The organism is Pseudomonas extremorientalis, from assembly GCF_024584605.1.
In the GTDB taxonomy this organism is placed as follows: domain Bacteria; phylum Pseudomonadota; class Gammaproteobacteria; order Pseudomonadales; family Pseudomonadaceae; genus Aquipseudomonas; species Aquipseudomonas extremorientalis.
In genome coordinates this window covers 2,242,672-2,298,554 of sequence record NZ_CP089519.1, presented here as the reverse complement: position 1 = coordinate 2,298,554, position 55,883 = coordinate 2,242,672, and the positions used below count along the sequence as shown (strand labels likewise).

Annotated in this window: 53 protein-coding genes and 1 pseudogene (2 of these 54 only partly in view); 28 read left to right on the top strand and 26 right to left on the bottom strand. The window is 62.0% G+C overall.

Annotation, left to right across the window (positions count from 1 at the left end; genetic code table 11):
* Positions 1-1,332, top strand: partial view of a DUF3857 domain-containing transglutaminase family protein gene (locus tag LUU92_RS10460; RefSeq protein ID WP_257103563.1) — the 3' portion only. It extends 528 nt beyond the left edge of the window; 1,332 of the gene's 1,860 nt are visible here — the last part of the coding sequence; the start codon falls outside the window, past its left edge; the stop codon is at positions 1,330-1,332.
* A gap of 23 nt (positions 1,333-1,355) precedes the next feature.
* Here LUU92_RS10460 and LUU92_RS10455 read toward each other — a convergent pair whose 3' ends face one another.
* Positions 1,356-2,246 (bottom strand): LysR family transcriptional regulator, encoded by an 891-nt coding sequence (locus LUU92_RS10455; RefSeq protein WP_222541409.1) that lies wholly within the window; start codon positions 2,244-2,246, stop codon positions 1,356-1,358.
* A gap of 130 nt (positions 2,247-2,376) precedes the next feature.
* Between LUU92_RS10455 and LUU92_RS10450 the strand changes: the two genes are divergently transcribed.
* The 6 genes from LUU92_RS10450 (at position 2,377) to LUU92_RS10425 (ending at position 10,216) form a co-directional block, all read left to right on the top strand.
* Complete coding sequence (locus LUU92_RS10450; RefSeq protein WP_257103562.1) at positions 2,377-4,023, top strand: GMC family oxidoreductase; 1,647 nt, start codon at positions 2,377-2,379, stop codon at positions 4,021-4,023.
* A gap of 65 nt (positions 4,024-4,088) precedes the next feature.
* On the top strand, positions 4,089-5,711 hold the full coding sequence (locus LUU92_RS10445; protein WP_071489659.1) for an MFS transporter: 1,623 nt from the start codon (positions 4,089-4,091) through the stop codon (positions 5,709-5,711).
* 165 nt (positions 5,712-5,876) lie between these two features.
* On the top strand, positions 5,877-7,826 hold the full coding sequence (locus LUU92_RS10440) for a DNA topoisomerase III (RefSeq protein WP_257103842.1): 1,950 nt from the start codon (positions 5,877-5,879) through the stop codon (positions 7,824-7,826).
* 131 nt (positions 7,827-7,957) lie between these two features.
* Complete coding sequence (locus LUU92_RS10435; protein WP_071489660.1) at positions 7,958-8,398, top strand: CBS domain-containing protein; 441 nt, start codon at positions 7,958-7,960, stop codon at positions 8,396-8,398.
* Positions 8,399-8,406: 8 nt separating this feature from the next.
* Positions 8,407-9,252 carry an NAD-dependent protein deacetylase gene (locus tag LUU92_RS10430; RefSeq protein WP_071489661.1) on the top strand — a complete coding sequence of 282 codons (846 nt, stop codon included), beginning with the start codon at positions 8,407-8,409 and terminating at the stop codon, positions 9,250-9,252.
* A 634-nt stretch (positions 9,253-9,886) separates the two neighbouring features.
* Complete coding sequence (locus LUU92_RS10425) at positions 9,887-10,216, top strand: hypothetical protein (RefSeq protein WP_025854475.1); 330 nt, start codon at positions 9,887-9,889, stop codon at positions 10,214-10,216.
* 61 nt (positions 10,217-10,277) lie between these two features.
* On the opposite strand, the gene LUU92_RS10420 is transcribed toward LUU92_RS10425, so the two are convergent.
* Entirely contained in the window at positions 10,278-11,183 is a 906-nt protein-coding gene (locus tag LUU92_RS10420) for a LysR family transcriptional regulator (protein WP_071489662.1), read from the bottom strand.
* Between the two features lie 133 nt (positions 11,184-11,316).
* Between LUU92_RS10420 and LUU92_RS10415 the strand changes: the two genes are divergently transcribed.
* The 4 genes from LUU92_RS10415 (at position 11,317) to LUU92_RS10400 (ending at position 14,160) form a co-directional block, all read left to right on the top strand.
* Positions 11,317-12,015, top strand: coding sequence for a CoA transferase subunit A (locus tag LUU92_RS10415; protein ID WP_058425579.1), 699 nt, complete (start codon positions 11,317-11,319; stop codon positions 12,013-12,015).
* Positions 12,016-12,049: 34 nt separating this feature from the next.
* Positions 12,050-12,709, top strand: coding sequence for a CoA transferase subunit B (locus tag LUU92_RS10410; RefSeq protein WP_257103561.1), 660 nt, complete (start codon positions 12,050-12,052; stop codon positions 12,707-12,709).
* 11 nt (positions 12,710-12,720) lie between these two features.
* Positions 12,721-13,902 carry an acetyl-CoA C-acetyltransferase gene (locus LUU92_RS10405; protein WP_071489664.1) on the top strand — a complete coding sequence of 394 codons (1,182 nt, stop codon included), beginning with the start codon at positions 12,721-12,723 and terminating at the stop codon, positions 13,900-13,902.
* A gap of 126 nt (positions 13,903-14,028) precedes the next feature.
* Positions 14,029-14,160 (top strand): hypothetical protein, encoded by a 132-nt coding sequence (locus LUU92_RS10400; protein ID WP_256575431.1) that lies wholly within the window; start codon positions 14,029-14,031, stop codon positions 14,158-14,160.
* Between the two features lie 225 nt (positions 14,161-14,385).
* On the opposite strand, the gene LUU92_RS10395 is transcribed toward LUU92_RS10400, so the two are convergent.
* From LUU92_RS10395 to LUU92_RS10380, 4 genes are all read right to left on the bottom strand, one after another.
* Positions 14,386-15,471, bottom strand: coding sequence for a DUF1615 domain-containing protein (locus tag LUU92_RS10395; RefSeq protein WP_257103560.1), 1,086 nt, complete (start codon positions 15,469-15,471; stop codon positions 14,386-14,388).
* A gap of 83 nt (positions 15,472-15,554) precedes the next feature.
* Positions 15,555-16,529, bottom strand: a complete 975-nt coding sequence (gene hemB / locus LUU92_RS10390) for a porphobilinogen synthase (RefSeq protein WP_071495098.1) — start codon at positions 16,527-16,529, stop codon at positions 15,555-15,557.
* Between the two features lie 117 nt (positions 16,530-16,646).
* Positions 16,647-17,489 carry a PhzF family protein gene (locus LUU92_RS10385; RefSeq protein WP_222541404.1) on the bottom strand — a complete coding sequence of 281 codons (843 nt, stop codon included), beginning with the start codon at positions 17,487-17,489 and terminating at the stop codon, positions 16,647-16,649.
* A gap of 3 nt (positions 17,490-17,492) precedes the next feature.
* Positions 17,493-18,191: a glutathione S-transferase N-terminal domain-containing protein gene (locus LUU92_RS10380; protein ID WP_071489748.1), complete on the bottom strand. Its 699-nt coding sequence runs from the start codon at positions 18,189-18,191 to the stop codon at positions 17,493-17,495.
* A 260-nt stretch (positions 18,192-18,451) separates the two neighbouring features.
* Between LUU92_RS10380 and LUU92_RS10375 the strand changes: the two genes are divergently transcribed.
* The gene (locus tag LUU92_RS10375) at positions 18,452-19,153 is read left to right on the top strand and encodes a histidine phosphatase family protein (RefSeq protein ID WP_071489668.1); all 702 of its coding nucleotides are present in this window, start codon (positions 18,452-18,454) and stop codon (positions 19,151-19,153) included.
* Between the two features lie 44 nt (positions 19,154-19,197).
* Complete coding sequence (locus LUU92_RS10370) at positions 19,198-20,253, top strand: permease (RefSeq protein WP_071489749.1); 1,056 nt, start codon at positions 19,198-19,200, stop codon at positions 20,251-20,253.
* On the opposite strand, the gene mnmH is transcribed toward LUU92_RS10370, so the two are convergent.
* The 4 genes from mnmH to LUU92_RS10350 form a co-directional block, all read right to left on the bottom strand.
* Positions 20,243-21,346, bottom strand: coding sequence for a tRNA 2-selenouridine(34) synthase MnmH (gene mnmH, locus LUU92_RS10365; RefSeq protein WP_257103559.1), 1,104 nt, complete (start codon positions 21,344-21,346; stop codon positions 20,243-20,245). The genes LUU92_RS10370 and mnmH overlap by 11 nt on opposite strands.
* Positions 21,346-22,380, bottom strand: a complete 1,035-nt coding sequence (selD, locus tag LUU92_RS10360) for a selenide, water dikinase SelD (protein ID WP_071489670.1) — start codon at positions 22,378-22,380, stop codon at positions 21,346-21,348. The genes mnmH and selD overlap by 1 nt, the downstream gene beginning before the upstream one ends.
* Positions 22,381-22,474: 94 nt before the next feature.
* On the bottom strand, positions 22,475-23,227 hold the full coding sequence (locus LUU92_RS10355; RefSeq protein ID WP_058425591.1) for a TerC family protein: 753 nt from the start codon (positions 23,225-23,227) through the stop codon (positions 22,475-22,477).
* A 26-nt stretch (positions 23,228-23,253) separates the two neighbouring features.
* The gene (locus LUU92_RS10350; protein WP_071489671.1) at positions 23,254-23,505 is read right to left on the bottom strand and encodes a hypothetical protein; all 252 of its coding nucleotides are present in this window, start codon (positions 23,503-23,505) and stop codon (positions 23,254-23,256) included.
* 134 nt (positions 23,506-23,639) lie between these two features.
* Here LUU92_RS10350 and nhaR point away from each other — a divergent pair, with 134 nt between their 5' ends.
* A complete protein-coding gene (gene nhaR / locus LUU92_RS10345; protein WP_071489672.1) occupies positions 23,640-24,542 on the top strand; it encodes a transcriptional activator NhaR in 903 nt (300 codons plus the stop codon).
* Positions 24,543-24,546: 4 nt separating this feature from the next.
* On the opposite strand, the gene LUU92_RS10340 is transcribed toward nhaR, so the two are convergent.
* The gene (locus LUU92_RS10340; RefSeq protein WP_071489673.1) at positions 24,547-25,704 is read right to left on the bottom strand and encodes an MFS transporter; all 1,158 of its coding nucleotides are present in this window, start codon (positions 25,702-25,704) and stop codon (positions 24,547-24,549) included.
* 240 nt (positions 25,705-25,944) lie between these two features.
* Here LUU92_RS10340 and sstT point away from each other — a divergent pair, with 240 nt between their 5' ends.
* Entirely contained in the window at positions 25,945-27,165 is a 1,221-nt protein-coding gene (sstT, locus tag LUU92_RS10335; RefSeq protein WP_092249665.1) for a serine/threonine transporter SstT, read from the top strand.
* A 63-nt stretch (positions 27,166-27,228) separates the two neighbouring features.
* Here sstT and LUU92_RS10330 read toward each other — a convergent pair whose 3' ends face one another.
* A complete protein-coding gene (locus LUU92_RS10330; protein WP_058425596.1) occupies positions 27,229-27,738 on the bottom strand; it encodes a DUF1993 domain-containing protein in 510 nt (169 codons plus the stop codon).
* Positions 27,739-27,854: 116 nt separating this feature from the next.
* On the opposite strand from LUU92_RS10330, the gene LUU92_RS10325 reads away from it, so the two are divergent.
* Positions 27,855-28,508 carry a YceH family protein gene (locus LUU92_RS10325; protein ID WP_257103558.1) on the top strand — a complete coding sequence of 218 codons (654 nt, stop codon included), beginning with the start codon at positions 27,855-27,857 and terminating at the stop codon, positions 28,506-28,508.
* 118 nt (positions 28,509-28,626) lie between these two features.
* On the opposite strand, the gene LUU92_RS10320 is transcribed toward LUU92_RS10325, so the two are convergent.
* The gene (locus tag LUU92_RS10320) at positions 28,627-29,445 is read right to left on the bottom strand and encodes a shikimate 5-dehydrogenase (protein ID WP_071489677.1); all 819 of its coding nucleotides are present in this window, start codon (positions 29,443-29,445) and stop codon (positions 28,627-28,629) included.
* A gap of 156 nt (positions 29,446-29,601) precedes the next feature.
* Here LUU92_RS10320 and LUU92_RS10315 point away from each other — a divergent pair, with 156 nt between their 5' ends.
* The 3 genes from LUU92_RS10315 (at position 29,602) to LUU92_RS10305 (ending at position 30,670) form a co-directional block, all read left to right on the top strand.
* On the top strand, positions 29,602-29,976 hold the full coding sequence (locus LUU92_RS10315) for a hypothetical protein (RefSeq protein WP_016980060.1): 375 nt from the start codon (positions 29,602-29,604) through the stop codon (positions 29,974-29,976).
* 225 nt (positions 29,977-30,201) lie between these two features.
* The gene (locus LUU92_RS10310) at positions 30,202-30,396 is read left to right on the top strand and encodes a hypothetical protein (RefSeq protein WP_071489678.1); all 195 of its coding nucleotides are present in this window, start codon (positions 30,202-30,204) and stop codon (positions 30,394-30,396) included.
* Between the two features lie 91 nt (positions 30,397-30,487).
* On the top strand, positions 30,488-30,670 hold the full coding sequence (locus LUU92_RS10305; protein WP_071489679.1) for a hypothetical protein: 183 nt from the start codon (positions 30,488-30,490) through the stop codon (positions 30,668-30,670).
* Between the two features lie 2 nt (positions 30,671-30,672).
* Here the strand turns inward: LUU92_RS10305 and LUU92_RS10300 are convergent, their stop codons facing one another.
* Positions 30,673-31,740, bottom strand: a complete 1,068-nt coding sequence (locus tag LUU92_RS10300; RefSeq protein ID WP_071489680.1) for an AI-2E family transporter — start codon at positions 31,738-31,740, stop codon at positions 30,673-30,675.
* 103 nt (positions 31,741-31,843) lie between these two features.
* Positions 31,844-33,049: a cytochrome c biogenesis protein DipZ gene (locus LUU92_RS10295; protein ID WP_257103557.1), complete on the bottom strand. Its 1,206-nt coding sequence runs from the start codon at positions 33,047-33,049 to the stop codon at positions 31,844-31,846.
* 201 nt (positions 33,050-33,250) lie between these two features.
* Here LUU92_RS10295 and trhP point away from each other — a divergent pair, with 201 nt between their 5' ends.
* Entirely contained in the window at positions 33,251-34,564 is a 1,314-nt protein-coding gene (gene trhP, locus LUU92_RS10290; RefSeq protein ID WP_257103556.1) for a prephenate-dependent tRNA uridine(34) hydroxylase TrhP, read from the top strand.
* 25 nt (positions 34,565-34,589) lie between these two features.
* Here the strand turns inward: trhP and ctpM are convergent, their stop codons facing one another.
* Positions 34,590-36,269 (bottom strand): methyl-accepting chemotaxis protein CtpM, encoded by a 1,680-nt coding sequence (gene ctpM, locus LUU92_RS29370; protein WP_071489683.1) that lies wholly within the window; start codon positions 36,267-36,269, stop codon positions 34,590-34,592.
* Between the two features lie 76 nt (positions 36,270-36,345).
* Positions 36,346-37,665: a Na+/H+ antiporter family protein gene (locus LUU92_RS10280; RefSeq protein WP_222541698.1), complete on the bottom strand. Its 1,320-nt coding sequence runs from the start codon at positions 37,663-37,665 to the stop codon at positions 36,346-36,348.
* A 239-nt stretch (positions 37,666-37,904) separates the two neighbouring features.
* Between LUU92_RS10280 and LUU92_RS29155 the strand changes: the two are divergent.
* Positions 37,905-39,194: pseudogene (locus tag LUU92_RS29155) on the top strand (methyl-accepting chemotaxis protein); the annotation flags it as partial.
* A 102-nt stretch (positions 39,195-39,296) separates the two neighbouring features.
* A complete protein-coding gene (locus tag LUU92_RS29150) occupies positions 39,297-40,052 on the top strand; it encodes a methyl-accepting chemotaxis protein (protein ID WP_371322050.1) in 756 nt (251 codons plus the stop codon).
* 51 nt (positions 40,053-40,103) lie between these two features.
* On the opposite strand, the gene LUU92_RS10270 is transcribed toward LUU92_RS29150, so the two are convergent.
* The 4 genes from LUU92_RS10270 to LUU92_RS10255 are packed head-to-tail and all read right to left on the bottom strand — an operon-like array spanning position 40,104 to position 42,743.
* A complete protein-coding gene (locus LUU92_RS10270; RefSeq protein ID WP_222541396.1) occupies positions 40,104-41,465 on the bottom strand; it encodes a sensor histidine kinase in 1,362 nt (453 codons plus the stop codon).
* A complete protein-coding gene (locus LUU92_RS10265) occupies positions 41,462-42,130 on the bottom strand; it encodes a response regulator transcription factor (protein WP_071489687.1) in 669 nt (222 codons plus the stop codon). The genes LUU92_RS10270 and LUU92_RS10265 overlap by 4 nt, the downstream gene beginning before the upstream one ends.
* Positions 42,130-42,441 (bottom strand): PepSY domain-containing protein, encoded by a 312-nt coding sequence (locus tag LUU92_RS10260; protein ID WP_071489688.1) that lies wholly within the window; start codon positions 42,439-42,441, stop codon positions 42,130-42,132. The genes LUU92_RS10265 and LUU92_RS10260 overlap by 1 nt, the downstream gene beginning before the upstream one ends.
* Positions 42,441-42,743 (bottom strand): PepSY domain-containing protein, encoded by a 303-nt coding sequence (locus LUU92_RS10255; protein WP_058425612.1) that lies wholly within the window; start codon positions 42,741-42,743, stop codon positions 42,441-42,443. The genes LUU92_RS10260 and LUU92_RS10255 overlap by 1 nt, the downstream gene beginning before the upstream one ends.
* A 158-nt stretch (positions 42,744-42,901) precedes the next feature.
* On the opposite strand from LUU92_RS10255, the gene LUU92_RS10250 reads away from it, so the two are divergent.
* The 6 genes from LUU92_RS10250 (at position 42,902) to codA (ending at position 49,292) form a co-directional block, all read left to right on the top strand.
* Positions 42,902-43,981, top strand: a complete 1,080-nt coding sequence (locus LUU92_RS10250) for a patatin-like phospholipase domain-containing protein (protein ID WP_071489689.1) — start codon at positions 42,902-42,904, stop codon at positions 43,979-43,981.
* A gap of 309 nt (positions 43,982-44,290) precedes the next feature.
* On the top strand, positions 44,291-44,647 hold the full coding sequence (gene queD, locus LUU92_RS10245) for a 6-carboxytetrahydropterin synthase QueD (protein WP_003190259.1): 357 nt from the start codon (positions 44,291-44,293) through the stop codon (positions 44,645-44,647).
* Positions 44,648-44,743: 96 nt separating this feature from the next.
* Positions 44,744-45,367 (top strand): NUDIX hydrolase, encoded by a 624-nt coding sequence (locus LUU92_RS10240; RefSeq protein ID WP_257103554.1) that lies wholly within the window; start codon positions 44,744-44,746, stop codon positions 45,365-45,367.
* Positions 45,368-45,558: 191 nt separating this feature from the next.
* Positions 45,559-46,827, top strand: a complete 1,269-nt coding sequence (codB, locus tag LUU92_RS10235) for a cytosine permease (RefSeq protein ID WP_071489691.1) — start codon at positions 45,559-45,561, stop codon at positions 46,825-46,827.
* Positions 46,824-48,029 (top strand): PucR family transcriptional regulator, encoded by a 1,206-nt coding sequence (locus LUU92_RS10230; protein WP_071489692.1) that lies wholly within the window; start codon positions 46,824-46,826, stop codon positions 48,027-48,029. The genes codB and LUU92_RS10230 overlap by 4 nt, the downstream gene beginning before the upstream one ends.
* Positions 48,030-48,056: 27 nt before the next feature.
* Positions 48,057-49,292, top strand: a complete 1,236-nt coding sequence (gene codA / locus LUU92_RS10225; protein WP_071489693.1) for a cytosine deaminase — start codon at positions 48,057-48,059, stop codon at positions 49,290-49,292.
* A 9-nt stretch (positions 49,293-49,301) separates the two neighbouring features.
* Here the strand turns inward: codA and LUU92_RS10220 are convergent, their stop codons facing one another.
* The 5 genes from LUU92_RS10220 to LUU92_RS10200 all read right to left on the bottom strand — a co-directional run.
* Complete coding sequence (locus LUU92_RS10220; protein ID WP_257103553.1) at positions 49,302-51,452, bottom strand: lipase family protein; 2,151 nt, start codon at positions 51,450-51,452, stop codon at positions 49,302-49,304.
* A gap of 15 nt (positions 51,453-51,467) precedes the next feature.
* Positions 51,468-52,232, bottom strand: coding sequence for a hypothetical protein (locus LUU92_RS10215; protein ID WP_371322037.1), 765 nt, complete (start codon positions 52,230-52,232; stop codon positions 51,468-51,470).
* On the bottom strand, positions 52,225-53,061 hold the full coding sequence (locus tag LUU92_RS10210; protein WP_222541394.1) for a DUF4123 domain-containing protein: 837 nt from the start codon (positions 53,059-53,061) through the stop codon (positions 52,225-52,227). The genes LUU92_RS10215 and LUU92_RS10210 overlap by 8 nt, the downstream gene beginning before the upstream one ends.
* The gene (locus tag LUU92_RS10205) at positions 53,061-55,076 is read right to left on the bottom strand and encodes a type VI secretion system Vgr family protein (protein ID WP_257103552.1); all 2,016 of its coding nucleotides are present in this window, start codon (positions 55,074-55,076) and stop codon (positions 53,061-53,063) included. The genes LUU92_RS10210 and LUU92_RS10205 overlap by 1 nt, the downstream gene beginning before the upstream one ends.
* Before the next feature lie 306 nt (positions 55,077-55,382).
* Positions 55,383-55,883 carry the 3' portion of a diaminopimelate epimerase gene (locus tag LUU92_RS10200; protein WP_257103551.1) on the bottom strand. The gene runs 486 nt beyond the window's last position, so the window shows 501 of its 987 coding nt (coding positions 487-987); the start codon falls outside the window, past its right edge — the gene reads right to left on this strand; the stop codon is at positions 55,383-55,385.

Below are 55,883 nucleotides of genomic sequence, written 5' to 3'. Positions count from 1 at the left end.
CCCATCCAGTGGCGCAGCGAACTGTTCGAGGGTTTCAGCGTAACGCCGTCGCAGAATGGCAAGACCCTGGACGTGGTGCAAAAGGCCCCGACCTACCTCAACTACATCAACGAAGCCTCCAACGCCGCGTTGCTGCGCATCCCGCGTATCGAGATAGGCAGTGCTCTGGAGCCCCAGGCGTACTTCGGGGCGTTCGCGCAGCGCTACAACCAGATCCTCGGTGCCAACCTGCCACCACAAGGTGCTGCTGCCGTGGTTGCCGTACGCGGTTTGGCACCGGCCGAACAGGTTGCGGCATTGATGCAGCACATCAACGATCACTATCGCTACCTGGGTGACTGGCGTGCGACAGAGCGCGGCTACGTGCCCTTCAACCTCGCTGAAATCGAACAACACGGTTATGGCGACTGTAAGGACCTGGCAATCCTGCTGACCGCCTTGCTCAAGGCCAGTGGCATCAAGGCCGAGACCGCCTGGGTCAGCCGGGGCGATGTGGTCGAGTCGCTACTGATCCCCGGCCCCCAGGCGCCGAACCACGCCATCGTCCGCGCCGAAGTGGATGGCCAGGTGTGGTGGCTCGACCCGACCAACCCGGTGTTCGCCCCCGGTCAGGTCATGCCCGATATCCAGGACCGCTGGGTGCTGGTCAACGACGCCCAGGGTCAGGTGCGCGAGGAACATATCCCGCTGGAACGCCCCGAAACCACCCTGCGCCTGGATAAACAGGTGCACTACGACAAACAAGGCTACGGCACGACCCAGGCCACGATCACCTTCAGTCGCCTGCCGCTGATGCAACTGAGCGTCGCCGACCGCCAGCAAGGCAGCACCGCCACCGACCAGGACATCTGCGCCAACTTCGGCAACGAGATCAGCGACTGCCAGATCACCCGCCCGGCCACCGGCTTTGTGGTACATGACGGCTATACCGTCACGGCCAAAATGAATGATCAGCGTGCGCTGGAAAAGCTGGCGAATGACTACGTATATAGCGATGAATCGCTCAAGGGTCGTTGGGATGGTTTTATCAACTACCGCCGCCAAGGGCAGCAGGCCGAGCTTGATCTGGGCAACCCGCAAACCCATGACTACCGCATCACCCTGAGCGGTGGGCGGATGGAAAAAGCCATCCCGGGTTGCCAGGTGCGTTCGCCGTGGTATGACTTGGATCTGCAGGGTTCGCAGGCGAATGGCGGGCTGCGTTATCACTATCGCCTGAGCCAGAAGGTGCGTTGGTTGAGCCGTGATGAGATTGTCAGCAAGGCGTTCGGGAAAATGATCGAGGATGCACGGGCTTGCGCGGAGCAGGTGCATCAAGTGGTGAAACTCTAACCCTCTGTTGGGCAGGCCTGGCATCAGGCCTCGCCCAACAACAACCCCTGCTCCCGCGCGCACAACTCCACCACGTAATCCCACAACACCCGCAGCCGCACTGACTTGTGCAATTCCCGGCGCGAGCTGATCCAGTAGCTGCGCTGGATCCCCTCCCCCGGCAGCAACGGCACCAGGTCCGGGTCGCCGGCGGCCATGAAGCACGGTAATACCGCAATCCCCAAACCGGAGCGCGCCGCCTGATGCTGGGCGATCACGCTGGTGCTGTGGAACACCACCTTGGGGTTGCGGCAGAAGCTGCTGAGGAATTTGAGTTCCTGGCTGAACAGCAGGTCGTCGACGTAATCGATCCAGGCGTGTGCCGCAAGGTCTTCGCGCTTTTCAATCGGCGGGTTGCGCGCCAGGTAGCCGCGGCTGGCGTAGAGGGCCAGGCGGTAGTCGGTAAGTTTGCGCGTGACCAGTTGATCGACGCTCGGCCGCTCGAGGTGGATGCTGATTTCCGCTTCGCGGTTGAGGATGCTGACAAAGCGCGGCACCGCCACCAGCTCCACTTCCAACCCGGGGTAGCGCTCGAACAGCCCGCCCATGCGGCTGGCCAGGAACATCACGCCCAGGCCTTCGGCCACACCCAGGCGGATCTTGCCCAGGGGCGCGGCAGCATGAGTCAGCTCGTCTTCGGCCAGCAGTGCGACGTTTTCCATGGCCTCGGCATGTTTTAGCAGGGCCTCGCCGGCGGGGGTCAGTTCGTAGCCCTGGGCATGCTGCACGAATAGCGCGGTGCCGAGACTTTTCTCGATCGCCTCGATATGCCGGGCCACAGTGGCATGGGTGGTTTTCAGGCGTTGCGCGGCGGTGAGCAAGCGACCGCTGCGCTGCAGCTCGAGAAAGTACCGCAGGTCATTCCAGTCGAACATGACGCCTCCATTGCCTATCCCTGGGCTACGCTGTTTAAAAACGCACAGCAGCTGGGTAAAAACTAACATTTTTAAGACGAAAACTAACAACTAGGATGGGGCCAATAAGAAAAACAAGCGAGACCTTCAGATGCCCATTGCAACTGCTGAATACGATTACATCGTCGTAGGCGCCGGCCCAGCGGGCTGCCTGCTGGCCAATCGACTGTCCGCCAACCCCGCCCACCGCGTGCTGCTGCTCGAAGCCGGTGGCCGCGACAATTACCCCTGGATCCATATCCCCGTCGGCTACCTGTTCTGCATCGGCAACCCACGCACCGACTGGTGCTTCAAGACCGAAGCCCAGGAAGGCCTGCAAGGCCGTGCGCTGAGTTATCCACGGGGCAAGGTGCTGGGCGGCTGCTCCTCCATCAACGGCATGATCTACATGCGTGGCCAGGCCCAGGACTACGACGGCTGGGCGGCCGCAGGTAATGAAGGTTGGGCGTGGAAGGACGTGCTGCCGCTGTTCAAGCAGAGCGAAAACCACTTTGCCGGCGGCTCGGAATTTCACAGCGACGGCGGTGAATGGCGAGTCGAGCAACAGCGTCTGCACTGGCCGATCCTCGATGCGTTCCGCGATGCGGCGGCGCAGAGCGGCATCGCCAACATCAGCGATTTCAACCAGGGCGATAACGAAGGCTGCGGCTACTTCCAGGTCAACCAGAAGGCCGGGGTACGCTGGAACGCGGCCAAGGCGTTTCTCAAGCCGGTGCGCCAGCGCCCCAACCTCACCGTGCTGACCGAAGTGGAAGTGGACCGCGTGCTCCTGGAAAACGGCCGTGCCTGCCAAGTGGTCGGGCGTCAACACGGCCAGCAAGTGAGCTGGAAAGCGCGCAAGGAGATTGTGCTGTGCGCCGGTGCAGTGGGTTCGCCGGGCATCCTGCAACGGTCAGGGATCGGTCCCGCCAACGTGCTGAAGCCACTGGGCATCGAAGTGCTGCATGAACTGCCCGGCGTCGGCGGCAACCTCCAGGACCACCTGCAACTGCGGCTGATCTACAAACTGGAAAACGCCCGCACCCTCAACCAGATCGCCGGCACCCTGTGGGGCAAGATGGGCATGGGCCTGCGCTACCTCTACGACCGCAGCGGCCCGCTGTCGATGGCGCCCAGTCAACTGGGTGCGTTTGCGCGCTCGGGTCCGGAACAGACCTCGGCCAACCTGGAATACCACGTACAGCCACTGTCCCTGGAGCGTTTCGGCGAACCGTTGCACGGGTTCCCGGCGTTTACCGCGTCGGTCTGCGACTTGCGTCCGCAGAGCCGGGGCCGTATCGACATCCGCTCGGCCAACCCGGCGGACGCACCGCTGATCCGCCCCAACTACCTCAGCCATCCGGAAGACCTGCGCGTGGCCGCCGATGCGATCCGCCTGACGCGCCGCATCGTCGCCGCACCGGCCCTGAGCCAGTTCAAGCCGGTGGAGTATCTGCCGGGCGATTCGCTGCAGACCGAAGCGCAATTGCACGAAGCCGCCGCACGCATCGGAACGACGATCTTCCACCCGGTCGGCACCTGCCGCATGGGCAACGATAAAGACGCAGTGGTCGACGCCCAACTGCGGGTGCACGGCGTGCCCGGCTTGCGCATCGCCGACGCTTCGATCATGCCGCGCATCACCTCTGGCAATACCTGTTCACCCACGCTGATGATCGCGGAGAAGGCCGCGCAGCTGATCCTTTCGCCGAATACAAGGAGTCTCGCCCCGGAGAAAGAACTGGTTCATGCAATCTGAATAGCGGCGCCGAACCTGGCGCCGACAGTGGAACAACAATAAATAATCACTGTGAGGGCTACCCGATGTCAGAACATGCTCAAACCCTGGGCTCGCCGGTCGACGCGAGCACCAGCAACGACTCAAAGAAAGTCATCTTCGCCTCGTCCCTGGGGACGGTGTTCGAGTGGTATGACTTTTTCCTCTACGGCGCCCTGGCGGCGGTGATCAGCAAGCAGTTCTTCGCCGGGGTCAACGACACCACGGCATTCATCTTTGCCCTGATGGCCTTTGCGGCCGGCTTTGTAGTGCGGCCCTTCGGTGCGCTGGTGTTTGGTCGGTTGGGCGACATGATCGGGCGCAAGTACACCTTTTTGGTCACCATCATTCTGATGGGCGTGGCGACCTTCTGTGTCGGGTTGCTGCCAACCTACGCCAGCATCGGCATCGCAGCGCCGATCATCCTGATCGTGCTGCGCATGCTGCAGGGCCTGGCGCTGGGCGGCGAATACGGCGGCGCCGCAACCTACGTGGCCGAGCACGCACCGGCCGGCAAGCGCGGCTTCCACACCAGCTGGATTCAATCCACGGCGACCATCGGCCTGCTGCTGTCGCTGCTGGTGGTGCTGGCCTGCCGTTACTTCACCGGTGACCAGTTCGAAGTCTGGGGCTGGCGCATTCCGTTCCTGTTCTCCATCGTGCTGCTGGGCATTTCCACCTGGATCCGCATGAGCCTGCACGAATCGCCCGCGTTCCTGAAAATGAAAGAGGAAGGCAAGGCCAGCAAGGCGCCGATCCGTGAGTCCTTCGGCAAATGGGAAAACCTCAAGGTGGTGCTGATCGCGCTGTTCAGCATCAACGGCGGGCAAGCGGTAACCTTCTACGCGGCGCAGTTCTACGTGCTGTTCTTCCTCACGCAGTTCCTGAAGATGGACCCGGCCCTGGCCAACATGCTGTTGATCATCAGCGTGGTGATCGGTGCACCGTTCTTTATCTTCTTCGGCTGGCTGTCGGACAAGATCGGGCGCAAGCCGGTGCTGATGCTCGGCCTGCTGCTGGCCACCGTGCTGTATTTCCCGATCTTCAAGAGCCTGGCGCACTACACCAACCCGGCGATGGACCAGGCCAGCACCCAGGCGCCGATCACCGTGATGGCCGACCCGGCCACCTGCACCTTCCAGTTCGACCCGGTGGGCAAGGCGAAATTTGACAGCCCGTGCGACAAGGTCAAGACCTTCCTGGTCAAGCAAGGCCTGCCCTACAGCAGCGTCGCCGCCCCCGCCGGCAGCCCCGTGCAAGTGAGCGTGGGCGACGTGCGTATCGATGGTTTTGACGAAAAAGCCCTGCGTGGCGCGGTGACCCTGGCCGGCTATCCGTCTTCGGCGGACGTGGCCCAGGTCAACAAGACCATGGTGGTGGTGCTGATCGTGGCGCTGATCCTGATTGCCGCGATGTGCTACGGCCCGCTGGCAGCGCTGATGGTGGAGCTATTTCCGACGCGTATCCGCTACACCTCGATGTCCCTGCCCTACCACATCGGTAACGGCTGGTTTGGCGGGTTCCTGCCGACCGTATCGTTTGCCCTGGTGGTCTACACCGGCGATATCTTCTACGGCCTGTGGTACCCGGTGGTGGTGACCGGGGTGAGTTTGATCGTGGGGATGGTCTGCCTTAAAGAGACCCGTCACGTGGATATCGATAACAACTAACCCGATCTCCTGAGCACAGAAGATCCGCTGTGGGAGGGGGCAAGCCCCTCCCACATTTGCCTTCAGGCGCCTACATAAATTGCTGTACATCCATACAGATAATGGTTGATCAATGCGCGCCGACTGAGCATCCTGCACAGCATCAACCCGATCTGTGTGACGACCATGCGCCTGTACCTCTGTGAAAAACCCTCCCAGGCCAAGGACATTGCGGCCGTGCTCGGCGCCAGCCGCCGTGGCGAGGGGTGCTGGCTGGGCAATGGGGTCACGGTCACCTGGTGCATCGGCCACCTGCTGGAAACCGCCCCGCCGGATGCCTACGACGAAAAGTACAAGCGCTGGGTACTGGCCGACCTGCCCATCGTCCCGGAAAAATGGAAGATGCGCGTCAAGCCCAAGACCGCCAGCCAGTTCAAGGCGGTCAAGCGCCTGCTGGGGGAAGCCCAGGAGCTGGTGATCGCCACCGACGCCGACCGTGAAGGCGAGATGATCGCCCGCGAGCTGGTGGAGCATTGCCGTTATCGCGGGCCGATCCAGCGGCTGTGGCTATCCGCGCTGGATGATGCCTCGATCCGCAAGGCCCTGGCGGCGCTCAAGCCGGGCGCCGAGACGTTCAGCCTGTATCACTCGGCCCTGGGCCGCTCCCGCGCCGACTGGCTGATTGGCATGAACATGAGCCGCCTGTTCACCTTGCTCGGGCGCCAATCCGGTTACCAGGGCGTGTTGCCCGTAGGCCGGGTGCAAACGCCAACCCTGCGCCTGGTGGTGGACCGCGATCGCAGCATCGCCGATTTTGTGCCGGTGGCTTACTGGGCCATCGATGTCGACCTGCGCCACGGGGGCATGACCTTTACCGCCCAATGGCGCGCGCCCGAGGACGCCTGTGACGACCAGGGCCGCTGCCTCAACCCGCAGTTGGCGCGGGACGCGGCCGACGCCATGACCAACGCCGCCACCGCCCGGCTGGTGAAACTGCGCACCGAGCGCATGCGTGAAGTGGCGCCCCTGCCCTTCGACCTGGGCACCCTGCAGGAAATCTGCTCCAGGAAGCTCGGCCTTGGCGCCCAGGAAACCCTGGATATCGCCCAGTCGTTGTATGAAACCCATAAAGTCATCACCTACCCGCGCAGTGATTGCGGCTATCTACCGATGAGCCAGCACCCCGACGCGCCGAAGATCCTGGCTGCGTTGGCACGTGCGGATACCGCAGTGAACGAGCTGATGCCGCATATCGATACCCAGCGACGCTCGCGGGCGTGGAACGATGCCAAGGTCAGCGCTCACCACGGCATCATCCCTACCGGCGCCGGCAAGGATGTGGGACAACTCACCGGCAAGCATCGTGCGGTGTATACCCTGATCCGCGCACGCTACCTGGCGCAGTTCCTGTCCAACCATGAGTACGATCGCACCCAGGCGGATTTCGACTGTGCGAATCAGGCGTTGCGTGCAGTGGGCAAAGTAGTGATCGAACCGGGCTGGAAACGCGCCCTGCCCGAAGCCCTGGCGCCAGCCAAGGGACGTGAAGCGCCGGCTCCGCAAGCCCTGCCGCCATTGGTACAGGGCCAGGATTATGGGGTGGCCAGGGTCAACCTCAAGGACCTGTGGACCCAACCGCCCAAACCCTTTACCGAAGGTGACCTGATCAAGGCGATGAAAAACGTCGCCAAGTTGGTGGAAGACCCGCTGCTCAAGCAAAAGCTCAAGGACACCACCGGCATCGGCACCGAAGCCACCCGCGCCGGCATCATCCAGGGGCTGTTGGACCGTGGTTACCTGGTGAAGAACGGCAAGGCGCTATCAGCTACACCGGCGGCATTCAGCCTGATCGACGCCGTGCCCCGGGCCATCGCCGACCCAGGCACCACCGCCATCTGGGAGCAGGCCCTGGACATGGTGCAAAGCGGCGAAATGAGCTTGGAAGACTTCGTCGCCAAGCAGGCGGCCTGGATGAGCAAGCAGGTCGCCCGTTGCAATGGCATGCGCATGACCATCACCGGTCCCGCCAGCCCGGCAGGCCGAGGTGCCACGCCATGGAAAAAGAAACGCAAGAGCACGCCACACAAGACGACGGCCAGTCCCAAGCGGGCCAAAAAACCGAAAAATGCCGGCTAAACACCCAAAAAAACCGGCGAATGACGTTTTTCGACGGGTTTAGCGCCGCTTTGGACCTTGCAGCGCGGTGGCCGGTCTAGGATTCTGTAGTGGGACCCTGACTAACCAACAACAACACCGGAGTGGCCGCCATGAAGACCGTTGCAGAAGTGCTCAAAGCCAAGGACCAGAAAAACCAGGAAGTGCATGTCATCAAACACGACCACACCGTGTTTGAAGCCTTGGTGCGGATGTCGGAGAAAAACGTCGGGGCCTTGCCGGTGGTCCAGGATGACGTAGTGGTCGGGATCATCAGCGAGCGTGATTACGCCCGCAAAATCATGCTCAAGGGGCTGTCGTCGGTCACCACCAAGGTCCATGAGGTGATGAGCTCCCCGGTGATCACCGTCGACACCCATAAAAAGGTCGATGAGTGTATGAATATCATGACCGACAGTCACCTGCGCCACCTGCCCGTGGTCGAAGACGGCAAGCTGTTGGGGCTGCTGTCCATCGGCGACCTGGTCAAGGAAGCCATTGCCGACCAGGCTGACCTGATCAAACAGCTGGAGCAGTACATCCGCGGCGAATAGGGGAGCCCATGCTCGACACGCTGAAACACCAAGAGAACCAACTCGATACCTTGCATCGGGCCATGGCCGAACGGCACTTTCTGGTGTTGACCGGTGCGGGGATCAGCACGTCGTCGGGCATTCCCGACTACCGCGACAGTGACGGCGTGCGCCGGGGCAAGGCGCCGATGATGTACCAGGAGTTCCTCGCCACCGCGCAGGCACGCCGCCGTTATTGGGCGCGGGCGATGCTCGGGTGGCCGAGGGTCCGCATTGCGCAGCCGAACAAGGCGCACCTGGCATTGGCGACATTGCAGCAACGCGGGCGTATCAGCGGGCTGATCACGCAAAACGTCGACACCCTGCATGATCAGGCCGGCACCCATGATGTAATCGAACTGCACGGCAGCCTGCACCGGGTGCTGTGCCTGGATTGCCAGTTGCGCAGTGCACGCGATGCAATTCAGCGGCAGATGGAAATCGACAACCCCTACCTGGCGCAGGTCCATGCGGTGCAGGCGCCCGATGGAGACACCTTGCTCGACCCTGCTTTTGAAGAACACTTTCAGGTCCCCCACTGCCCCCATTGCAATGGCGAGCGCCTGAAGCCGGATGTGGTGTTTTTCGGTGAGAACGTAGCACCGGCGACAGCAGCCAGGGCAATGGCCGCCGTCGGCCATGCCGAGGGCTTGCTGGTAGTCGGTTCGTCGCTGATGGCCTATTCGGCATTCCGCCTGTGCAAAGCCATGGTCGAACAGGGCAAACCCGTCATCGCCATCAACCTGGGCAAGACCCGCGCAGATGAGCTGTTGCAGGTGAAGATCGAAGCCGAGTGCGAGCGACTTTTGCCGCGTTTGGTCGAACGGTTACGGTAACTCAATCAAGCGCAGATCCTTTGTGGCGAGCCGGCTTGTCCCGCGTTGGGCTGCAGAGCAGCCCCAATCCAGGCGCTGAAAAGTTCCTGATGCTGCGCAGTGTTCTTATTGGGGCCGCTTCGCAGCCCAACGCGGGACAAGCCCGCTCGCCACAACAGGCGTTATACAGCCTGACCTGCACTTCCAGAAAATGACGCCCAAGTCACGTTTTCCCGCATTCTCCCGTCCCCACGGCAATTTATGTAGTGAGAAAAAATAATCACTACATAAGCGTTGACGTAACCATTTTGTCCTTGCATTATCGAGACGTCTCCCGGATCGGGAGCGTTGGCAACAAGCGTTTTGAACAAGCTCGTCTGACCGCCGAGCTGTTTTTTCCGGATGTGCACTGCCCACAAGGCAGATTGATGAAGCTGACCGGCCCTAAGGGCTCGGTACAAGGCGCTCAAATGCGGCTTGTCTTCGTTATGAATGCATTGCGTAGCAGTTCATCAGCAAGACTACATGCATCAGGTTCAAGACCCTGCCCGTATTCGGCAGACCGTCGCTGACGCCCGGTTTTCGCAACCGGAGACAACTTACGAAGTATTAACGAACCAACTGATAGATCGCCAACTGGTCAAGGGGCTTACACATGAATCTGAACAACCAACCAACTATCGATGAATTGGCTGAGATGTTCGCAGCGCAGAAAGACACACTCGACGACCATATCCTGTGGATTGGCAAATCGGGCGAAGTGCAAATTGACTGCCTGGCGCCCCACACCGAAGAGGCCGAGTTCGACCGCAACAACCGTGAACTGGCGGCGCGCCTGAAGATGTACCGCCGTGGCCAGGGTTATGTCGGCAAGAAAGCAGCCGCCGATCGCAACTTTATCGAGCAGGTCTTCCACACACTTAATACCGAATGGCAGAATCTCAAGGGCCAATCGCAAGTTAAAGTGATTGATAGATACTGCTGATAACACCGCATTAAACATTTAAGCCCGCTTGTTGATTCGAGCGGGCTTTTTAATTGCGGCTCTACAACACTGCGGGAAATCGTCCCTTCTTCGCTTCGTCGCAAAAGATATCAAACAACACCTGCGCTGCCGCCGAGAGTTCATGGCCGGGTTTGGTCAGCACCCCAATCGGTCGTTCAATGACCGGATCGGTCAAGGTGATGCAATGAGCCCCCGCCTCCTCCATCTGCCGCGCACACAATGCGGGGACGGCGCTGACACCCAACCCCGTCGCTACCATCTTGCCTACAGTCGCCAGTTGATGGCTTTCCAGCGCCACCGGCAACTTCATCTGCCGCGCCCCCAGATGCTCCTCCAGCATCACCCGCACCGTCGAAGGTCGCTGCAACGTGATGAACGGCTGCTCCAGCAAGGTTTTCCAGTCGATTTCATCAAGCTCGACCAACGGCGAATCCCCCGGCACCACGGCAATGAAGCGATCCAGGTACAACGGCGTGAACGCCAGCGACGAACCGTCTGAAGGCTCGAACGCCACGCCCAGCTCCACCTGGCGGTCGCGCACCATTTCCAGCACCTGCTCGTTGATCAAGTCGTGCACGGTGACATTCACCTGCGGGTAACGCGCGCGGAATATCTTCAGGATCGGCGGTAGCAAGTTGCCCGCGAACGATGGCATCGCCGCCACCGTGACCCGCCCGCGTTGCAGGGTAAAGCGCTGGCGCAGTTCGTCCTCGGTGTTGTCCCAGTCGGCAATCAAGCGGCGCGCCAAAGGCAGCAGGGATTCCCCCTCGGGTGTCAACGCGACGTTGCGCGTATTACGGCTGAACAGGCGCCCACCCAGGCCTTCTTCCAGACCCTTGATGGTCAAGCTCAGTGCCGACTGGGAAAGGTGCAGGCGTTCGCAGGCGGCGGCGAAACTCAGGCTCTGGGCCACGGCGAGAAACGCGCGCATCTGTTTAACTGTCATGACGCTACTCCAAATGGCCAGGCGACTATGCTGTTTTTTAAATCAATCAACCTTAAAAAACAACTTAACAAATCAATCCGTCGGAGCAACACTCGGTTCATTGGCTGGCCCACAAACAATAAAAGAGGTGCATATGGCAGGTTTCGATAAACGCGTGGCGTCCTACGAGGAAGCACTGGCGGGCCTGGAAGACGGCATGACCGTACTCTCCGGCGGTTTTGGCCTGTGCGGCATTCCGGAAAACCTCATTGCCGAGATCAAGCGCAAAGGCACCCGCGACCTCACCGTGGTATCCAACAACTGCGGCGTCGACGGCTTTGGCCTGGGCGTGCTGCTGGAGCAGAAGCAGATCAGCAAGGTGATCGCCTCCTACGTGGGTGAAAACGCCCTGTTCGAGAAGCAGTTGCTCAGCGGCGAAATCGAAGTGGTGCTGACCCCCCAGGGCACCCTGGCCGAAAAAATGCGCGCGGGCGGCGCCGGCATCCCGGCCTTCTTCACCGCCACCGGTGTTGGCACTCCGGTCGCCGAAGGCAAGGAAACCCGCGAATTCAATGGTCGTCCGTACCTGATGGAAGAGTCCATCACCGGCGACTTCGCCATCGTCAAAGGCTGGAAAGCCGACCACTTCGGCAACGTCATCTACCGCCACACCGCTCAGAATTTCAACCCGCTGGCTGCCACCGCCGGCAAGATCACCGTGGTCGAAGTCGAAGAAATCGTCGAACCGGGCGAGCTGGACCCGGCGCAGATCCACACCCCTGGCATCTACGTCGACCGGATCATCTGCGGCACGTTCGAGAAGCGCATCGAACAGCGCACCGTACGCAAATAATCCGCCCCCAGCCCGAACAATAAGGACACATAAAATGGCTCTTACCCGCGAACAAATGGCTCAACGCGTCGCCCGCGAAATGCAGGACGGTTTCTACGTCAACCTGGGCATCGGCATTCCGACCCTGGTGGCCAACTACATTCCGGAAGGCATCGAAGTGATGCTGCAATCGGAAAACGGCCTGCTCGGCATGGGCCCGTTTCCGACCGAAGACACCATCGACGCCGACATGATCAACGCCGGCAAGCAGACCGTGACCGCGCGTATCGGCGCGTCGATCTTCTCGTCCGCCGAGTCCTTCGCGATGATCCGCGGCGGCCACGTCGACCTCACTGTACTCGGCGCGTTTGAAGTCGACGTACAAGGCAACATCGCCTCGTGGATGATCCCCGGCAAGCTGGTCAAGGGCATGGGCGGCGCCATGGACCTGGTGGCCGGTGCAGAAAACATCATCGTGATCATGACCCATGCCTCCAAGGACGGTGAGTCCAAGTTGCTCAGCCAATGCAGCCTGCCGCTGACCGGCGCCCACTGCATCAAGCGTGTACTGACGGACCTGGCGTACCTGGAAATCGAAAATGGCGCTTTTGTCCTCAAGGAACGCGCACCTGGCGTCAGCGTTGAAGAGATTGTGCGCAAGACCGCCGGTAAACTGATCGTCCCGGACCACGTTCCAGAAATGCACTTCCAGTGAGGACAGATTCCATGCAAGACGTCGTGATTGTTGCTGCCACCCGCACCGCCGTGGGCAGCTTCCAGGGTTCGCTGGCGAACATTCCGGCACCGGAACTGGGCGCCGCCGTGATCCGTCGCCTGCTGGAGCAGACCGGCCTGGACCCGGCCGAAGTGGATGAAGTGATCCTCGGCCAGGTCCTCACCGCAGGCTCAGGCCAGAACCCGGCGCGCCAGGCGTCGATCCTGGCCGGCCTACCCCACGCGGTGCCCAGCCTGACCTTGAACAAGGTTTGCGGCTCGGGCCTCAAGGCCCTGCACCTGGGCGCCCAGGCCATCCGTTGCGGTGACGCCGACGTGATCATCGCCGGCGGCATGGAGAACATGAGCCTGGCTCCGTACGTACTGCCCGCCGCGCGCACCGGTTTGCGCATGGGCCATGCCAAAATGATCGACAGCATGATCACCGATGGCCTGTGGGACGCGTTCAACGACTACCACATGGGCATCACCGCCGAGAACCTGGTGGACAAGTACGGCATCAGCCGTGAAGCCCAGGATGCGTTCGCCGCCGCCTCCCAGCAAAAAGCCGTCGCTGCTATTGAAGCGGGCCGCTTTGTCGATGAGATCACACCGATCCTGATCCCCCAGCGCAAAGGCGACCCGGTGGCCTTCACCGTGGATGAGCAACCCCGCGCCGGCACCACCGCCGAATCCCTGGGCAAGCTGAAACCGGCGTTCAAGAAAGACGGCAGTGTCACCGCGGGCAACGCCTCCAGCCTCAACGACGGTGCCGCCGCGGTGCTGCTGATGAGCGCCGACAAGGCCAAGGCCCTCGGCCTGCCGATACTGGCGCGCATTGCCAGCTACGCCAACGCCGGCGTCGACCCGGCGATCATGGGCATCGGCCCGGTGTCGGCCACCCGCCGTTGCCTGGACAAAGCCGGTTGGAGCCTGGGCGACCTGGACCTGATCGAAGCCAACGAAGCCTTCGCCGCGCAATCCCTGGCGGTGGGCAAAGAGCTGGAATGGGACGCCGACAAGGTCAACGTCAACGGCGGCGCCATCGCCATCGGCCACCCGATCGGCGCCTCGGGCTGCCGCGTGCTGGTGACGCTGCTGCATGAAATGATCAAGCGTGATGCCAAGAAAGGCCTGGCGACGCTGTGCATCGGTGGCGGCCAGGGGGTAGCCCTGGCGCTCGAACGCATCTGATTCAAAGAGCAACATGGAAAGGGCCTGGTTCCACGAAAACCAGGCCTTTTCTTTACCCTTCAACCTCGCGTCTGCGGCACCGCTTTAATCCTCGTCAAATTCCCCCATACCTCCCAAGGAACCGCAATGCGCCATCTGGACGGCAAGCCAAAATCCTATCTCCTGTTCCTGCTGGCAGCCCTGGCCGTGGCAGGCTGTTCACCCAAGGATCAGTCCCGCGCACGGGCGATCAACGGCGAACAAAGCTCGTTCCTCTGATGGTGCGAACCTGTGGCGAGCGGGCTTGCCCCGCGTTGGGGTGCGAAGCAGACCCGCAACGAGCCGCCGAGTGGTATGTGATACACCGCATTGTGCTTGATTGGGGCTGCTGCGCAGCCCGACGCGGGGCAAGCCCGCTCGCCACAACAAGCCCGGTCATCACAACAAGCCCGCTTGCCACAGCAAGCCCGGTCACCACAGCAAGCCTGCTCACCTCGACGCTGATCAGCGCTTCAGGCAGCGCTGATAACGCTCGTCGACCCGCTGGGCAAACCACGCCGTGGTCAGATTACGGGTGATCTTGGGACTCTTGAGCACGATGCCCGGCAGGATCGCCCGTGGCATCGGCTTGCCGGCGGCCTTGTCGGCCAGGGCAAATACGCGCTTGTAGAGGGTGGTGTCCTCGAAATCCAATTGCTCGCCCTGCTCCAGCTGACTGCGGATGCTGGGGTTGCGCATGTCCAGCCTGGCCCCCAATGAACGCACCGCCAACTCGGTGGTGCCGGGCAGCAGCGAGCCGTAGCGAATCAGATCTCCGTCCAAGGCCAACTCGGTGCCCGAAGCACGGCTGACGGCAGCCTGGAACGCGGCATTACGGCTGGCGTACCACCCGGCATTGAAATCGGCAAAGCGATACAGCGGCCGGTCGTAGCTCACCGGGTAACCCAGCAAGTGCGCGATGCCGAAGTACATGCCGCCACGACGGGTGAAGACTTCGCGACGAATTGTGCCATCCACCGTGTAGGGATAACCCCGCGCCTGTTTCTGCGCAAAGTCGATACTTACCTGCATCGGGCCTGCGGTATGCACCGGGTTGAAACCACCAAACAACGTGTTGCCCAGGGGCACCATGCTGATGAAGTCATCGAAGATGCCACTCAGGTCCTTCTCCGTGCGCGCAGCATTGAGGCGGTCGGCGTAGGTCTTGCCGCTGGGCGAGCGCAGTTGCAGGGCGCTGCGCACGACAAACGCCGGCACATGGACTTTGCCGGCACGCCGCAGGATTTCATCCTGGGCGATCTTGCCCATGTCTGGCACCGGTGGGTCGACCTGATAGGTCGACTCCTGCTCGGTCACCGCCAGCACGGCGCAGATGTTTTCCGTGCTGGGGTAGATGTTCTGGGTGTCAAAGGCCGTGTAGATGTCCTGGGCCCAGCCCTCGCGGTCAGCCACCTTGGTCGGCAGCAGGCGCACGATCTGCGCTTTCACCTCGGCCTCGCTGCGCTGCGGCTGTTGCGGGTTGCGCGTGGTGGAGCAACCGGCCAGTACCAGCAAAGTGGCAAGGCACAGGATCAGGCGGCTTGAATACATGGGGCTTCCTTGGGCGACGATGGGCCGGGCATTGTTGATGTGGGAGGGGGCAAGCTCCCTCCCACATTTTACCTGTTGTGGTTCTAGATCCCCGCCAACGCCAGGTCCATCGCGAAGTAGGTGAAGATCAAGTCCGCACCCGCGCGCTTGATCGAGCCCAAGGTTTCACGCACCACACGGTCCTCATCAATCGCCCCGGCCTGGGCGCCGAACTTGATCATCGCGTACTCGCCGCTCACCTGGTACGCCGCCACCGGCAGGCGCGAGGCTTCGCGGATGTCGCGGATGATGTCGAGGTAGGCACCGGCCGGCTTGACCATCAGCGCATCCGCGCCTTCCTGTTCATCCAGCAGCGATTCGCGTACGGCTTCGCGGCGGTTCATCGGGTTCATCTGGTAGCTCTTGCGGTCGCCCTTGAGCGCGCTGCCGCCGGCTTCGCGGAACGGTCCGTAGAGGGCCGAGGCGAATTTGGTCGAGTAAGCCATGATCGGGATATGGGTGAAGCCCGCATCATCCAGGGCGCGGCGGATCGCCTGGACCTGGCCGTCCATCGCCGCCGAAGGGGCAATGACATCGGCACCGGCACGCGCGGCGGCCACGGCCTGCTTGCCGAGGTTGACCAGCGTCGCGTCGTTGTCGACATGGGCGCCGTGCATCACACCGCAGTGGCCATGGTCGGTGTATTCGCAGAAGCAGGTGTCGGACATCACGATCATTTCCGGCACAGCGTCCTTGATGATCGACGACATGCGCGAGACCAGGCCGCGCTCTTTCCAGGTGTCGCTGCCGCTGGCGTCCAGGTGGTGGGACACGCCGAAGGTCATCACCGACTTGATGCCGGCACGGGCATAGCGCTCGATCTCGCCGGCCAGTTTCTTCTCAGGGATGCGCTGCACGCCCGGCATGCTGGTGATTGGCACGAAGTCGTCGATTTCTTCTTCGACGAAGATCGGCAGCACCAGGTCGTTGAGGGTGAATTCGGTTTCCTGGAACAGGCCACGCAGCTCCGGGGAGCGGCGCAGGCGGCGTGGGCGGGCTTGGGGGAACTGGCTGGTCATGGTGGTCCTATCGCAAGGCAGAAAATCTTTGGGGCGAAAGCTTATGCCCCCAGGCCCCGGCAGCACAAACGCCGAGGGGCCAATAGTGTATTGCGGGGGCGGTAATAATTTATTGATCTAGAGCTGTACACGCCCGTCGATGCACACCGACACGGCGCCACCCATCCATATTTCAGTGCCCTGGCGCTCAACGCGGATCCGCCCTGCCCGGCCAATTGCCGTGCCCTGGCTGACCACATAGCGCTCGGGGGCCAGGCCCTCGCCGAGCAACCATTGCGCAAGCCCCGCATTCAAGCTGCCGGTGGCCGGGTCTTCCTGCGCGCCATCGCCTGCGATAAAGGCACGCACCTCAAATTGCGCATCCACATCGTCGCGCCCGCCGTCACAGGGGGCGATCACGCCCACGGCCAGCCCCAGCAGTTGCGAATAGTCCGGCTGCAACGCCAGGACCTGGTCACGGTCTGCCAGCATTACCGCGAGCCAGCCAGCGCCATTGTCCACCCACTGGCTGCGCACGATGGCCCCGGGCTCCAGGCCCAAGCCCAGGCGCACGCGCTCCAGCAACGGCGCGTCCACAGTACCGGCGCGCAATAACGGCGGCGCGATAAATGCCAGTTCATCGCCTTGGCGACGGATACGCACCAGGCCGATTTCGCACTCCTGGATTATCTCCTCGCCCTTGGGAATACCACCTGCCTGCAGCCAGGCATAACAACTGCCGAGCGTCGGGTGTCCGGCAAAAGGCAGCTCCGTCAAGGTGGTGAAAATTCGCACCCGGTAGTCAGCCCGAGGATCACGCGGCGTCAGTAAAAACGTGGTTTCACTGAGGTTGGTCCAATTGGCGAAGTCCGCCATCTGTTGGTCGCTCAGGCTGTCGGCGCCAAACACCACCGCCAGCGGGTTGCCTTTGAGCGCCACGCGGCTGAACACGTCCAGCTGTTTGAAATCGAAAGTCGGCATGCTTCAACTCGGAATATTAAGGCCACGGATCACCGCCGGCCGTGCGACGAAACCGTCCAGAGCGCGCAGTACATTGGGAAAGTCGGCAATGCCTACAAGGTCACCGGATTCGTAGAAGCCGATCAGGTTGCGGACCCACGGAAAGGTGGCGATGTCGGCGATGCTGTACTCGTCGCCCATGATCCACGTACGGCCCAGCAGGCGTTTTTCCAGCACGCCCAGCAGGCGCCGGGATTCGGCGGCGTAACGGTCGCGCGGGCGTTTGTCTTCGTAGGCCTTGCCGGCAAATTTGTTGAAGAAGCCCAACTGGCCGAACATCGGGCCGATACCGCCCATCTGGAACATCAGCCACTGAATAGTTTCATAACGTGTCGCCGGATCCTCGGAGAGCAACTGGCTGGATTTTTCCGCCAGGTAGATCAGGATCGCGCCGGACTCAAACAACGCCAACGGCTGGCCGCTGGGGCCATTGGGGTCGATGATCGCGGGGATCTTGTTGTTGGGGTTCAGCGACAGGAACTCGGGGGAGAGTTGGTCCTGGGTCTCGAAGCTGACCTTGTGCGCTTCATAGGGCAGGCCGAGCTCTTCGAGCATGATCGACACTTTTACCCCGTTGGGGGTCGGCAGCGAGTACAGTTGCAGGCGCTCCGGATGCTGGGCAGGCCATTTGCTGTTGATCGGGAAAGCAGCGAGTGGGTTCATCGGGAAGCCCTGTGTGTGTGTGTGCTGAAAGCCCCCATGATAGTCATCCGGCGAGCGTCCTGCATGGGTCATCAATACGCAACAACCGCCAGCTATTATGTCGTCAGGGCGAACCAATACGCCCTCGTGCACTCTTAACTGAGCTCAAGCGGTGAATGGAGGCACCTCGCTATCTCGACAGGGAACACCGCAGGCGCCCCAGGCGTCATAGTGGCCAGGCGTGTCTGCCTTAACGTGACGCATGAAGACTCGAACTTACAATGACGATCAAGCCTCTGCGCCTTGTGCAACGACTGAAACGCTATTCATACATCCTGTTGCCGCTCTTGTTGGTTGGCGGCGCTATCGATCTGAGCCTGGAGTCACGGATCAGCAACGCCGACCAGGTTGACGGCGTGCAAACCCTGGTCTTCCTGCGCCACGGTGAAAAACCCGCCGGTGGCCTGGGCCAGCTCAATTGCCAGGGCCTCAACCGGGCGATGAACCTGGCCACGGTTTTGCCAGAGAAGTTCGGCAAGGCCAATTTCGTGTTCGCCGCCAACCCGACACGCAATGTGGAGGAAGGCGAACTGGACAATTCCTACAGCTATATTCGCCCGCTGATGACCATCAGCCCCAGCGCGATCAAGCTCGGCCTGCCGGTGAACATCAAGTTTTCCGCGAATGACACCAGTGCCCTCGCCGACGAGCTGGTGGAAGACAAGTACCACAACTCCATCATCTACACCGCCTGGTCCCACGGCTATCTGCCGGAGCTGATCAACAAGGTGGCGAGCGAAGCGTCCGGCGAAAAACACACCATCACCGACGACTGGTCCGGCAGCGACTACGACACGCTGTATGTGCTGACGCTGACCTGGCACAACGGCAAAGCCTCGTTGCTGAGCCGCAACTATAAACAGGGCCTGAACAACGGCGAAGAAACCTGCCCTGAACCTACCCAGGTGAGCGCCGAGAGCTGAGGGCGTATGATGCGCCGCTATTGACTCACCTGCGGATCATCACCATGCCCAACCTCGCCTCCACCCAGCCCAACCGGGGCTGGTCGTTCTGGTGGAAACCAGCGCTGTTCCTGCTGGTCGCCTGCGTCGGCCTCTACTACGTGAAGTGGTCGCCTTACTACCTCAAGGCCTTCGTCGCCGCCGATAACCACAGCATTGGCGCCTCGATTCTCAACGATCAGCAAAGCTCGCCCCTGGCGGCCGCGCTGGCGTACGCCCAGGTGTACTTCCTGGCGATCTGGAAAGCCGCTGTGCTGGCGGTGATCCTGGGCTCCCTCCTGCAAGTGCTGATCCCCCGCGACTGGCTGCTGCGCCTGTTCGGCCGCGCCGGGCTGGGGTCGACCCTGCGGGGCGGGCTGTTCGCCCTGCCGGGGATGATGTGCAGTTGCTGCGCGGCACCGGTCGCGGCCGGCATGCGTCGGCAGCAGGTCTCGGTGGGCGCGGCACTCGCGTTCTGGATCGCCAACCCCGTGCTGAACCCGGCGACGCTGGTGTTCATGGGCTTCGTGCTGGGGTGGGGCTTCACCGCATTGCGGCTGGTGGCGGGCATTGTGCTGGTGGTGGGCGTGTCCCTGATCGCGCAACGTATCGCCCGCCCGGACCAGGTGCCGGAAGCGGCTCTGGGCGCGGTGGCCGAGGTCAGTGTGGTTGAGTCCCAGCCGTTCCTGGGCCGTTGGCTGCGGACCCTGTGGCAGTTGTTCTGGAGCACGATCCCGGTGTACATCCTGGCCGTGCTGATCCTGGGCGCCGCGCGGGTGTGGCTGTTCCCCCATGTCGACGGCGCCATGGCCAACAGCCTGGCATGGCTGGTGCCTCTGGCGATTGTCGGTACGTTGTTCGTGATTCCCACCGCTGCCGAAATCCCCATCGTACAAACCATGATGACCCTGGGCATGGGCACCGGCCCGGCCGTGGCCTTGCTGATGACCCTGCCGAGTGTGAGCCTGCCGTCGCTGCTGATGCTGCGCAAGGACTTCGATGCGCGGGTGCTGGTGACGGTGGCGGGGTTGACGATGCTGGTTGGGGTGGTGTGTGGGTTGATCGGCGCGGCTATCCTCTGATCGGCGCGCGTGCGCGCAAATATTCCACCACGGCGCCCTGCTCCCCTGCGAACTCGATCCGTGCGCCTTTGTTTTCGCGCTGGAAGGCGTACATCGGGTCGTAATACTCGCGCAGAAGCCCTTCGATCCAGGCGCGATGCAGGTCCACATCACCGCTGCGCGCCTGCTCCGCCAGGGCCGCCTGCAAGATCGCCTGCAACCGCTGGAAGCGTTCGCCGCCCAGGCGTTTATGGATATTGCCCAGGCCCTGGGTCAGGCGCTCGGCAAACAGCGCCTGGCCGGTGTCGCCAAACACCGCGATAAATTCGGCGCACAGGTCCACCACATAGTCGCGCAGGATGCGCTCGACCCGCCCTTCTACGCTGTCCTGCAGCCACACCATCGGGAACGTCTGCATGCCCTTGTGCAACGCCAGCGGCAGCGCGCAACTGCCGATCATGCGGCTCTCATCCTCGACCACGAACTGCTCGATACCCGCAGCACGCTTTTTCAGCAGGTCCACGGCCAGGCGGTTTTCGAAGTCGATGTTGGACGGCTGCGCCGTGGCGCGTTTGCCGAAGCTGGAGCCGCGATGGTTGGCATGACCTTCCAGGTCCAGGGCATTGCGCAACTGGCCGAGCACCTCGGTCTTGCCGGTGCCAGTCATACCGCCCAGCAGCACGAAGTCACACTGCGTGGCGGCGTGCTCGACGGTCTCCAGCAAAAAGGTGCGCATGGCCTTGTAGCCGCCACCGACACGGGGATACTCGATGCCGGCTTCGGTCTTGAGCCATTGCTGCACGATCTGTGAACGCAGCCCGCCACGGAAACAGTAGAGGTAACCCTCGGGGTTGGCCTGGGCGAACCGCGCCCACTGCTCGATACGCTCGGCCTTGATAGCGCCGGACACCAGCTCATGCCCGAGCACGATGGCGGCCTGCTGGCCCTGCTGCTTGTAGCAGGTGCCGACGCGCTGGCGTTCGTCGTCGGTCATCAGCGGCAGGTTGATCACCCCCGGGAACGCGCCCTTGGTGAACTCGATCGGCGCGCGGGTATCCATCATTGGCCGATCATTGAGGAAAATGTCGCGGTAGTCGGTGATATCGGTTGCCATCAAATCACCTCAACCGCGTGGGTCTGTCGTTCGAGCAGCTCGCCGATAGGTTCCAGGACCAGGCCCAGTTCAGCCGCCATGCGGTGGAATTCGGCGTCGCCCTCGGGCGTGACGGCGATCAACAGGCCGCCGCTGGTCTGCGGGTCGCACAGCACGCGCTTGTGCAGCTCCTGCAGGCGTCCGAGCTTGCTCGAATAGCTGTCGAAGTTGCGCAAGGTGCCGCCGGGCATGCACCCCTGGTCCAGGTAGTCCTCGATCCCGGCCAGGCGTGGGACCTTGTTGTACTCGATGCGCGCCGTCAGGCCGCTGCCGTCAGCCATTTCCACCAGGTGGCCCAACAAGCCGAAACCGGTGACATCGGTCATTGCGGTCACCCCCGCCAACTTGCCGAAACGGCTGCCGGGCTTGTTCAGGGTGCACATCCAGTCCCGGGCCAGGCCGATATCCGCCTCGCGCAATTTGCCCTTCTTCTCGGCGGTGGTGAGGATGCCGATGCCGATGGGCTTGGTGAGATACAACCGGCAACCGGCGGTGGCTGTGTCGTTGCGCTTCATATGGCGCTTTTGCACGATGCCGGTCACGGCCAGGCCGAAGATCGGCTCCGGGGCGTCGATGGAATGCCCGCCCGCCAGAGGAATCCCGGCTGCGTCGCACACCGAGCGGCCGCCGCGGATCACTTCGCGGGCAATCTCCGGCGCCAGTACGTTCACCGGCCAGCCCAGAATGGCGATGGCCATCAGCGGATCGCCACCCATGGCGTAGATATCACTGATGGCATTGGTGGCAGCAATCCGGCCGAAATCGAAGGGATCATCGACAATCGGCATGAAAAAGTCGGTGGTGGAGACCACGCCGCGCTCGTCGTCGATGGCGTACACCGCCGCATCGTCACGCGAAGCGTTGCCCACCCACAGCTTGGGGTCGAGGTTCTGTGCGCCGCTGCCGGCAAGGATCACTTCCAGCACCTGGGGCGATATCTTGCAGCCACACCCCGCGCCGTGGCTGTACTGGGTAAGACGAATCGGCTCGTTCATGTAGGACCTCACGCTATCAAGTGCGCGAATTCTAACAGACAGCAAAAAGCCGGCTGGGCTCATCTGAGCGCAGCCGGCCGTTTGGTTTCAGCGGTTACTGCCGGGCAGCGAGCAAACGCTGGTGGCGGTTACGCCGGGCAATGTTCAAGCATTCGATAGCCGCCGAGAACGCCATGGCCGCATACACGTAGCCTTTCGGTACATGGGCGCCGAAGCCTTCGGCGATCAGGGTCATGCCGATCATGATCAGGAAGCCCAGGGCCAGCATCACCACGGTCGGGTTGTCGTTGATGAACTTGGCCAGCGGTTCGGCCGCCACCAGCATCACGATCACCGAGGTCACCACGGCAATGATCATGATCGGCAAGTGCTCGGTCATGCCCACGGCGGTGATGATGCTGTCGATGGAGAACACCAGGTCGAGCAACAGGATCTGCCCGATGGCCGCGGCAAAACCGATGGCCACCACGTTGCCAGCATTGGTTTCCTTCTCTTCGGGTTCCGGGTCCATGCTGTGATGGATTTCGGTGGTGGCCTTCCACACCAGGAACAGGCCACCGGCGATCAGGATCATGTCCTTCCACGAAAAGGCCTGGCCGAACACTTCGAACACCGGCGCCGTCAGCTGCACGATGAACGCGATGGTGCTGAGCAGGCCCAACCGCAACACCAACGCCATGCTGATACCGATGCGTCGCGCCTTGGCCCGATGCTTCTCCGGCAACTTGTTGGTGAGGATCGAGATGAAGATCAGGTTATCGATGCCCAGCACGATCTCCATCACGATCAGGGTTGCCAGGGCAATCCAGGCGGTGGGGCTGGCGGCCAGTTGTAAAAGGTAATCCATAGGTCAGTCCTGACGTTGAGCGGAAATTAGGCTTCTTTACTGTTCGATTCGGTTTCGTTCTCTTCCTGATCATCCTTTTTCTGCGGGTTGATCAGGCCGTTGGTCGCTTCACTCAATGCCTGTTCGGCAGCCTTGTGGGTGTCATCGATGGCTTGCTTGGCCGATTCGGTGGCCTTGCCCAGTACCTGCTGCGCGCTTTTCTCGACCTGATCGCAACCGCTGATCACTACCAATGAAAGCGCAAGCAAGGATGCCGCGCCCAGGGAATTGAGTTTCATGATGTCTTCCTCGTTAGAACCCTTGGGTCCAAATAGTGGCCCCACGATAGCGACGCATTCTATGCAGGCAAACAGTTCAGGAAAATTCGTATTTTTCTCGCGTATACTTCGTTTTTTACGAAGTGAAGGCTGCCATGCTCAATTACCGACAACTGCACTACTTCTGGGTGGTGGCCAAGACCGGCAGCATCGTGCGTGCGTGCGAGCAGTTGAACCTCACGCCCCAGACCATCAGCGGGCAGATCAGCCTGCTCGAGCAAACCTTCGGTATCGCGCTGTTTCAGCGCGTCGGCCGCCAGCTGGAACTGACCGAAGCCGGGCGCCAGGCCCTGCCCTATGCCGAGCAGATGTTCCAGACCGGTAATGAACTGGAGGCCATGCTGCGCGCGCAGCCCGACGAACAGCAGATCCTGTTCCGCGTCGGCGTGGCGGACGTGGTGCCCAAGTCTATCGTCTACCGGCTGATCGCACCGACCATGGAGTTGAGCGAGCCGATCCGCATCACCTGCCGTGAGGACAAACTCGAACGCCTGCTCGCCGACCTGGCGATCCAGCGCCTTGACCTGGTGATTTCCGACAGCCCCATGCCCACGCACCTGGACATCAAAGGCTACAGCCAGAAGTTGGGCGAATGCGGCATCAGTTTTTTCGCCACCCAGGTGTTGGCTGACGAACACCGAGGGGATTTCCCACAGTGCCTGCACGGCGCGCCGCTGTTGATTCCGGGCGCGGAAACCGTGGTACGCAGCCGTTTGCAGCGCTGGTTTGCCGAACAACAGATTCAACCGAAGATCATCGGCGAGTTCGACGACAGCGCCTTGATGCAGGCATTCGGCCAATCCGGCAGCGGGATCTTTATCGCCCCCAGCGTGATTGCCGACGAGGTGGTGCGCCAGTACGGCGTGGCGCTGATTGGCCAGACCGTGGCCGTGACCGAATCGTTCTACGCGATCTCGGTGGAGCGCAAGGTCAAGCACCCCGGCATCGTGGCGATTACCGAAGGCGCCCGGCGCGAGCTGTTCACCACCCTGCCCTGACGGCTCAGGCGCCGGAGGCGAGCGGTTGCCTGGCGGTCATCAGCCACAACGCCAGCAGGATCGACACCAGGATAAACCCGGACGCCGCAAAGCCCAGGCTGCCCAGGCCGAGGGTGTCGATCACGTGCCCGCCAACCATGGCGCCCAGGCCGATGCCCAGGTTGGCCCCGGCGATGTTCAGCGACGCGGCAAACGCCGGCGCATGGGGTGCAGCCTTCATCAGGCGCACATGGCTGACCAGGAACATCGCCGCCTGGGTCACGCCCCACACGGCCATCGCCGCCGCCAGGCCGATGGTCGAATGAATCGCCGGGACCAGCGCCACCATGCCTGCGATCATGAAGCCGCAGAACACCATGGAGGCGATCAACGGGTGACGATCCACCGCACGCCCGCCCAGCGAATTGCCAATCAGACCGACCGCACCGAAGCCCATCAGGCACCAGCCCACCAGCGTACCGTCGAACCCGGCCAGGCGCTCGAGGATGTCCGCCAGGTAGGTGTAGGCGGTGAACATGCCGCTGAACACCAGGATCGACAGCAGGATATGCCCCTGCATCAGCGGGTTGCGCAGGATCTTGAACTGCGAGCGCAACGTCACTTCATCGTTCTTCGGTTGGGTCACCGGCAGGTAGATAAACAGCAGCAAAGCCTTGGCCAGCGCGATCACCGCGAGGATGGCAAACGCGCTGCGCCAGCCGAACATATCCGAAATCAGCGTGCCCACCGGAATGCCGAACACCGTGGCACAGACAATACCGAAGCCGATTTTTTCAATCGCTCGGCCAGCGAACTCAGGGCCGACGATGTCCACGGCGGTTTCACTGGCCAGGGCCCAGAACACTGGCAAACCTAGGGCCGGGATCAACCGTGCTAGCGCCATCACCCAGATATTCGGTGCCAGGGCCGCCACGGTATTGGCCACACCGAACAGGATCAGGATGCTGATAAACAGGCGCTTGCGTGGGAAACGTGCGCAGTACGCCGTCAGAAACGGACCAAACGCCGCCACGGTAAATGCGAACAAGGTCACCAGCAGCCCGGCTTGGGACACAGTGACGTTCAAGTCGCGGGCGATGGACGGCAACAGGCCGACGATCACGAATTCTGTGGTCAGCACGGTAAAGCCGGCGGCCGACAGCAGGAGGATGGGAAACAACATGAAAACTCCAGAAACGACGACATCAACGACAGCCCGAAGGGCCCGCTGACAGAGAGGAAAGATGAGAGGACAGAATCTTAACAGAGTATGTCCGGATTTGGCCAAGGCCTGGGCAAGCGGGTGACGCAATGCCGCACCGCCAGGGACTTTTCCCACAGCATGCTAGACTTCGCGATCCGCGTCCTACAGCCCTTTCCGAGTCAGTAGCTGCGCCCTAAAAAAAACCAGAGACAAGTGTTTATGACTGCTGCCCCCTCTCTCCTGCAACGACTGGCCCGCGTCAGCCTGGTCACGCAAATCGTCATCGGCCTGATCGCCGGCATCCTGTTGGCCTTGCTGTTGCCCGAGGCGGCCAAGGCAACCGGGTTCATCGGTAAGGTATTCGTCGCGGCACTCAAGGCCGTCGCACCGATCCTGGTGTTTGTGCTGGTGATGGCATCCATCGCCAACCATAAACATGGCCAGGAAACCCATATCAAGCCGATTCTGTTCCTGTACCTGCTGGGCACTTTTGCCGCCGCGGTGGTGGCGGTAGTTGCGAGCATGTGGTTCCCCTCTTCGCTGGTGCTGGCGACCCATGACGCAGCGGTGACCGCGCCCGGCGGCATCGGCGAAGTGTTGCAGAGCCTGTTGCTGAGCGTGGTGGACAACCCGATCAGCGCGCTGATGAATGCCAACTTCATCGGCATCCTGGCGTGGGCCATCGGCATGGGCATTGCCATTCGCCACGCCGCGCCGACCACGCGGGCGGTGCTGGAAGACCTGTCCAACGGCGTGACCCTGATCGTGCGTGTGGTGATCCGCTTTGCACCGCTGGGCATTTTCGGCCTGGTTGCCTCGACCCTGGCGACTTCCGGCTTCGGCGCCCTGCTCGGCTACGCCCACCTGCTGGTGGTGCTGATCGGCTGCATGCTGTTCGTGGCGCTGGTGATCAACCCGGCCATCGTGTTCTGGAAACTGCGCCGCAACCCGTACCCGCTGGTGCTGATGTGCCTGCGCGAAAGCGGCATCACCGCATTCTTCACTCGCAGTTCGGCAGCGAATATCCCGGTGAACCTCGCATTGAGCAAACGCCTGGGCCTGCATGAAGACACCTACTCGGTGTCGATCCCGCTCGGTGCCACCATCAACATGGCCGGCGCGGCGATCACCATCACCGTGCTGACCCTGGCCGCCGTGCATACCCTGGGCATTGCCGTCGACCTGCCCACTGCCGTGCTGCTCAGCGTGGTCGCGGCCATCTGTGCGTGCGGTGCTTCCGGCGTGGCAGGCGGTTCGTTGTTGCTGATTCCGCTGGCGTGCAGCCTGTTCGGCATTCCCAGTGAGATTGCGATGCAGGTGGTAGCAGTCGGTTTCATCATCGGTGTGTTGCAGGATTCGGCGGAAACCGCGCTTAACTCGTCCACCGATGTGTTGTTCACCGCCGCCGCGTGCCTGGGCAAGGAAGAACAGCCGGCTTAACAGTCGCGCACAAAAAAACCGGGACGGTTCCTTTAGGAATCGTCCCGGTTTTTTTATGCGTGCTTAGAAAGCACCCATGTAATCGCGCTTGCCCACTTCCACGCCGTTATGGCGCAGCAGCGCGTAAGCGGTGGTGACGTGGAAGAAGAACTGCGGCAGGCCGTAGGTCAGCAGGTAGGACTGGCCGCTGAAGCGCTTCTCTTTCGGCGTGCCAGGGCGAGTGACGATCTCGATGCCTTCCTTGCCGTCGATCTGCTCCGGGGTGATGGTGTCGACAAAGGCCAAAACCTTGGCGATCAGCGCTTGCAGGTCGGCGAAGGTCACTTCGCTGTCTTCGTACTTAGGCACTTCGATCTCGGCCAGGCGCGCGGAAACCCCCTTGGCGAAGTCGACGGCGATCTGCACCTGGCGCACCAGTTGGAACATGTCCGGAAACAGGCGCGCTTGCAGCAAGGCGTTCGGTTCGATGTTCTTGGCGCTGGCGTGGGCTTCGGCCTTGGTCAACACACCGCTCAGGGCGGTGAGCATTTGCTTGAAGACCGGGATGGAGGCGGCGTACAGGGAAATAGTCATGGCAGTCTCATGGTTATGGCACGGTTTGAACCAGCGGCGATTATAGACATGCCGGGCGCTTGTCTTTTAATTTTTCAGGATTACGCTAAGGACCTCCACTGCATAGGGAACGCGCGATGACCGCCGAGCACGACACCGACACCCCTGAGCCGCGCCTGAACAGCACGGAAATCCGCATCCTGGGCTGCCTCATCGAAAAACAGGCGACCAACCCGGAAACCTACCCCTTGACCCTCAACGCCCTGGTGCTGGCCTGCAACCAGAAGACCAGCCGCGAGCCGGTCATGAACCTGAGCCCGGGCCAGGTCGGCCAGAGCCTGCGCGCACTCGAAGGCCAGGGTTTCACCCGCCTGGTGATGGGCAGCCGCGCCGACCGCTGGGAACACCGCGTGGACAAGGCGCTGGAACTGGTGCCGGCCCAGGTGATCCTGACCGGGCTGCTGTTTCTACGCGGGCCGCAGACTGTCAATGAGTTGCTGACCCGCAGCGGGCGCATGCACGATTTCGAAGATGCCGAGCAGGTCGTGCACCAGCTGGAACGCCTGATTGCGCGGGGGCTGGCGTTGCTGGTGCCGCGCCAGGCCGGCCAGCGCGAAGATCGTTATACCCACGCCCTGGGTGATCCGGCGGAAATCGAGGCGATCATCGCGGCGCGGGGCAATCCGGTGGAGCGTGGGGTTGCCAGTGGCTTGTCTGTCGAGCGTATCGAAGAATTGGAAGCGCGCATTGCACTGTTGGAAGAGCGGCTGGCCAAATTGGAACCGCTGTAACGCGGAAAAAATGTGGGAGGGGGCTTGCCCCCGATGACGGTGTGCCAGTCAATAATTTCATTGTTGAGCTACCGCTATCGGGGGCAAGCCCCCTCCCACATATGATATTCAGGGTTCTTCAGGTTCGGGCGAACGCCACGGCTTTGGCGAACTGCTCCGGCGTCGGTCGCACCCCGGTATAGAGCACAAACTGCTCAAGCGCCTGGATCGCAATCACTTCGAGCCCGGTAATCACGCGTTTACCCTTGGCACGTCCACGCACGATCAACGGCGTTTCAGCGGGGATCGCCACCACATCGAAGATCGTCTCGGCAACATCCACCGCTTCGGCATCGAATGCCAACGCATCTGCCTCAGGCCCTCCCGCCATGCCGATGGGCGTCACGTTGATCAGCATCTGTGGGCGCAGGTCGCCCAGTTCGGCCAGCCATTCATACCCCAGGTTCTGCGCCAGCGCCCGGCCCGCTGGCTCGTTGCGCGCCACGATCACGCCCTTGGCGTAGCCGCCATCGCGCAAGGCACTGGCCACAGCCTTGGCCATGCCGCCGCTGCCACGCAGGGCAAAGGTCGATTCCTTTGGCACCGCGTGCTTCTTGAGTAACTGCTCGATGGCGATGTAGTCGGTGTTGTAGGCCTTGAGGTGCCCATCGGTGTTGACGATGGTGTTCAGGGAGTCGATGGCTTGAACCGAATCGTCGAGCTCGTCCACCAAGGCAATGGCGGCTTCCTTGAACGGCATGGAAACCCCGCAACCGCGTACCCCCAGCGCCCGGATACCACCGATCGCGCCGGGCAAATCCCGGCTGCTGAAGGCTTTATAGTAGAAGTTCAGGCCCAGCTGTTCGTACAGATGGTTATGAAAACGCAGGCCGAAATTCCCGGGGCGCGCCGACAGTGACATGCACAGTTGGGTGTCCTTGTTGGGGTGCATCTGCATGGGTAACTCCTTTGAGTAAGCAAATCGGTACAGACCTTACACAACCTTTACCTAGCGGCTGTGCTGTTTTTCAGAAATACGTTGTCTTAAAAGTATCCCCGCGACATTACTTGAGTCTATTGATTGCAGACCACAAGCGCTGGGGCTAACCGAGGAATGACCATGATTCGTACAATCCCCAAGATCGCCTTGCTGGTTGGCGCACTCGCGATGGCAGGCCAAGCCTCCGCCCACGGTGGTGGTTGGGGTGGCCCGGCTGTATTGGGTGCTTTAGTCGGCGCTGCAGTCGTGGGCTCCGTGGTTGCCAGCCAGCCGCGTGAGGTCTATGTGCAGCAGCCGGTGTATGTGCAACCGCAGCCGGTATATGCCGCTCCGCCGCCGGTTTATTACGCACCGCCACCGCCGGTGTATGTGCAGCAACAGGTTTACTACCGCCCGGCGCCGGTCTATTACGGCCCACCGCGTGGCTATTACGGGCCACCCCGCGGCTACTACGGCCCTCCCCACGGTTACTACGGTCGCGGCTGGTAACCGCACCGTCTAAAACAGGCCTCGCGTGATCGCGGGGCCTTTTTTTGCCTGGAAAGTCCGGATTCAGGGCGTCAAGGTCGCTCTGAGGACAATGCCCGGCGCGCAATCGCACATCATCAACACCAATGTCTACTTGCCCGAACAGGCCTTGCGCTGTCATGTTTGTGTCACGAAACACTTCCACTATCGAGACTGTCCACCCAATAACAACAAGGACGACTGACCATGCCCACGCAAAACCCGCACCGCGCCGCCGGCCTCTGTACATCCAGCAAGGTCTACAGCGCCCTCACGGAACTCAAGCACCTGGAAGGCCACCGCAGCGCCAAGTTCCTCGCGTTGCTCGCGGAAAACCTGGTGCGCAAGGGGCTGCTCAGTGAGCAGGAAGTGGTGAACATGCTCGATCAGGTCGTGGACTGACGCCTCGCGTCGATGTCGACTATCGAGACGGGTGATTTTTCCTGCGCCAGCCCGCCCCGTAAAGTGACCCCCATAGCGATTGGAGGTCTTTATGCCCACTGTACAAATCATGTCCGTCATCGGCAGCGCCGTCCCCGCCCCGCTTCGCAAGTCGGGTCTTCTCGCCTGCTGGTACCTGGTACGCGATGGTGAAGCCATCAGCGGCCCACTGACATCCCTGTCGGATGCCGAAAAACAACTGCAACACGTATCGAACTTCAGGCTCCACGCCTGAGGTCAGGGCAATGGCAGTTTGACTCGCGGCTTGCTCTCCACAAACAACGCCCAGCTGGACATGAACAGCGCCGCCACCAGCGGCCCGATCACAAAACCATTGAGGCCAAACACCGACAGACCGCCCAGGGTCGAGATCAGGATTAGGTAGTCCGGCATCTTGGTGTCTTTGCCCACGAGAATCGGGCGCAGCACGTTGTCCACCAGGCCAATCACAAATACGCCAAACAGCCCCAGCACCACGCCCTGCCAGATCGCACCGCTCAGCAGGAAGTAAACGGCCACCGGCCCCCACACAATCCCGGCGCCCACGGCCGGCAGCAACGACAGAAACGCCATCAGCACCGCCCAGAGCAACGCACTGGGAATGTCCAGGAACCAGAAAATCAGCCCGCCCAGCGCACCCTGGGTTACCGCCACCAGCACATTGCCCTTGACCGTGGCGCGCACCACCCGGTTGAACTTGAGCTGCAACCGCCGCTTCTGCGGCTCGGCCAGCGGCACCGCCGTACGCACCTTGCGCACCAGCTCCGGGCCGTCGCGCAGCAGGAAGAACAGCAAGTACAGCATGATGAAAAAGCTCACCAGGAAATCAAACGTGCCCTGGCCGAAGCTGAACGCCTGGGTCGCAAAGAACTGGCTGCCCTGCATCGCGCTCTTGACGATCTTCTCGCGCAAACCCTCCAGGTTGCCCATGCCGAAACGGTCCAACAGGTGCTGGAAATACGGCGGCAGCACGTTCTTGAATTGCTCGATGTACCCCGCCACATCCAGCTTGCCGCTCTCGACATTCTTGTAGAGCGTCGCGCCCTCTTGCACCAGCAAGGCACTGGTGATGATCACCGGCAGGATCGCGATGACCAGGCAGGCGCTCAAGGTCGCCAGGGAAGTGAAATTGCGGTTCCAGCCAAAGCGCTGCTGCAGGCGGCGCTGCATCGGGGCAAAAATGATGCCGAGGATCACCGCCCAGAACACGGCGCCGTAGAACGGCAGCAATATCCAGATAAACGCGACGGTCACCAGGCCCAGCAACAACAGCAGGGTCTTGAATTGCAGGTTGGTTTGATTCATGTCCGGTCCATGTCAGAAAAGCACAGGGCCGGTATAGGCCCTGTTGCTTAGTCCGCGGCGATTCCTGGGAGTGCCGTTGGTTATCGAACAAGCGTAGACCCTATCACTGCGTGGCCTTGGCCTCATTCAACAACGTCTGGATCATCTGCTCCTGGGCCTCGTACCGGCCTTCACCAAAATGCGTGTCGCGCACCTGCCCGTTGGCATCGATCAGGTAATGGGCGGGCCAGTACTGGTTATCGAAGCGGCGCCAGATCGCGTAGTTGTTGTCGATCGCCACCGGGTACGTAATACCCAACTTGCGCACCTGCTCCTTGACGTTGCCGATGATGCGCTCGTAGCCGTATTCCGGAGTGTGCACGCCGATCACCACCAGGCCGTCCTGCGCGTACTTTTTCGCCCAGGCCTTCACGTACGGCAGGGTGTGCTGGCAGTTGATGCAGTCGTAGGTCCAGAAATCCACCAGCACCACCTTGCCTTTCAAGGATTCGCGAGTCAGTTCAGGTGAATTGAGCCACTCGACCGCGCCGCCCAGCGACGGCATGGCACCCCGTGCATTGTCCTGCGGGTCGGCCTTGACCTTGCTCACCACGTAATCCACCACCTTGGGCACGTTTTCCAGCAGCCCTTTTTCCAGGCTGCTGACGCCTTCGGACGAAGTGCCGGCGAGCAGGGTCTTGTCAGCACCGGTAGAAATCACCACGGCCGCGGCCAGTACCGCCACCCCTGCCCCACGGCGCAGCCAACCGGTCAGCGGAATGGAGGCCTTGAGTCGATTGACCAGGCCGCGCCCGGCAACGATCAGGGTGCCGAGGGACAGCGCACTACCCAGCCCGTAGGCCAGCAGCAACAGACTGGTCTGCGCATTGGCGCCTTGCAGCATCGCACCGGTCAGGATCACACCCAGGATCGGCCCGGCGCACGGTGCCCACAGCAGGCCTGTGGCGACACCGATCATGAGCGACTTGAGCGGACCGGACAGCGCACGGCTGTAAGGATCGATACGGTTGCCCAACAACACGAACGGCCGCGCCAGCCAGCCACCGACCCGCGCCGAGATCAGCGACAGCGCAAACAGCCCCATCACGATCAGCGCCACATGGCGGCCGGTGTTATTGGCCTGTATCACCCACTCCGAGCTGACCACCGCCAGGCTGGAAACCAGCGCGAAGGTCAGCACCATGCCGCCGAGGGTCAACAGGATCGAACGACGACTGCGGTCGACACCGGCGAACAGAAACGGCACCACCGGCAGGATGCAAGGGCTGAGGACGGTCAGGATGCCGCCCAGGAATGCGACGAAGAGCATGGTGATCACCTTATGGATACGGGAAGCCCATTAAGACCGGATGAGGTATCGCGCCTGTGTCGGAAAACCGTGCGGATAAATCGATACGTATCCACAGCCCCCGTCGATACACAGCGATACAAAAATGCGCAAAGCACGATCTGGATCAATGAACCGCCCTCGCCGCTCGGCTACCTTCGCGACCTTTTGCGACCCGTGCCCATGCCTCCCATCCTCCCCCCCGAACTGCTCGCCCCTGCCGGCACCCTGAAAAACATGCGCTACGCCTTCGCCTATGGCGCCGATGCGGTGTATGCCGGCCAACCGCGCTACAGCCTGCGGGTACGCAACAACGAGTTCGACCACGCCAACCTGGCCCTCGGCATCCAGGAAGCCCATGCCCTGGGCAAGCGTTTCTACGTGGTGGTGAACATTGCGCCGCACAACGCCAAGTTGAAGACCTTCCTCAAGGACCTCGCCCCGGTGATCGCCATGGGTCCGGATGCGCTGATCATGTCTGATCCCGGGCTGATCATGCTGGTGCGCCGGCACTTCCCGCAGATGCCCATCCACCTGTCGGTGCAGGCCAATACGGTGAACTGGGCCAGCGTCGAGTTCTGGCAGCAGCAAGGGATCTGCCGGGTGATCCTGTCGCGGGAGTTGTCCCTGGAAGAAATCGATGAAATCCGCCAACAGGTGCCGGCCATGGAGCTGGAAGTGTTTGTGCACGGCGCCCTGTGCATGGCCTATTCCGGGCGCTGCCTGCTCTCGGGCTACATGAACAAGCGTGATGCCAACCAGGGCACCTGCACCAATGCGTGTCGCTGGAAATACCAGGCGACCCCGGCGGTGGAAAACGCCACCGGCGATATCGTCCAGCACTGCGAGCCGACCCTGGGCATTGGCGCACCGACCGACCAGGTGTTTCTGTTGCAGGAAGCCAACCGCCCCGATGAACAGATGCCGGCCTTCGAAGACGAACACGGCACCTACATCATGAACGCCAAGGACCTGCGCGCGGTGCAGCACGTGGAACGCCTGTCCCACATGGGCGTGCACTCGCTGAAGATCGAGGGCCGCACCAAGTCGCACTTCTATTGCGCGCGCACCACCCAGGTGTATCGCCAGGCCATCGACGATGCGGTGGCCGGTCGTGTCTTCGACCGCAGCCTGATGATCAACCTCGAATCCCTGGCCCAGCGCGGCTACACCGAAGGGTTCCTGCGCCGGCATGTGCACGATGAGTACCAGAACTACCAGAACGGCAGCTCGGTGTCGGAGCGCCAGCAGTTCGTCGGCGAACTGACCGGCGAGCGCCGGGGCGAACTGGCCGAGATCAAGGTGAAGAACCGCTTCGCCGTGGGCAATCACCTGGAATTGATGACCCCCGCCGGCAACTTCCACTTCGACCTGGCCACCCTGCACAACGCCAAGGGCGACGCCATCGAGGTCGCGCCGGGAGATGGGCACACGGTGTATCTGCCACTCCCGGCGGCGATGGACCTGCGCTTCGGCTTGCTGATGCGCGACCTCTAGCGCATCGCCGCCCAGCCCCTCAGCGCTAGATCCTGAACTGGCCGACCAGCTGCCCCAGGCGCTGGCCCAGGTCCGCGAGGCTGCGGGAGGTCTGGGCGCCCAGCTGGGTCTCGTCGGCCACGCTGTCCACCGCCACGGCAATCTGATGCACGCTGCGGTTGATCTCTTCGGCGACGGCAGTCTGCTCTTCGGCGGCGCTGGCGATCTGGGCGTTCATCGAATTGATGGTGCCGATCAACTGCGCCATGGTGTCCAGGGACGCGCCGGCTTGGTTGGCCTGGGCCGAGGTGCCGTCGCCAGCGTCGCTGGAGCGGCGCATGGCGTCCACCGCGGCTTCGGTGCCTTTTTGCAGGCGGTCGATCATGCCCTGGATTTCCTGGGTGCTGGTCTGGGTACGGCTGGCCAGGGCGCGCACTTCGTCGGCCACCACCGCAAACCCACGCCCGGCCTCCCCGGCCCGCGCGGCTTCAATCGCGGCGTTGAGCGCGAGCAGGTTGGTCTGTTCGGCGATGGAGCGGATCACGCTGAGCACACTGACGATGGAGGCCACGTCCTGCTGCAGGCTGTCGAGGGACACGCCGCTGCTGCGGATGTCGTTCACCAGCGCATGGATCTGCGCGATGCTGCCGTCCACCACGCGCTTGGCGGCCTGGCCTTCGGCGTCGGTCTGCTGGGCCGCGACCGACGCGCCCTGGGCACTGCGCGCCACTTCCTGGGCGGCCGAGGACATCTGGTTGATCGCCGTGGCAACCTGGTCGGTCTCATGGCGCTGGCGCTCCATGGCCTGTTCGGAGCGCTGGGCCTGCTCGGACACCTGGCTGACCAGGCCGGTGAGTTGGCCTGTCATCTCGGTGATCTGGCGCACCAGGCCGTGGATCTTGTCGACAAACCGGTTGAACGCGCCCGCAAGATCGCCCAGCTCGTCCTGGCTGGTGATGGCCAGGCGGCGGGTCAGGTCGCCTTCACCGGCCGCGATATCGTCGAGGTTGGCTTTCATCAGGTGCAGCGGACGCAGGATGGTATTGGCCAGCAGCATGCCCACGGCGGCGATCACCAGCAGCACCACCACGGCCACGCCGAGGATGCTCAGCAGCACGCCTTCCATGCGTTTCTCGACCTTGGCCTCGACCACCGCGACCCGGGCTTCGATGCCGTCCAGGTTCACCGAGGTACCGATGACCATGTCCCACTTGGGCAGGTATTCGGTGTAGCCCATCTTGGGCACCAGTTCGGTCTGGCCCGGTTGGGTCGAGCTGTATTGCAGGTAATGGGTGCCGTCCTTGCCGACCTTGACCAGGTCGCGGTTGACGTACACCCCGTTGGGGTCGCGGTTGTCCTTGAAGCTCTTGCCCACGCCGTCGGGGCTGTTGCCCTTGAACAGGCGGATGGTCTCGGAGTCATAGCCGAAGAAGTAGCCGTCCTTGCCGTAACTGGTGTTGGACAGCAGCTTGACCACCTCGGCGCGCGCCGCGTTATCACCGGGGGCTGCCGCGTCGTAGAGCGGCTTGATGGTGGTCATGGCCACTTCGACGTAGCTTTGCAGGGTGGCCTTGGCGTCGTTGAGCAGGCGCTGGCGGGTCTCTTGCACCTCATTGCGCGCCTGACCCTGCAGGATCCACACGGTGGTCAGGCTGATGACCACGGCAAACAACAGCACCGGCACTACGGCGAGGGACAGGACTTTGGCCTTGAGGCTCAGACGCATGGGTTTTCTCTCTTATTAGTGGCGACTTGAGAGGTTAACGGCCGCGTAGGATGTTTCTGTAGTAAGCCCGCTACGGTCAGAGGGTCATGGCAGCCAGCCAGCCGAATGCCAGCAACGGGAGGTTGTAGTGCAGAAAGGTCGGCACCACGGTGTCCCAGATGTGGTGATGCTGGCCGTCGATGTTCAGGCCGGAGGTGGGCCCCAGGGTCGAGTCCGAGGCCGGCGATCCGGCATCACCCAAGGCGCCGGCCGTGCCGACGATGCACACGATGGCCATGGGGCTGAAGCCCAGTTGCACGCACAGCGGCACAAAGATCGCCGCAAGGATCGGCACGGTGGAAAACGACGAGCCGATGCCCATCGTCACCAACAGCCCCACCAGCAGCATCAACAACGCCCCTACCCCACGGCTATGGCCGATGAAGGCTGCCGAGGTTTCCACCAGCGAACGCACATCGCCGGTGGCCTTGAGCACTTCGGCAAAGCCCGAGGCGGCGATCATGATGAAGCCGATCATCGCCATCATCTTCATGCCTTCGGTGAACAGGTCGTCGGTGTCGCGCCAGCGCACGATGCCCGACACCGAGAAGATCAGGAACCCGGCCAGGGCGCCGATGATCATCGAGTCCAGCCACAGCTGAATGATGAACGCCGAGGCAATCGCCAGCCCGGCTACCAGCAGGGTCAGTGGGTTGTACTGCACCGCCACCTGCTCGACCCGCTCGATCTTCTCCAGGTCGTACACGCGTTTCTTGCGGTAGCTGATGAACACCGCTACCAGCAGGCCGACGACCATGCCCAGCGCTGGCAGGCTCATGGCGTGAGTGACGTTGACCTGGCTGATGTCCACGCCGCTCTTGGCCACGTTGGCCAGCAGGATCTGGTTGAGGAAGATATTGCCGAAGCCTACCGGCAGGAACATGTACGGCGTGATCAGGCCGAAGGTCATCACGCAGGCGATGAGGCGGCGGTCCAGTTGCAGCTTGGTCAGCACGTACAGCAGCGGCGGCACCAGCAATGGAATGAACGCGATGTGGATCGGCAGGATGTTCTGCGAGGCAATCGCCACCCCCCAGAGCAGGCCGATCAGCAGCCATTTGACGTGGCTGCCACCGCTGGCTTCCTGGCGGTCTACCAGCAGCAGGGCCTTGTCGGCCAGCGCGTGAGCCAGGCCGGACTTGGCAATCGCCACGGCGAAAGCGCCGAGCAAGGCGTAGGACAACGCCACCGTCGCCCCTCCACCCAAGCCGCCATTGAAGGCCTTGAGCGTGGCCTCGATCCCCAGGCCACCGGTCAGGCCGCCCACCAGGGCGCCGAGGATGATGGCGATGACCACATGCACGCGGGACAGGCTGAGCACCAGCATGGTACCGACCGCGGCAATGACTGCGTTAATCATGGTTACCTCAAGCAAAAAACATAAAAAACAGGCATGCCCGCGCCCGGGCGGCCATTGGGTGGCAACCGGCGTGCAGGCTTGAAGGAGGTCTTATTAGAGGGCGCGCACTTTGCAGCAGGCGGGCGCGCATGTCAAAAAACGGCGCCGCTTTCAGGTTTAAATCGATCGTTTGAATAAAGAAAAACCTGAAACCGCCGATACAGGGGCTCTCTGTGTTTTCAGGTAAGGATGTACCGATGTCGCTCAGGCAGCTCTCCATTCAATGGAAAATCACCCTGCTCGCTGGCTTGTGCCTGCTGGGAATCGTGACCCTGCTGGTGGGTCTGTCGCTGTATCGCATGGCGCAGAGCTCGCAGCAGGTCAAGGCCTCGAGCATGCAGATGCTGGATGAAGCCGCCCAGGCGCGCATCGAAGCCCAGGGTGAGGTGCAGGCGCTGGGCATCCGTCGCCAGTTCATGGACGCCTATCAGTACGGCCATGGTTTTTCCCGCCAGGTACTGTTCCTGCGCGAGCAGGCCGAGAAGCGCTTTCTCGACGCCTTCGACACCCGTGAAGACCTGACCCGCCAGGTCAAGGCCGCGTTGCAGGCCAACCCGGATCTGCTCGGTCTGTCCCTGGTGTTCGAAGCCAATGCGCTGGACGGCAAGGATGAGCTGTTCGCCGGCCAGGCAGAGTTGGGCAGTAACGACAAGGGGCGCTTCGCCCTGTACTGGTCGCAGCCGACACCCGGCAAGCTGGAGTCAATGGCACTGCCGGAAAGCGACATGTCCGACACCCGCGTCGGCCCCAGCGGCGAAAAGGCCAATGCCTGGTTCACCTGCCCGCGCACCACGCTCAAGCCATGTGTGATCGAACCGTACTTCTACACGATCAACGGGCAAAACGTGCTGATGACCAGCATTGTCTTCCCGTTGATGGCCAACGGCAAAGTCATCGCCTCGCTGTCGGTGGACATCAACCTCAACAGCCTGCAGGCCGTGAGCCAGCAGGCCAGCCACAAGCTGTATGACGGCCAGACCCAGGTCAGCATCCTCAGCCCGACCGGTTTGCTCGCCGGCTACAGCCCCGACGCCAGCAAACTCAGCCAGCGCCTGGACCAGGTCGACACTGCCAACGGCGCACAGTTGATCAGCGCCCTGGCCGGCAGCTCGCAGATCCGCAGCCTGCGCACCGACCACCAGCTCAAGGTGCTCGCGCCGTTCGCACCGATCCCGGACGGCAAGCCTTGGGGCGTGCTGCTGGATGTGCCGGAGAAGGTCTTGGTGGCCCCCGCCGAAGCGCTGAAAAATCGACTGGATGCCGACAATGCCAAGGGCACCCTGCTGGAGCTGAGCCTGGGCCTGCTGGCCGCCGTGGTCGGCTTGATCCTGGTGTGGTTGATGGCACGTAGCGTGACCCGGCCGATCCTCGGCGTGGCGCACATGCTCGAAGACATCGCCAGCGGCGAAGGCGACCTGACCCGGCGCCTGGCCTACGACAAACAGGACGAGCTGGGCCAATTGGCTGGCTGGTTCAATCGTTTCCTCGACAAGCTGCAACCGATCATCGCCGAGGTCAAACGCTCGGTGCAGGACGCCCGTGGCACCGCCGACCAGTCCGCCGCGATTGCCACTGAAACCAGCGCCGGCATGGAGCAGCAGTACCGCCAGGTCGACCAGGTGGCCACCGCCTCCCACGAAATGAGCGCCACCGCCCAGGACGTGGCCCGCAGTGCGGCGCAAGCGGCCCAGGCCGCACGCGATGCCGACCAGGCCACCCGCGACGGCCTCACCGTGATCGATCAAACCACCCGCAATATCGGGGAGTTGGCGGCGGACATGAGCACGGCCATGTCCCAGGTCGAAGGTTTGGCGGCCAACAGTGAAAAAATCGGCTCGGTGCTGGAAGTGATCCGCGGCATCGCCGAGCAGACCAACCTGTTGGCGCTCAACGCCGCCATCGAAGCAGCCCGCGCCGGTGAAGCCGGGCGTGGCTTTGCGGTAGTGGCCGATGAAGTGCGCAACCTGGCGCGACGGACCCAGGAATCGGTGGAAGAAACCCGCCTGGTCATCGAGCACCTGCAAAGCGGCACCACCGACGTGGTCGGCGCCATGGCCAACAGCTACCGCCAGGCCCAGGGCAGCGTCGAACAGGTCGGACAGGCGGTGACCGCCCTGCGCCAGATCGGTGATGCGGTAACGGTGATCAGCGACATGAACCTGCAGATCGCCAGCGCCGCCGAAGAGCAAAGCGCGGTGGCCGAGGAGATCAACACCAACGTGGCGACCATTCGCGACGTGACCGAGTCACTGTCCGAGCAGGCCAACGAATCGGCGCGGGTGAGCCAGGCGTTGAACAGCCTGGCGAATCAGCAGCAGGGGTTGATGGATCAGTTCCGCGTCTGAAAATGCAAGGCTATCCAATGTGGGAGGGGGCTTGCCCCCGATTGCGGTGTATCAGCCAATCTGTTTTTTGACTGGAATACCGCCATCGGCGGCAAGCCCCCTCCCACAGGGCAGTTCGATCAACACTTTCAGGCCGCCCAGTTCAGACGCCTGCAACTGCAACACCCCACCCCACACCTCGACAATATCCCGCACGATCCCCAGCCCCAGGCCATGGCCATCGATCTGTTCGTCCAGGCGTGCGCCACGGCTGAACACCTGGTCTCGCTGGCTTTCAGGAATGCCGGGGCCGTCATCTTCCACCGCCAGCAGGTAATGGTGCTCAGTCTCGGTGACGCTCAGGCGCACGTCGGCATCCGCCCATTTGCAGGCGTTATCCAACAGGTTGCCGAGCAGCTCCAATAGATCTTCGCGGTCCCAGGGCAGTTGCAGGCCGGGCGCGGCGCGGTAGCTCAGGTCCAGGTGTTCGCCGTGGATCATGGTCAGGGTGGCAAGCAGGCCGGGCAGTTCTTTATCACAATCGAACAACGCGCCGGGCAAGGTTTCCCCGGCCAGGCGGGCGCGATTGAGTTCGCGGTTGAGGCGTTGCTGTACCTGCTCCAACTGATCACGCAGCAGTTTGCTCAGCTCAGGATGTTGCTTGAGCGTCTCGCTCGATGCCGCGCTCAACAGCACCGCCAAGGGCGTCTTGAGGGCATGGCCGAGGTTGCCCAGGGCGTTGCGCGAACGCTTGAGGCTGTCTTCGGTGTGCGCCAGCAGGTGGTTGATCTGCGCCACCAGCGGCTCCAGTTCCAGGGGCACCTGGGTATCGAGTTGCGAGCGTTGCCCCTGTTGCAGCTGGGCAATCTGGTTGCGCGCGGTTTCCAGCGGGCGCAAGGCGCGGCGCACGGTCAACCGTTGCAGGATCAACACCAGCAGCAACGCCGCCAGCCCCAATACCAGGCCGATCTGGCGCATCAACCGGAAGCTTTCGCGCACCGGTGTGTAGTCCTGGGCCACGCTGATGGAAATCGATTGGCCAAACCGCTTGTAGTCCGCACGCAGCACCAGCAGTTGCTGGCCTTCCGGGCCGAGTTGCAGGTTGCCCTTCAGCCCCGCCTCGGGCAGGCGCGGCAGTTCCTGGTCCCACAATGAGCGGGAGCGCCAGTGGACGTCGGCGAAATCAATGCGGAAGTAATGCCCGGAAAAAGGCCGTTGATAGGCTGGCGACAGGCGTTGCTCATCCAGCTGCACGCCGTTCGGCCCACGCACCAGCGCCACCAGCAGGTTCTCGGCGTCGTTGCGCAAACCGGCTTCCAGGTAGCGCTGCAAGCCGGCCTCGAACAACCACAGGCTGGTCTGGGCCAGCACCACGCCGACGATCACCATCACGCTGATCAGCCCCAGGCTCAGGCGCCGCTGGATCGACCTCATGCAGGGCTGGCGCCAAACCGGTAACCCTGGCCGCGCCGGGTCTCGATCACGCTGCGGCCCAATTTGCGACGCAGATGGTTGACGTGAACTTCCAGCACATTGGAGTCGCGTTCGGTCTCACCGTCGTACAGGTGCTCGGCCAGGTGGCTTTTCGACAGGATCTGTTCGGGGTGCAGCATGAAATAGCGCAACAGGCGGAATTCGGCGGCGGTCAGCTGGATCTCATCGCCATCACGCAGCACGCATTGGCGACCTTCGTCCAGATGCAGGCCGGCCGCCTGCAACGTCGGTTGGTTCGCCTGGCCGTGGGAACGGCGCAACAGCGCCTGGATGCGCAGGTGCAGCTCTTCGGGGTGAAAGGGTTTGGCCAGGTAATCGTCGGCGCCGGCCTTGAGCCCTTCGATGCGCTCGGCCCAGGAGTCGCGGGCGGTGAGAATCAGTACCGGAACGGCCAACGCGGCGGCTCGCCATTGGGCCAGCACCTCAAGCCCAGGCAGGCCCGGCAGGCCGAGGTCGAGGATGATCAGGTCGTAGGGCTCGCTGCGGCCCTGATACACGGCATCGCGCCCATCGGCCAGCCAATCGACCGCATAGCCCTGCCGCTGCAGGCCAGCCATCAGTTCATCGGCCAAGGGTACGTTGTCTTCCACCAGCAGCAGGCGCATCAGTCTTCCTCGTCTTTGATCAGCACACCGGTGCGTGCGTCCAGCTTGATTTCGCGCACCACCCCTTCGGTGGTCACCAGTTCCACTTCATAGGCATATTGGCCGTGTTTCTTCTCCAGCTCGGCCTCCAGCAGGCGCGAGCCGGGGTAACGCGCCATGGCCTGCTGCAACAATTGCTCAAGTGGCAGGATCACCCCCTGCTGGCGCAGCGCCAAGGCTTCATCCTGGTTGAGGTCGCGGGCCGCCAGGCTGGAGCAGAATGCCAAGAGCACCAGCGCCACTCGACTGCCGACGCGTAAATTTACCTTCATTACGTATCCTGATGATTCTTGAGGACCTGCCCGGTGAGCGCGTCCAATTCAACGTCCCATTCGATGCCGTGGGCATCCTCCAACTCGACCTCATACACATACTTGCCGTAGGCCTCGTCCAGGTCGGTGTCCAGCAATGTCGAACCGGGGTGCAGGGCCAGGGCCGTGGCTTCCAGTTGATCGAAAGCGACAATAGTAACAGTGGCCGGCACTTTCAGTGGTTTGTCGGGGTCCACGGCTCGGGCCTGGGTCGCCGTGAGGGCGATGATACCGGCGGCGGCCAGCGCGGTAAGGCGCTTCATGATAAGTCTCCGTTACAGGATGTTTTCCTACGCCGGCCACCGTACGCCCTGCAACTTAACTGAAACTGAATTGCCACCATGGCAATTCTCACCCAGGCCTTTGCCCCACATTCCACGAGATTTTCTATAATGCCCCGCTCGCTCGGACAGAGACCGGTATGACAGCCATCCATATCAAGTTTCCCGCCTTGACCCTCAAGGCCGGCAAACGCGCCTTTGCGCGCATTCGTGAACAAGGCCTCACGCCTGCCGAGGTGGGCATCCTGCCCGGCGCGGCCGGCGGCCCGAAGGCACTCGGCATCCAGGGCCTGGACCTGGCGCTGTTCGGCGACTGGCTGCCCCGCGCACCACGGGAACGTGCGCTGATCGGGGCCTCGATTGGCTCCTGGCGGTTTGCCAGCGCCTGCCTGCCCGACCCGGTGCAAGGCTTGCTGGACCTGGGCCGCCTGTATAACGAACAGCGTTTTGCCAAAGGCGTGACCATGGCCGAAGTCACCCAGAGCTGCCAGCGCATGCTCGACGACTTGCTCGTCGGCCGCGATGCACGGGTACTGGACAACCCGGATTACCGCCTGAACATCATGGTGGTCAAGAGCCACGGCCTGCTGGCCGACGACCATCGCGGGCGGCTCGGGCTGGGGCTGTCATCGGTGATTGCCGATAACCTGCGCGGCCGCGCACGGCTGTCGCGGCACTTCGAACGGCTGATCATCCACGACCCGCGCCAGGCGCCACCGGTGCATCCGCTGAAGGACTTCCCCTCGCGCTTCCTGCCCCTGGAACTGGGCAACCTGCGCCAGGCACTGCTGGCATCGGGGTCGATCCCCATGGTGATGCAAGGCGTGCGCGACCTGCCGGGTGCAGGCGCCGGCACCTACCGCGACGGCGGCCTGCTGGACTACCACCTCGACCTGCCCTACCACGGCGATGACATCGTGCTGTACCCGCACTTCACCGACCGGGTCATCCCCGGCTGGTTCGACAAGGGCCTGCCGTGGCGACGCAGTAACCCGCAAGGCTTGCAGGACGTGTTGCTGCTGGCTCCCTCCAGGGACTACCTGGCCCGCCTGCCCCACGGCAAATTGCCGGACCGCAGCGACTTCAAGCGCTTCATGGGCGACGACGCGAGCCGCAACCAGTACTGGCAGACCGCGATGAGTGAAAGCCGAAGGCTGGGCGATGAGTTTCTGGAGCTGGCGGATAACGGCGGATTGGGCGAGCGACTGCAGGTCCTGTAGACGCGGGCCGGAATCCGGCAGGGGTTTGGGGGGGACCACCCGATTAAGTGTGAACACTGCGACTGTGGCGAGCGGGCTTGTCCCGCGTTGGGTTGCGAAGCGACCCTGGAAGGAGGAATGCGGTGAGTCAGGCACTCTTCGGCTGCTGGTCTTGGGGCTGCTTCGCGGCCCAACGCGGGGCAAGCCCGCTCGCCAAAGGCAATCTTTATTCGCCGGCAAGCCGGCGTGTACAGAGGGACGGTATGCGCGGCGAGGGATCAAGCTGTTAAACTCGCCGGCTGCCAGATACCTGACCGAGCTGAAAATACCGTGGAAATCTTCAAAGAGTTTACATTCGAATCCGCCCACCGCCTGCCCCACGTACCGGAAGGCCACAAATGCGGGCGCCTGCATGGGCATTCGTTCAAGGTGGCGATCCACCTGAGCGGCGACCTGGATCCCCATACCGGCTGGATTCGCGACTTCTCGGAGATCAAGGCGATTTTCAAGCCGCTCTACGAACGCCTCGACCACAACTACCTCAATGACATCCCCGGCCTGGAAAATCCCACCAGCGAAGTGCTGGCCAAGTGGATCTGGAATGAGTTGAAACCCCTGCTGCCTGAGCTCAGTGCGATTCGTATCCACGAGACCTGCACCAGCGGTTGCATCTATCGCGGCGAATAAGCCTCCGGTAGGAAAAAGCCACCCTCGCGGTGGTTTTTTTGTGCCTGGTATTGCACCCTTCGATCTGCCCGCCTTTCGCACACCGATGAGGAATGTATGGAAAACACCTGGCTGGCCCAGGCCAAACGCTTGCAGGCATTGGCCTCCACGGGCCTGCACTTCTGCACCGATGATTTCGAGCGTGAACGCCTGGAGGAAATTGCCGAGATTGCCCACAGCATGCTTGCGCAACTGGGCAATGTGCCCCTGGAGCGTATCACCGGCTTGGTCAGCGACTTCGCCCAGCGTTACTCGACGCCGATGATCGACGTGCGCGGCGCGGTGATTGAGGGTGACCGGATTCTGCTGGTGCGCGAATTGACCGATGGCTGCTGGGCGTTACCAGGCGGTTACGCCGATATCGGCTTGTCGGCGGCGGAAAACATCGTCAAGGAAATTCGCGAGGAAGCCGGGCTGACGGTGACGGCCCGGGCGTTGTACAGCGTCACGCACAAGGCCAAGGGCTTGTATCGGCCGGACGTACGGGATTTCTACAAGCTGTATTTCCTGTGCGACCCCGTGGATCAGTCGGCACCGATGGCAGGCTTCGAGACCACCGAGGTGGGTTTTTTCCGCCTGGACGAGCTGCCGCCGCTGTCCCGCGGGCGCACCATCGAAAGTGATCTGGAGGCAGCGTTCGCCTTCCATCGTGGCGAGACCACCCACACGCTGTTCGACTGATCCAATTTGTATCACTGCTGCACCGCTTTCGTGCCCGATTGGGCACTGCGACCGTTTCTCGAGGCATTTGCCCCCTGTTTGGCTATAAATACTGTGCACGGTGCACAGCGCCCATCGTGCGCTCGCCACTGCTGCCGCCTTGGCACGCACGGTGCAATAGGCCTGCGTCACTCATTCAGGGAGCAAGGCACATGACGCAGCAAGAACCGGGCAACGATTACCCCCTTAGCGAAGTCCCGATGCATGCGCGCAAAGGCCTGGCGTCGACCGCCATGGTGCTGTTGGGCTTTACGTTTTTTACCGCGACCATGTTTGCCGGCGGCAAGCTAGGAGTGGCGTTCAGTTTCACCGACATGCTCGGCGTCGTGGCCCTGGGTAACCTGCTGTTGGGCATCTACGCCGCAGGCCTGGGTTACATCGCGTTCAAGAGCGGGCTGAACTCGGTGTTGATGGGGCGTTTCTGCTTTGGCGAAGTGGGCAGCAAGCTCAGCGATTTGATCCTCGGCTTCACCCAGATCGGCTGGTACGCCTGGGGCACGGCCACCGCCGCAGTGGTGCTGGGCAAGTATTTCGAACTCAGCCAGGGCAGCGTGCTGGCGTTGATGGTGGTATTTGGCCTGGTGTTCTGTGCCACGGCCTACATTGGTTATCGCGGGCTGGAGATTCTGTCCTACATCGCGGTGCCGGCCATGGGCATCCTGCTGTTTCTGTCGATGTGGGTAGCCACGGTAAAGGTTGGCGGGCTGGATGGGCTGCTCGCGGTGGTGCCTACCGGTGAGTTGGACTTGTCCACGGCAATCACCCTGGTGTTCGGCACCTTTGTCAGCGGTGCGACCCAGGCCACCAACTGGACACGCTTTTCGCGCTCGGCCAAGGTGGCGGTGCTGGCCAGCCTGATCGGTTTTTTTATCGGCAACGGCTTGATGGTGCTGATCGGTGCCTACGGCGCCATCGTCTATCAGCAACCGGACGTGGTCGAAGTGTTGCTGCTGCAAGGCTTTGCCATGGCGGCAATGGCCATGTTGCTGCTCAATATCTGGAGCACCCAGGACAACACCATCTACAACTTCGCCGTGGCCGGCTGCAATCTGCTGCGCACCAAACGCCGCAAGACCGTAACCCTGGCCGGTGCGGTGATCGGCACCCTGCTGGCGTTGCTGGGCATGTACGACATGCTGGTGCCGTACCTGATTCTGCTGGGCACGGTGATCCCACCGATTGGCGGGGTGATCATGGCGGACTTCTTCTACCGCTATCGCGGCCACTATCCACGCCTGGCCGACGCACGCCTGCCAGCGTTCAACTGGCCAGGGCTGGTGGCCTACGCGGTGGGCACGGTGCTGGCGTTCAACTCGCCCTGGGTCGCGCCGTTGGTGGGTATCGTGGCCGCGTCGCTGACCTACATCGCGCTCACCGCCGTGCTGCGCGTGCGGGCACCCTTGGTTGACGCCCAGGCATGAGCCTGACCATCGCCGATGTGCTGGCCCTGCCGGGCCTGGAATCCATGCGCCTGCGCGCCGGCACGGCCGGCCTGGAGAACGGCGTGCGCTGGCCCTACGTGGCGGAAAACAGCGGGATTGCCGAGTGGGTATTGGGCGGCGAGCTGGTATTCGTCACCGGGATCAACCACCCGCGCGACGAAGGCAACTTGATGCAACTGCTGGAGGAAGCCTGCGAGCGTCAGGTGGCCGGGTTGGTGATCCTCACGGGGCCGGCGTACATCCAGGCGATCCCCCAGCGTTTGCTGGAGGCTGCCGAAGCCGCCGGCATGCCGCTGATCGAACAGCCCTACTCGCTGAAAATGGTGCTGGTGACCCAGGCCATTGGTTCGGCGCTGATCCAGTCCGAGCAGTTGGGTCGCTCGCGGGACGATGTGCTGGAGCGTTTGCTGACGGGCGATTATCAGTCCCTGGATTTGCTGCTGCACCGTGGCGGACAGTTGGGTCTGTCGTTGGCCGGGCATTGGCAGGTGGTGCAACTGCAGTTGGAAGGCAGTGAGTTGCTGTTTGCCCAAGGCGACGCGGCGGCGGTCGAGGTACAACTGGCGCGGCAACATGACGCCATCAACCGGCGCTTGCGCCAGGTGTCGGCGGGGTTGCCGGTACTTGGGCGGGCCGGCCAATGGACGCTGCTGCTGCCGGCCTCGGACGCCGTCGCCGCCTTGGTCAACCGCCAGCACCTGGCCAACTGGCTCAACCCGTTGAATCTGCGACTGGCGCCGCTCAAATTGTTTATCGGCCTCAGCGCCGCCGCGCATCCACCGGCACGCCTGGCCCAGGCGCAGGATGAAGCACGCCAGGCACTGGCGGCTGCGCGGCGTTTCAGCGAGCGCGCCGGTCTGTGCGTGTACGACGAATTGGGCGTACTCAAGTTACTCAGTGGCGTGCGTGATCGCGCCCTGCTCGATCAATTCCTCCATGAACGCCTCGGCCCCTTGCTGCGCCACGACGCGCAGCATGGCCCCAACCTGATGCCGACCCTGGAAGCCTGGTTTCACGAGAATGGTAACCTGGTGGCCGCCGCCCAGCGGCTCGCCGTGCACCGCAACACCCTGACACACCGTGTCCAGCGCATCGAAGCCTTGTGCGGGCTGACGCTGGATAATTCATATGATCGCCTGGACATCGGCATTGCGCTGATGATCTGGCGACTGTCTGCCTGACTGTTTTTAGCCAAGAGGAACTTGCCCATGCACATCATCAACGCCCGCCTGCGCAACCGTGAAGGCCTGCATGATCTGCACCTGGAACATGGCCGGATCGCCAGTATCACCGCGCAATCGACAGTACCGCACCTGGGCGCGGGGGACCTGGACGCCGCCGGCAACCTGGTGATCCCGCCCTTTGTCGAACCGCATATCCACCTTGACGCCACGCTGACCGCCGGCGAACCACGCTGGAACATGAGCGGCACCCTGTTCGAAGGCATCGAGTGCTGGGGCGAACGCAAGGCCACCATCACCCAGGAAGACACCAAGACCCGCGCCAAAAAGACTATCCAGGCCCTGGCTGCCCACGGTATCCAGCATGTACGCACCCACGTCGACGTCACTGACCCGGACCTCACCGCGCTCAAGGCCATGCTGGAAGTACGCGAGGAAAGCACACACCTGATAGACCTGCAGATCGTCGCGTTCCCCCAGGAAGGCATCGAGTCGTACCGCAATGGCCGCGAACTGATGGAAGAGGCCATCCGCCTGGGCGCCGATGTGATCGGCGGCATCCCGCACTTTGAATACACCCGCGACCAGGGCGTGAGCTCGGTGAAGTTCCTGATGGACCTGGCCGAACGCACCGGCTGCCTGGTGGATGTGCACTGCGACGAAACCGACGACCCACATTCGCGCTTTCTCGAAGTACTGGCCGAAGAGGCCCGCAGCCGCGACATGGGCGCCCGCGTCACTGCCAGCCACACCACCGCCATGGGCTCCTACGACAACGCCTACTGCGCCAAGCTCTTTCGCCTGCTGGGACATTCCGGTATCAGCTTCGTTTCCTGCCCCACCGAGAGCATTCACCTGCAAGGTCGCTTCGACAGCTTCCCAAAACGCCGTGGCGTCACCCGGGTCAACGAACTGCTCGAGGCCGGCATGAATGTGTGCTTCGGCCAAGACTCCATCGTCGATCCCTGGTACCCACTGGGCAACGGCAACATCCTTCGGGTACTCGAAGCCGGTTTGCACATCTGCCACATGCTCGGCTATCGCAACCTGCAAAGCGCCCTCGACCTGGTCACCGACAACAGCGCCAAAGCCATGGCCCTGGGTGACCGCTACGGTCTGGAGCAGGGACGCCCGGCCAACCTGTTGATCCTCTCGGCGGACAGCGACTATGAGGTGATCCGCAGCCAGGGCCTGCCGCTGTACTCGATCCGCAACGGCAAGGTGTTGATGACACGCCGGCCAGCCCAGGTAGAGTTTGCGTAAACACCTCGGTCAGACAATCAAGTCGATATCCAGCGTATGTGCCCTCCCCCTGTCGTTATCCAGAGCGGGAGGGATACGGGCGACCTGCGACAGCTCGCGATTTTCACGGTGGCTGAACCAGCGCTTGAGGCTCGTTGCCAAGTGGGCACCATGGGCATGACTACCATAGACATCACGGGCTTCCAGACGGCGCCAACGCAGAGTCGCAAGGCGCTCGCGACTGCTGTGCAAACGGTCGATTTCGGCGTTCAAGGCTTCGTTATGCTCATAACCCCGGTCGTTGGCCGCCCTTAGACGGGTCAATTCCCTACGCTTGTTGCGCAATTGCTCGCGCATGGTCTCGAGTGCACGGTCGAGCAATTCGAATTCCCTCGGCGTTACCAAGGGCCCATTGCTTTCCTGGGTTTGCTGCCAGCGCCGGAGTGTTGCCCAGGCGGCCGGAATGTAGCTGGCGGTCATGAAGTGCTGGCTGGCCTGGAACAGCTGCTTGAGCAGGTTGTCACGTTCAGGCATGTCACCGCTGAGTTGCAGCGCCCGGTTGCAGCCGGCCTCCTGGATGGACTCACAACCGGGTTGCCACAACACCGAAGAATGCGTGCCGTCCGCGAGCGTGATTGGCATGAAATGGTATTGTTCGCCATGGTGCTCGTAGGGGTTGCCACCGAAACGTACCAGGCCGGCGGCGAACAGCAACCCACCCGGCGCGGGGGCGCTGAACAGCGTGACGGCACCTGGGACCCAGAGCTTGGCGGTGGTGTTCATCCATGGGGCCGGGACGCTGGGGACGGGGTCGTTGTGGTTGACGATGCGGTGGTGGACCAGGGTTGAGGCACCTGCGGTGAATTCGGAATCGGCGGCGCGGGGGGCGCCGTAGGTGTAGAGGAGGATGTTGTAGTTGGTCCCCGGCGACCGACGCAGGCTTTCTGCCAAGAGCAAGGCAATTGCACCGCCCAGGCTGTGGCCGCAGATGATTATTCGTTGGTTGGTGTGAAATTGTCTGAGGTAACTCAGTATGAAGTTGCGCATTGCCCGATAGGCTTGATAGAAACCTTCATGCGCTTTGCCAACGCCCTCCAGAAAAACCACTTGATGAGCATTAGCGTCCCGTAGCCCGTCAGCAGCGCTCGCTGTTCCGCGCACCGCAATCAGAATTACCTCATCGTGGTGAGTAATGAAAGCCTGGGTGTCAGTGCCGAATTTTTCGTCGTCGAAAAAATGCAAACGCGCAGGGTGTTCTTGTTCTTCTGCCCACTCAGGATGGTTCTGAGGGTACAACTCAGGATCGAAGGGCAGGATCTCGAATCGTCGGGAGTAAGGGACGTCTTCATAGACGGGATAGAAGCGTTGCTGCTGCTCGGCATCAACCCGCCATGCCTCGTGGAAACCCGAGAGTTTTTCAGCGAATAGATGGCCGACACTCGGATCAAAAGGAAATCGAACCTCCTCTGTCGGTGTTCGAGCGGGTTCTTGCCCGAAATTGCAGTAGCTCAAGGTTGCCATTAATGCCAATTGATAGAGGTTCAAGGCACAAAAGCTGTCTTCGCTGGAAATCAACGGGCGCAAGGCTCGCAGCGGCCGAACTTCCAGCGCGGTATGGTGGTTGGGAAACAACACGATCCCCACCAGCGTCGATTGGGGCGGTCCAAAACCTAGGTCGGCGAGCATTTTCAATGCGTGTCGTCGAGGTTGATGAGTGCGCTGGGCAATCGGTGGCAAGTGGGCGACATGGCGGACCAGATCACGGACTTCAACCTGGTAAAAACGGCTGGCTTTCAACTGGGCGGGGTTGCTTTCAGTGCGCCGACCATCCGAGGCAGAAAATCGAGTTTGCTCAGCACGAACCTGAAGCTCGGTGATTGGAAGCTTATAAGTCTGGCGCGACATCAGGCTCTGATACAACGGTTCTGTTCCTGAATACGGCTCGTCAAAAACCAGGATTACAGGACCGCAGTAAATATTGGCTAACTGGGCGAAGCCCTCTCCATTCAGCCTGCCCTTGTACTGTTGCCCTGCACTGTCGTGGACTGTGTAAGGCAATCCACCGTAAATCGTCCCGACGCCGAGTTCATCGACCAGACAAAAACTCAGCCAGTGCCCTCGCAATGAGCATGCCGGCTGGCTGTCACTGAAAAAAGCGTGCTTGCGTGCATCCATGTTCATGAACTTTCTCCTTGCTTACTTGCAGGATGGGTAGACATCGCAACTGCGACCGTCCGGCATTTTTATAGGTTTGAAGTCAGTGGTATTGCCGTTGCAAAACGCATACAGATCTTCAAAATCCTTGCCTTTACAACGCCTCCATCCACCTGGAACAACGACCCAGTTGTTATCAAAATAGGGCTCTTCCTCATTGGTCATCGTCAGCACCATCCTGAGCGTTTTCCCTGGTAGTTGATCTCGTTGCACAGGTCTGGATAACGGGACTGTTGCACCGGATGAACTGCATGCAAGAACCTTGACGATCGTGTGCTGCAACCCCACAGTGCGGAACAACCACCGACACTGCTTATGCAGCTCCTGAACTCCCGTTACTGGCATGCCTCTTATATCGGCGTCCGAGGGGTCTCGAATGGAGATAGCGGCAAAACTCCCACCCACGTCCGTATCCCGTTTGCCCCACTTCGCATAAAACTCAAACTCCAGGCTTCTCAGCACCGAAGGGCAGCCCTCGATTTTTTCACTCAGCGGCAGTTCATAGCTCACCCGGCTGGCAGCATCTTTGAAATCAGTAAAAAAGACTTTGCGCTCCGGTCGCTTACCTCTGCGTCGCGGCAAAGCGCAGGTCTCACCGGTAGCGGGCAGATAATTCGCGGCAGTCTTAAGTTCAAACTCCGCCGGCAAATCCACCTCCAACGTAAATCGATCCACAGGCTTGCCCCCACACCCCGTCAGCCCGAGTACCCCCAGCACCATCACCCCCGCCCACCTTCGCCTACTCATGCTTTCCCCCCATCAATCGCCACTGTTCCACTACTCGCTCAAAGTGCTCCCCAGGCGCTTCACCGACCCTGGGCTGCCACTGCAAAACACTGCTCCGAGTCGCCTCTTCCAGTCTTCGCACCACCAGAAACTCAAGCTGCTCCGGCCCCTGCCACTGCCAGGCACGCGCCTGCTCCAGTACCTGTGCCAGCCAGATTCGCGGGTCCTGGAATTCCACCAATGTCGCCAGGTCCTCACTGTGTTCGGTCAACAGGTAACGCAGGATATTGGCGTGCAGGATGGCCGCTGCGTTTGGGTTGGGCGCATCCAGCCAGGGCGCGGGATCCGGCACCGGATACTCGCCGGGGGCCTGGTTGTCAGCCGTGTGCCAGCGGTTTTCGTGCCAATAGCACACGCTGATCAATGGCCCGAGAAATACCGGCCAGCGGTCCTGACCCATATGGGCCAGGGCACGCGCCAGGGTACGGTTGTCGTGGAAACGGTATAGCGATTGCGCGCCTTCAGGGCCCACCAGCAGCCTGTCACGCCAGTGTCGAGTCACTGCCGTCAGGTCTTCGCCGGGTAAACTGCCCAGCCAGCCCCAGTTCGTCTCGGGTTGCTGCAATAGGCCAAGCAAAGCGTGCTCGTTCAGCGGGCCCAGCAGCACAATCAATGGGCCTTCTGCCGCCAACTCCGCTACGGCAGTCTCGGCGTAAACACTGCGGTACGCCGGCAAGTCGCGTACCTCCAGCAGCGGTGCGCGCGCGTCGCTCTGCCCTTCAAGGATCAAGCACAGTCGCCGTCCCCGCTGTTGCTGTTGGTCCATCCACTGGCCTGGCATGCTTGGCATCAAGCGGCCCTCCCTGGCAGTTCACACCGTCCTTCACGGCAGCGCTCGCACACCGGGCAGTAATCGGCCCCCAATTGCTTGGCCAGGTTCATGAGGCTGCCTTGCACCAGGGAGATCCTGGGTGTGTCGATCGCTGCCGAGGCATTCGCCGCCAGGGTGACGGACGGCGCTCCACCCAGGGTAACGGGGCGACTGCTGAAGATGCCGCCGGCCTGGATGACCAGATGCTCGCCCCCCGCCTTGAGGCTCAGTTGCGCCCCGGCGTCGATCACCAGGCTGGCACCGGACTTGAGATGAAACTGCTGCCCGGCCTCCAGGATCAGGGTCTGCCCCACATGGGTCCGGCTGTCACCTTGTACATCGAGGTAGTCGCTCGCCTTGAGCACGATCCTGCGATCGCCGGTGATGTGACGATGCTCCTCGCTGGCCAGGTGAGCCGTACTCAATCCATGAATGACTTCCCGTCGCTCCCCCGCCACTTCCAACCGACTGTCATGGCAGACCTGCTGCTCCAGGTCCCGCTGTGCACGAAGGTAAATGAGCTCCTCGCCACGACGATCCTCCAGGTACAACTCGTTGGCGCCCTCGCCCCCCTGCGTACTGCGGGTGCGCAAGACGCTGCGGGTCTTGTGCTGCGGCAAGGGGTAGGCCGGCCGGTGCGACGCGTTGGGCAGGCAACCGTTGATCAACGGCTGGTCCGGGTCCCCTTCAAGGAAGGTCACCAGCACTTCCATGCCCACACGCGGGATCATCGTCGTACCGAACCCGTCACCGGCCCATCCGGATGCAACCCGAACCCAGCAACTGCTTTTATCATCCGCCTTGTCCAGGCGGTCCCAGTGGAAGCGCACCTTTACCCGGCCATAGGCGTCACAATGCACGTCTTCCCCCGGCGGCCCGGTCACCGTTGCGGTCTGGCTGCCATGGATGGTCGGCTTGGAATGTTTGAGGGGCGGTCGATGCACCGCTTGCCAAGGCGTCGCGGTGAAGCGATTGCGATACCCCTGGAAGCCATCAGTCGTGGGCGTCGCCTCCTCCAGCACCTGCGGCTGATGACCTTCGTGACGCACCGAGGTGATCAGCCACAAGTCATTGCAGGACGGATCGGGGTGATCGCGCAAGTCAAGGAAATGCCCACTGCGCAGCGCCGGTTGATCACTGCGGCCCAATGCGCGAAGACGGTCGCGCTGGTGACGCTCCAAGCCCCGCCGCGCCAAGCGCTTGCCCCGGGCATGACCCGTGAATCCCGCTGGGTAACGATAGTCCTCGAGAGGTTGCGCCGGCGCCGAGCCGGCGCAGTCCTGCAGCAGCAATGAAGGTTGTTCGAAGTCATGATCGCGACGCACCGTCTTCTGGGTGCGCGTGGCCAGGCGCACATCAAAACGCTGGACGACCTGCGTAGCGGCTTGCGGCCCGCCAGCAGGGCAATAGCGTTGCTGGGGCAAACGGCGAAACACCGTCTGGTCATCACCGAACACCAGCAGATGGGCATCCGCGCTGTGACGGAAATGGTAATGAATGCCCTCCTCTTCACACAGCCGCTGGATGAAGTGCAGGTCGCTCTCCGCATACTGCACACAGAACGTGCGTGGCGGATACACCACGGGACCAAGCTCGAATGCATGGGCGTCCGCCAGGATGCCATGCCGCTCAAGCACCGCCGCGATAATCTGCGGCACGCTGCGTTGCTGGAAGATCCGCTGGTCGCGCCGGTGTGCAAGGTAGGCCAGGCGCGGTGCCAGGGTCAGGTGGTAGAGCGTGATGCGCCGGCCAGGGTCGTCCCGGCCGATTGCGTAAACCTGACCATGCAGCCCTTCGCCCATTCCGAAATCCAGGTAGGCGGGTTGATGGAGCAACCTCTCGAGGTCAAGGGAAGGATTTTCACTCACCACCTGCACCTGGATGAAAAAAGGCTGGTCAAGGCGCTCGCGGCCGTTGAATGCCAGCACCTGAAAGTCCGTTTCCATGCAGGGAAGAATCAGTTTGAAACGTGACGAAACAAACGCGTTAACCATCCGTTGTTACCCGCCATAAATGAATGAGCACGCAGGAATGCTTTGCCTCGTTAAGTGTGCGAATAAACTGCCGAGAAAAAGCCCCTGAACGCCTCAAAGCTTAGCGATTACGGGCGAAAATCGGCTGTTTTAAAATAAAAAAGAAGATTCGTACAAAGAAGTTGGAAGTGTCTTTTACAAAATAATAAAACGAGTCAATGCTCCACTTCTTAACAATAAGAAATGCCCTACATCAACCTTCTTAATAACAACTAACTGACAAAGAAACAGCCGACACTGAATCACAGCGTCAGCCGTTAAAAAACCTCAGGCCTGCAGCCGTGCGGTCCCGAACAGACTGACGCCGAGCAGCGTCTCGCCCTGGGTGTGCAAGCGTACCGGCGCAACGCCACCCGGCATCACCACCGCGACATCACCGCTCTCGACCCAGCCCGCACGCCATGCCGCGCAGGCGACGGCGCTGGCACTGGTGCCGGAAGACGCGGTCGGCCCCTCACCGCGCTCGAACACCCGCGCTATGACCCGGTTGCCAGGCTGGCGCGCCGCCCATTGCAAGTTGACCCCCGCCTCACAAGGCAGGCCACCGCCCGCAGGGGGCGCGAAGGCGATCGCCTTCAAGGGCTGGAACAGGTTTGGCAGCAGCATCTGTGCGTTGTCCGGCAACGTCGAGAGCTGCTGGACCAGCGTCACACAATGGGGGTTGCCCACCCGCACGAATTGACTGGCAGCCCACTGTGGACTGATCGCCGCCAGCTCGGTGACATGGCTCAGTTCAGTGCCCTCCTGAAACACCTGGCCAACCCCCTG

What these genes read in the sequence shown, in the direction of transcription:
- LUU92_RS10375 (WP_071489668.1), top strand. Translation starts at nt 18,452, where the DNA reads ATGACGATCAAGCCTCTGCGCCTTGTGCAACGACTGAAACGCTATTCA.
- nhaR (WP_071489672.1), top strand. Translation starts at nt 23,640, where the DNA reads ATGCTCAATTACCGACAACTGCACTACTTCTGGGTGGTGGCCAAGACC.
- LUU92_RS10215 (WP_371322037.1), bottom strand. Translation starts at nt 52,232, where the DNA reads ATGAGTAGGCGAAGGTGGGCGGGGGTGATGGTGCTGGGGGTACTCGGG.
- LUU92_RS10330 (WP_058425596.1), bottom strand. Translation starts at nt 27,738, where the DNA reads ATGACTATTTCCCTGTACGCCGCCTCCATCCCGGTCTTCAAGCAAATG.
- LUU92_RS10340 (WP_071489673.1), bottom strand. Translation starts at nt 25,704, where the DNA reads ATGTTGTTTCCCATCCTCCTGCTGTCGGCCGCCGGCTTTACCGTGCTG.
- LUU92_RS10265 (WP_071489687.1), bottom strand. Translation starts at nt 42,130, where the DNA reads ATGCGCCTGCTGCTGGTGGAAGACAACGTACCCTTGGCCGATGAACTG.
- LUU92_RS10410 (WP_257103561.1), top strand. Translation starts at nt 12,050, where the DNA reads ATGGCTCTTACCCGCGAACAAATGGCTCAACGCGTCGCCCGCGAAATG.
- trhP (WP_257103556.1), top strand. Translation starts at nt 33,251, where the DNA reads ATGCCTCCCATCCTCCCCCCCGAACTGCTCGCCCCTGCCGGCACCCTG.
- LUU92_RS10400 (WP_256575431.1), top strand. Translation starts at nt 14,029, where the DNA reads ATGCGCCATCTGGACGGCAAGCCAAAATCCTATCTCCTGTTCCTGCTG.
- LUU92_RS10420 (WP_071489662.1), bottom strand. Translation starts at nt 11,183, where the DNA reads ATGACAGTTAAACAGATGCGCGCGTTTCTCGCCGTGGCCCAGAGCCTG.
- selD (WP_071489670.1), bottom strand. Translation starts at nt 22,380, where the DNA reads ATGAACGAGCCGATTCGTCTTACCCAGTACAGCCACGGCGCGGGGTGT.
- ctpM (WP_071489683.1), bottom strand. Translation starts at nt 36,269, where the DNA reads ATGCGTCTGAGCCTCAAGGCCAAAGTCCTGTCCCTCGCCGTAGTGCCG.
- LUU92_RS10385 (WP_222541404.1), bottom strand. Translation starts at nt 17,489, where the DNA reads ATGCCGACTTTCGATTTCAAACAGCTGGACGTGTTCAGCCGCGTGGCG.
- LUU92_RS10310 (WP_071489678.1), top strand. Translation starts at nt 30,202, where the DNA reads ATGCCCACGCAAAACCCGCACCGCGCCGCCGGCCTCTGTACATCCAGC.
- LUU92_RS10430 (WP_071489661.1), top strand. Translation starts at nt 8,407, where the DNA reads ATGCTCGACACGCTGAAACACCAAGAGAACCAACTCGATACCTTGCAT.
- LUU92_RS10405 (WP_071489664.1), top strand. Translation starts at nt 12,721, where the DNA reads ATGCAAGACGTCGTGATTGTTGCTGCCACCCGCACCGCCGTGGGCAGC.
- LUU92_RS10295 (WP_257103557.1), bottom strand. Translation starts at nt 33,049, where the DNA reads ATGCTCTTCGTCGCATTCCTGGGCGGCATCCTGACCGTCCTCAGCCCT.
- LUU92_RS10255 (WP_058425612.1), bottom strand. Translation starts at nt 42,743, where the DNA reads ATGAAGCGCCTTACCGCGCTGGCCGCCGCCGGTATCATCGCCCTCACG.
- codA (WP_071489693.1), top strand. Translation starts at nt 48,057, where the DNA reads ATGCACATCATCAACGCCCGCCTGCGCAACCGTGAAGGCCTGCATGAT.
- LUU92_RS10230 (WP_071489692.1), top strand. Translation starts at nt 46,824, where the DNA reads ATGAGCCTGACCATCGCCGATGTGCTGGCCCTGCCGGGCCTGGAATCC.
- LUU92_RS10435 (WP_071489660.1), top strand. Translation starts at nt 7,958, where the DNA reads ATGAAGACCGTTGCAGAAGTGCTCAAAGCCAAGGACCAGAAAAACCAG.
- LUU92_RS10250 (WP_071489689.1), top strand. Translation starts at nt 42,902, where the DNA reads ATGACAGCCATCCATATCAAGTTTCCCGCCTTGACCCTCAAGGCCGGC.
- LUU92_RS10300 (WP_071489680.1), bottom strand. Translation starts at nt 31,740, where the DNA reads ATGAATCAAACCAACCTGCAATTCAAGACCCTGCTGTTGTTGCTGGGC.
- LUU92_RS10355 (WP_058425591.1), bottom strand. Translation starts at nt 23,227, where the DNA reads ATGGATTACCTTTTACAACTGGCCGCCAGCCCCACCGCCTGGATTGCC.
- codB (WP_071489691.1), top strand. Translation starts at nt 45,559, where the DNA reads ATGACGCAGCAAGAACCGGGCAACGATTACCCCCTTAGCGAAGTCCCG.
- mnmH (WP_257103559.1), bottom strand. Translation starts at nt 21,346, where the DNA reads ATGGCAACCGATATCACCGACTACCGCGACATTTTCCTCAATGATCGG.
- LUU92_RS10320 (WP_071489677.1), bottom strand. Translation starts at nt 29,445, where the DNA reads ATGCAGATGCACCCCAACAAGGACACCCAACTGTGCATGTCACTGTCG.
- hemB (WP_071495098.1), bottom strand. Translation starts at nt 16,529, where the DNA reads ATGACCAGCCAGTTCCCCCAAGCCCGCCCACGCCGCCTGCGCCGCTCC.
- LUU92_RS10205 (WP_257103552.1), bottom strand. Translation starts at nt 55,076, where the DNA reads ATGGTTAACGCGTTTGTTTCGTCACGTTTCAAACTGATTCTTCCCTGC.
- sstT (WP_092249665.1), top strand. Translation starts at nt 25,945, where the DNA reads ATGACTGCTGCCCCCTCTCTCCTGCAACGACTGGCCCGCGTCAGCCTG.
- LUU92_RS10415 (WP_058425579.1), top strand. Translation starts at nt 11,317, where the DNA reads ATGGCAGGTTTCGATAAACGCGTGGCGTCCTACGAGGAAGCACTGGCG.
- LUU92_RS10440 (WP_257103842.1), top strand. Translation starts at nt 5,877, where the DNA reads ATGCGCCTGTACCTCTGTGAAAAACCCTCCCAGGCCAAGGACATTGCG.
- LUU92_RS10450 (WP_257103562.1), top strand. Translation starts at nt 2,377, where the DNA reads ATGCCCATTGCAACTGCTGAATACGATTACATCGTCGTAGGCGCCGGC.
- LUU92_RS10425 (WP_025854475.1), top strand. Translation starts at nt 9,887, where the DNA reads ATGAATCTGAACAACCAACCAACTATCGATGAATTGGCTGAGATGTTC.
- LUU92_RS10305 (WP_071489679.1), top strand. Translation starts at nt 30,488, where the DNA reads ATGCCCACTGTACAAATCATGTCCGTCATCGGCAGCGCCGTCCCCGCC.
- LUU92_RS10380 (WP_071489748.1), bottom strand. Translation starts at nt 18,191, where the DNA reads ATGAACCCACTCGCTGCTTTCCCGATCAACAGCAAATGGCCTGCCCAG.
- LUU92_RS10260 (WP_071489688.1), bottom strand. Translation starts at nt 42,441, where the DNA reads ATGAAGGTAAATTTACGCGTCGGCAGTCGAGTGGCGCTGGTGCTCTTG.
- LUU92_RS10220 (WP_257103553.1), bottom strand. Translation starts at nt 51,452, where the DNA reads ATGAACATGGATGCACGCAAGCACGCTTTTTTCAGTGACAGCCAGCCG.
- LUU92_RS10325 (WP_257103558.1), top strand. Translation starts at nt 27,855, where the DNA reads ATGACCGCCGAGCACGACACCGACACCCCTGAGCCGCGCCTGAACAGC.
- LUU92_RS10270 (WP_222541396.1), bottom strand. Translation starts at nt 41,465, where the DNA reads ATGAGGTCGATCCAGCGGCGCCTGAGCCTGGGGCTGATCAGCGTGATG.
- LUU92_RS10315 (WP_016980060.1), top strand. Translation starts at nt 29,602, where the DNA reads ATGACCATGATTCGTACAATCCCCAAGATCGCCTTGCTGGTTGGCGCA.
- LUU92_RS10395 (WP_257103560.1), bottom strand. Translation starts at nt 15,471, where the DNA reads ATGTATTCAAGCCGCCTGATCCTGTGCCTTGCCACTTTGCTGGTACTG.
- LUU92_RS10455 (WP_222541409.1), bottom strand. Translation starts at nt 2,246, where the DNA reads ATGTTCGACTGGAATGACCTGCGGTACTTTCTCGAGCTGCAGCGCAGC.
- LUU92_RS10445 (WP_071489659.1), top strand. Translation starts at nt 4,089, where the DNA reads ATGTCAGAACATGCTCAAACCCTGGGCTCGCCGGTCGACGCGAGCACC.
- LUU92_RS29150 (WP_371322050.1), top strand. Translation starts at nt 39,297, where the DNA reads ATGGAGCAGCAGTACCGCCAGGTCGACCAGGTGGCCACCGCCTCCCAC.
- LUU92_RS10240 (WP_257103554.1), top strand. Translation starts at nt 44,744, where the DNA reads ATGGAAAACACCTGGCTGGCCCAGGCCAAACGCTTGCAGGCATTGGCC.
- LUU92_RS10370 (WP_071489749.1), top strand. Translation starts at nt 19,198, where the DNA reads ATGCCCAACCTCGCCTCCACCCAGCCCAACCGGGGCTGGTCGTTCTGG.
- LUU92_RS10350 (WP_071489671.1), bottom strand. Translation starts at nt 23,505, where the DNA reads ATGAAACTCAATTCCCTGGGCGCGGCATCCTTGCTTGCGCTTTCATTG.
- LUU92_RS10210 (WP_222541394.1), bottom strand. Translation starts at nt 53,061, where the DNA reads ATGCCAAGCATGCCAGGCCAGTGGATGGACCAACAGCAACAGCGGGGA.